The 57,671-nt window shown below is 51.9% G+C and carries 45 protein-coding genes and 4 pseudogenes (1 of these 49 running past the window's edge); 29 read left to right on the top strand and 20 right to left on the bottom strand.

Translation table 11 applies throughout. The annotated features are described in order from the left end of the window. Positions 1-706: the 5' portion of an MFS transporter gene (locus AC5JPW_RS14205; RefSeq protein WP_494241310.1), read on the bottom strand. 659 nt of this gene lie to the left of the window's left edge; the window shows 706 of its 1,365 coding nt (coding positions 1-706); its start codon is at positions 704-706; the stop codon falls past the left edge of the window. Positions 707-1,776: 1,070 nt separating this feature from the next. On the opposite strand from AC5JPW_RS14205, the gene AC5JPW_RS14200 reads away from it, so the two are divergent. Continuing rightward, positions 1,777-4,494, top strand: coding sequence for a cation-transporting P-type ATPase (locus AC5JPW_RS14200; RefSeq protein WP_494241309.1), 2,718 nt, complete (start codon positions 1,777-1,779; stop codon positions 4,492-4,494). Between the two features lie 57 nt (positions 4,495-4,551). On the opposite strand, the gene AC5JPW_RS14195 is transcribed toward AC5JPW_RS14200, so the two are convergent. Continuing rightward, complete coding sequence (locus AC5JPW_RS14195; RefSeq protein WP_494241307.1) at positions 4,552-5,169, bottom strand: GNAT family N-acetyltransferase; 618 nt, start codon at positions 5,167-5,169, stop codon at positions 4,552-4,554. A 410-nt stretch (positions 5,170-5,579) separates the two neighbouring features. Here AC5JPW_RS14195 and AC5JPW_RS14190 point away from each other — a divergent pair, with 410 nt between their 5' ends. The 3 genes from AC5JPW_RS14190 to AC5JPW_RS14180 are packed head-to-tail and all read left to right on the top strand — an operon-like array spanning position 5,580 to position 9,723. Further along, on the top strand, positions 5,580-7,460 hold the full coding sequence (locus tag AC5JPW_RS14190) for a beta-glucoside-specific PTS transporter subunit IIABC (protein ID WP_494241305.1): 1,881 nt from the start codon (positions 5,580-5,582) through the stop codon (positions 7,458-7,460). Beyond that, a complete protein-coding gene (locus AC5JPW_RS14185; protein WP_494241303.1) occupies positions 7,457-8,884 on the top strand; it encodes a glycoside hydrolase family 1 protein in 1,428 nt (475 codons plus the stop codon). Before AC5JPW_RS14190 ends, AC5JPW_RS14185 begins: the two co-directional genes overlap by 4 nt. Beyond that, positions 8,881-9,723 (top strand): PRD domain-containing protein, encoded by an 843-nt coding sequence (locus tag AC5JPW_RS14180; RefSeq protein ID WP_494241301.1) that lies wholly within the window; start codon positions 8,881-8,883, stop codon positions 9,721-9,723. Before AC5JPW_RS14185 ends, AC5JPW_RS14180 begins: the two co-directional genes overlap by 4 nt. Positions 9,724-9,803: 80 nt before the next feature. On the opposite strand, the gene AC5JPW_RS14175 is transcribed toward AC5JPW_RS14180, so the two are convergent. Further along, positions 9,804-11,078 (bottom strand): glycoside hydrolase family 10-like protein, encoded by a 1,275-nt coding sequence (locus tag AC5JPW_RS14175; RefSeq protein WP_494241300.1) that lies wholly within the window; start codon positions 11,076-11,078, stop codon positions 9,804-9,806. A gap of 333 nt (positions 11,079-11,411) precedes the next feature. On the opposite strand from AC5JPW_RS14175, the gene AC5JPW_RS14170 reads away from it, so the two are divergent. Continuing rightward, a complete protein-coding gene (locus AC5JPW_RS14170) occupies positions 11,412-14,336 on the top strand; it encodes an HD domain-containing phosphohydrolase (protein ID WP_494241298.1) in 2,925 nt (974 codons plus the stop codon). Positions 14,337-14,388: 52 nt separating this feature from the next. Here AC5JPW_RS14170 and lysC read toward each other — a convergent pair. Beyond that, a pseudogene (gene lysC / locus AC5JPW_RS14165) lies at positions 14,389-15,757 on the bottom strand (lysine-sensitive aspartokinase 3). A gap of 623 nt (positions 15,758-16,380) precedes the next feature. Here lysC and AC5JPW_RS14160 point away from each other — a divergent pair. Both AC5JPW_RS14160 and AC5JPW_RS14155 read left to right on the top strand, forming a co-directional pair. Next, a pseudogene (locus tag AC5JPW_RS14160) lies at positions 16,381-17,767 on the top strand (diaminobutyrate--2-oxoglutarate transaminase). 18 nt (positions 17,768-17,785) lie between these two features. Then, positions 17,786-19,251, top strand: a pseudogene (locus tag AC5JPW_RS14155) (pyridoxal phosphate-dependent decarboxylase family protein). Positions 19,252-19,364: 113 nt separating this feature from the next. Here the strand turns inward: AC5JPW_RS14155 and AC5JPW_RS14150 are convergent. Further along, positions 19,365-20,180 (bottom strand): hypothetical protein, encoded by an 816-nt coding sequence (locus AC5JPW_RS14150; protein WP_494241296.1) that lies wholly within the window; start codon positions 20,178-20,180, stop codon positions 19,365-19,367. 774 nt (positions 20,181-20,954) lie between these two features. Here AC5JPW_RS14150 and eitA point away from each other — a divergent pair. The 4 genes from eitA to AC5JPW_RS14130 are packed head-to-tail and all read left to right on the top strand — an operon-like array spanning position 20,955 to position 25,004. After that, entirely contained in the window at positions 20,955-21,953 is a 999-nt protein-coding gene (gene eitA / locus AC5JPW_RS14145) for a siderophore ABC transporter substrate-binding protein EitA (RefSeq protein ID WP_494241294.1), read from the top strand. Further along, positions 21,953-22,990, top strand: coding sequence for a FecCD family ABC transporter permease (locus AC5JPW_RS14140; protein WP_494241292.1), 1,038 nt, complete (start codon positions 21,953-21,955; stop codon positions 22,988-22,990). Before eitA ends, AC5JPW_RS14140 begins: the two co-directional genes overlap by 1 nt. Continuing rightward, positions 22,990-23,751 carry a siderophore ABC transporter ATP-binding protein EitC gene (eitC, locus tag AC5JPW_RS14135; RefSeq protein WP_494241290.1) on the top strand — a complete coding sequence of 254 codons (762 nt, stop codon included), beginning with the start codon at positions 22,990-22,992 and terminating at the stop codon, positions 23,749-23,751. The genes AC5JPW_RS14140 and eitC overlap by 1 nt, the downstream gene beginning before the upstream one ends. Positions 23,752-23,765: 14 nt before the next feature. Further along, entirely contained in the window at positions 23,766-25,004 is a 1,239-nt protein-coding gene (locus AC5JPW_RS14130; RefSeq protein WP_494241288.1) for an MDR family MFS transporter, read from the top strand. 13 nt (positions 25,005-25,017) lie between these two features. Here AC5JPW_RS14130 and AC5JPW_RS14125 read toward each other — a convergent pair whose 3' ends face one another. The 4 genes from AC5JPW_RS14125 to AC5JPW_RS14110 form a co-directional block, all read right to left on the bottom strand. Continuing rightward, positions 25,018-25,278 carry a hypothetical protein gene (locus tag AC5JPW_RS14125; RefSeq protein ID WP_494241286.1) on the bottom strand — a complete coding sequence of 87 codons (261 nt, stop codon included), beginning with the start codon at positions 25,276-25,278 and terminating at the stop codon, positions 25,018-25,020. 114 nt (positions 25,279-25,392) lie between these two features. Next, positions 25,393-25,995, bottom strand: coding sequence for a VF530 family DNA-binding protein (locus tag AC5JPW_RS14120; protein ID WP_494241285.1), 603 nt, complete (start codon positions 25,993-25,995; stop codon positions 25,393-25,395). A gap of 467 nt (positions 25,996-26,462) precedes the next feature. Continuing rightward, positions 26,463-26,798: an alpha/beta hydrolase family protein gene (locus AC5JPW_RS14115; protein ID WP_494241284.1), complete on the bottom strand. Its 336-nt coding sequence runs from the start codon at positions 26,796-26,798 to the stop codon at positions 26,463-26,465. A gap of 6 nt (positions 26,799-26,804) precedes the next feature. Further along, the gene (locus AC5JPW_RS14110) at positions 26,805-27,644 is read right to left on the bottom strand and encodes an ABC transporter six-transmembrane domain-containing protein (protein WP_494241282.1); all 840 of its coding nucleotides are present in this window, start codon (positions 27,642-27,644) and stop codon (positions 26,805-26,807) included. Between AC5JPW_RS14110 and AC5JPW_RS14105 the strand changes: the two genes are divergently transcribed. Together AC5JPW_RS14105 and AC5JPW_RS14100 are read left to right on the top strand one after the other, a co-directional pair. Next, the gene (locus AC5JPW_RS14105) at positions 27,571-28,050 is read left to right on the top strand and encodes a TetR/AcrR family transcriptional regulator (RefSeq protein ID WP_494241281.1); all 480 of its coding nucleotides are present in this window, start codon (positions 27,571-27,573) and stop codon (positions 28,048-28,050) included. The genes AC5JPW_RS14110 and AC5JPW_RS14105 overlap by 74 nt on opposite strands. Then, entirely contained in the window at positions 27,971-28,369 is a 399-nt protein-coding gene (locus AC5JPW_RS14100; RefSeq protein ID WP_494241279.1) for a TetR family transcriptional regulator C-terminal domain-containing protein, read from the top strand. Before AC5JPW_RS14105 ends, AC5JPW_RS14100 begins: the two co-directional genes overlap by 80 nt. A gap of 44 nt (positions 28,370-28,413) precedes the next feature. On the opposite strand, the gene AC5JPW_RS14095 is transcribed toward AC5JPW_RS14100, so the two are convergent. From AC5JPW_RS14095 to AC5JPW_RS14085, 3 genes are all read right to left on the bottom strand, one after another. Next, a complete protein-coding gene (locus tag AC5JPW_RS14095; RefSeq protein WP_494241277.1) occupies positions 28,414-29,190 on the bottom strand; it encodes a hypothetical protein in 777 nt (258 codons plus the stop codon). Between the two features lie 132 nt (positions 29,191-29,322). After that, on the bottom strand, positions 29,323-30,036 hold the full coding sequence (locus AC5JPW_RS14090) for a GNAT family N-acetyltransferase (RefSeq protein WP_494241276.1): 714 nt from the start codon (positions 30,034-30,036) through the stop codon (positions 29,323-29,325). 79 nt (positions 30,037-30,115) lie between these two features. Further along, positions 30,116-31,036 carry a LysR family transcriptional regulator gene (locus AC5JPW_RS14085; protein ID WP_494241275.1) on the bottom strand — a complete coding sequence of 307 codons (921 nt, stop codon included), beginning with the start codon at positions 31,034-31,036 and terminating at the stop codon, positions 30,116-30,118. A 132-nt stretch (positions 31,037-31,168) separates the two neighbouring features. On the opposite strand from AC5JPW_RS14085, the gene AC5JPW_RS14080 reads away from it, so the two are divergent. The 3 genes from AC5JPW_RS14080 to AC5JPW_RS14070 all read left to right on the top strand — a co-directional run bounded on the left by AC5JPW_RS14080 (position 31,169) and on the right by AC5JPW_RS14070 (position 34,414). Next, the gene (locus AC5JPW_RS14080; protein ID WP_494241273.1) at positions 31,169-32,587 is read left to right on the top strand and encodes an MFS transporter; all 1,419 of its coding nucleotides are present in this window, start codon (positions 31,169-31,171) and stop codon (positions 32,585-32,587) included. Between the two features lie 105 nt (positions 32,588-32,692). Further along, positions 32,693-33,982, top strand: coding sequence for a lipase family protein (locus AC5JPW_RS14075; RefSeq protein ID WP_494241271.1), 1,290 nt, complete (start codon positions 32,693-32,695; stop codon positions 33,980-33,982). A gap of 15 nt (positions 33,983-33,997) precedes the next feature. After that, the gene (locus AC5JPW_RS14070; protein WP_494241269.1) at positions 33,998-34,414 is read left to right on the top strand and encodes a GNAT family N-acetyltransferase; all 417 of its coding nucleotides are present in this window, start codon (positions 33,998-34,000) and stop codon (positions 34,412-34,414) included. A 43-nt stretch (positions 34,415-34,457) separates the two neighbouring features. Here the strand turns inward: AC5JPW_RS14070 and AC5JPW_RS14065 are convergent, their stop codons facing one another. Together AC5JPW_RS14065 and AC5JPW_RS14060 are read right to left on the bottom strand one after the other, a co-directional pair. Beyond that, positions 34,458-36,011: a sensor domain-containing diguanylate cyclase gene (locus AC5JPW_RS14065; RefSeq protein WP_494241267.1), complete on the bottom strand. Its 1,554-nt coding sequence runs from the start codon at positions 36,009-36,011 to the stop codon at positions 34,458-34,460. 192 nt (positions 36,012-36,203) lie between these two features. Then, entirely contained in the window at positions 36,204-37,421 is a 1,218-nt protein-coding gene (locus tag AC5JPW_RS14060; RefSeq protein ID WP_494241265.1) for a diguanylate phosphodiesterase, read from the bottom strand. A gap of 606 nt (positions 37,422-38,027) precedes the next feature. Here AC5JPW_RS14060 and AC5JPW_RS14055 point away from each other — a divergent pair. The 5 genes from AC5JPW_RS14055 to AC5JPW_RS14035 all read left to right on the top strand — a co-directional run bounded on the left by AC5JPW_RS14055 (position 38,028) and on the right by AC5JPW_RS14035 (position 44,919). Beyond that, positions 38,028-39,566, top strand: a complete 1,539-nt coding sequence (locus tag AC5JPW_RS14055; RefSeq protein ID WP_494241263.1) for a methyl-accepting chemotaxis protein — start codon at positions 38,028-38,030, stop codon at positions 39,564-39,566. Positions 39,567-39,621: 55 nt separating this feature from the next. Then, positions 39,622-40,704, top strand: a complete 1,083-nt coding sequence (locus tag AC5JPW_RS14050; protein WP_494241261.1) for a mannuronate-specific alginate lyase — start codon at positions 39,622-39,624, stop codon at positions 40,702-40,704. Positions 40,705-40,868: 164 nt separating this feature from the next. After that, positions 40,869-41,003, top strand: a complete 135-nt coding sequence (gene sra / locus AC5JPW_RS14045; RefSeq protein ID WP_494241260.1) for a stationary-phase-induced ribosome-associated protein — start codon at positions 40,869-40,871, stop codon at positions 41,001-41,003. A 175-nt stretch (positions 41,004-41,178) separates the two neighbouring features. Further along, positions 41,179-42,876, top strand: a complete 1,698-nt coding sequence (locus AC5JPW_RS14040; RefSeq protein WP_494241258.1) for an NAD-dependent malic enzyme — start codon at positions 41,179-41,181, stop codon at positions 42,874-42,876. A 327-nt stretch (positions 42,877-43,203) separates the two neighbouring features. Further along, the gene (locus AC5JPW_RS14035; RefSeq protein ID WP_494241256.1) at positions 43,204-44,919 is read left to right on the top strand and encodes an ABC-F family ATP-binding cassette domain-containing protein; all 1,716 of its coding nucleotides are present in this window, start codon (positions 43,204-43,206) and stop codon (positions 44,917-44,919) included. A gap of 68 nt (positions 44,920-44,987) precedes the next feature. Here AC5JPW_RS14035 and AC5JPW_RS14030 read toward each other — a convergent pair whose 3' ends face one another. Next, entirely contained in the window at positions 44,988-45,590 is a 603-nt protein-coding gene (locus tag AC5JPW_RS14030; protein WP_494241254.1) for an inorganic diphosphatase, read from the bottom strand. A 145-nt stretch (positions 45,591-45,735) separates the two neighbouring features. On the opposite strand from AC5JPW_RS14030, the gene AC5JPW_RS14025 reads away from it, so the two are divergent. Further along, positions 45,736-46,173 carry a VOC family protein gene (locus AC5JPW_RS14025; protein WP_494241252.1) on the top strand — a complete coding sequence of 146 codons (438 nt, stop codon included), beginning with the start codon at positions 45,736-45,738 and terminating at the stop codon, positions 46,171-46,173. A 34-nt stretch (positions 46,174-46,207) separates the two neighbouring features. Here AC5JPW_RS14025 and araJ read toward each other — a convergent pair whose 3' ends face one another. Then, entirely contained in the window at positions 46,208-47,383 is a 1,176-nt protein-coding gene (gene araJ, locus AC5JPW_RS14020) for an MFS transporter AraJ (protein WP_494241251.1), read from the bottom strand. A 201-nt stretch (positions 47,384-47,584) separates the two neighbouring features. Between araJ and ppk2 the strand changes: the two genes are divergently transcribed. From ppk2 to AC5JPW_RS14005, 3 genes are all read left to right on the top strand, one after another. Then, on the top strand, positions 47,585-48,403 hold the full coding sequence (gene ppk2 / locus AC5JPW_RS14015) for a polyphosphate kinase 2 (RefSeq protein ID WP_494241249.1): 819 nt from the start codon (positions 47,585-47,587) through the stop codon (positions 48,401-48,403). Between the two features lie 187 nt (positions 48,404-48,590). Continuing rightward, on the top strand, positions 48,591-48,773 hold the full coding sequence (locus AC5JPW_RS14010) for a hypothetical protein (RefSeq protein WP_494241424.1): 183 nt from the start codon (positions 48,591-48,593) through the stop codon (positions 48,771-48,773). Continuing rightward, positions 48,773-49,096: a CcdB family protein gene (locus tag AC5JPW_RS14005; protein ID WP_494241247.1), complete on the top strand. Its 324-nt coding sequence runs from the start codon at positions 48,773-48,775 to the stop codon at positions 49,094-49,096. The genes AC5JPW_RS14010 and AC5JPW_RS14005 overlap by 1 nt, the downstream gene beginning before the upstream one ends. A 48-nt stretch (positions 49,097-49,144) precedes the next feature. Here AC5JPW_RS14005 and fdnI read toward each other — a convergent pair whose 3' ends face one another. The 3 genes from fdnI to fdnG are packed head-to-tail and all read right to left on the bottom strand — an operon-like array spanning position 49,145 to position 53,737. Then, on the bottom strand, positions 49,145-49,801 hold the full coding sequence (gene fdnI, locus AC5JPW_RS14000; protein WP_494241245.1) for a formate dehydrogenase-N subunit gamma: 657 nt from the start codon (positions 49,799-49,801) through the stop codon (positions 49,145-49,147). Continuing rightward, the gene (gene fdxH, locus AC5JPW_RS13995) at positions 49,794-50,678 is read right to left on the bottom strand and encodes a formate dehydrogenase subunit beta (protein WP_494241244.1); all 885 of its coding nucleotides are present in this window, start codon (positions 50,676-50,678) and stop codon (positions 49,794-49,796) included. The genes fdnI and fdxH overlap by 8 nt, the downstream gene beginning before the upstream one ends. 11 nt (positions 50,679-50,689) lie before the next feature. Further along, on the bottom strand, positions 50,690-53,737 hold the full coding sequence (gene fdnG / locus AC5JPW_RS13990; protein ID WP_494241242.1) for a formate dehydrogenase-N subunit alpha: 3,048 nt from the start codon (positions 53,735-53,737) through the stop codon (positions 50,690-50,692). A gap of 224 nt (positions 53,738-53,961) precedes the next feature. On the opposite strand from fdnG, the gene yddG reads away from it, so the two are divergent. From yddG to AC5JPW_RS13975, 3 genes are all read left to right on the top strand, one after another. Then, positions 53,962-54,843: an aromatic amino acid DMT transporter YddG gene (gene yddG / locus AC5JPW_RS13985; RefSeq protein ID WP_494241240.1), complete on the top strand. Its 882-nt coding sequence runs from the start codon at positions 53,962-53,964 to the stop codon at positions 54,841-54,843. Between the two features lie 65 nt (positions 54,844-54,908). Further along, on the top strand, positions 54,909-55,355 hold the full coding sequence (locus AC5JPW_RS13980; RefSeq protein ID WP_494241239.1) for an Xre family toxin-antitoxin system antitoxin: 447 nt from the start codon (positions 54,909-54,911) through the stop codon (positions 55,353-55,355). Continuing rightward, complete coding sequence (locus AC5JPW_RS13975; protein ID WP_494241237.1) at positions 55,355-55,831, top strand: RES family NAD+ phosphorylase; 477 nt, start codon at positions 55,355-55,357, stop codon at positions 55,829-55,831. The genes AC5JPW_RS13980 and AC5JPW_RS13975 overlap by 1 nt, the downstream gene beginning before the upstream one ends. Here the strand turns inward: AC5JPW_RS13975 and AC5JPW_RS13970 are convergent. Continuing rightward, positions 55,815-57,317: pseudogene (locus AC5JPW_RS13970) on the bottom strand (SmvA family efflux MFS transporter). The gene AC5JPW_RS13975 and the pseudogene AC5JPW_RS13970 sit on opposite strands and share 17 nt — an antisense overlap. A 112-nt stretch (positions 57,318-57,429) precedes the next feature. Here AC5JPW_RS13970 and AC5JPW_RS13965 point away from each other — a divergent pair. Continuing rightward, on the top strand, positions 57,430-57,671 hold a 242-nt coding region (locus AC5JPW_RS13965; protein ID WP_494241236.1), incomplete at its 3' end, for a TetR family transcriptional regulator.

The raw sequence follows: 57,671 nt of genomic DNA, 5'->3' as shown, positions 1-57,671 counted from the left end.
CCTTTTTCGTATTGTTCTGGTCCATATCGACCAGCGCGCCGCCTTCACGGATGTAATCAATTTCCGCTGCATTAGCTTTCGGGTGCGATAACGGATTATGAATCACTTTAGCCGCGACCAACGTGACTAACAGGCCCAGGATCCCCATGAAGATGAAAATGGATTCCCAGCCCATCGACATGGTCAGCCAACCCATAATTGGCGCAAAAATGACGGTGGCAAAGTATTGAGCTGAGTTAAAGATAGCCGCTGCCGTTGCACGTTCTTTAGACGGGAACCAGGCGGCAATAAAGCGGCTGTTACCAGGCATTGAAGGGGCTTCGGCCAGACCGACCAAGAACAACAGAACGGCAAGACTGATGAGGGCACCGTAACCGTCAAAGACGGCAACAAAACCCTGCAGTAACGTGAAGATGGACCAGAGGCTCAGGCTCCAGAGATAGATTTTTTTAGAACCAAAACGGTCGAGTAACCAGCCGCCAGGGATCTGCGCAATACAGTAGGCCCAGGCAAAAGCAGAGAAGATCCATCCCATCTGACCGGGGTCAATCCCCAACGCAGAAGACATATCTTTCCCGGCGATAGCAAGCGTAGTACGGTCACCTACGTTTACGGCAGTGACGATGAATAACATAATGACAATGTGCCACCTGATATTCGTTTTTTTGGCGTAGGCAACGCCCTCAAGATTATTGACTTGACTCATGAAGAACCACCTCGAAGTTATTAAAATATTCGAAATCTAAAAAAATATTACGAGCTGAAACCTATTTTTTATTTTTCCTTCGGCTGAAACTTGTTCATTTGCTCTGCTGAGCACTCGTGCAATGTGTTAAAGATAAAACCCTGCAAGCGCCGTAACAATGTGCATATGCATGAACAAAAGGGCGTGTTTTTCGCGTTTACCTCGAATGGGGTAAAATTTTTGAAGTGGATCACATTTTCTATTGGTATTTGAGTTTCCTGGTAACATTTTGAATCATTTTAATGCTGACTGTTCTTTACGTTCTTGTTTTTATTTTTTTGAATAGTTTCGTAATTCAATCATTAATATAAATTCCGCATGCGGAATTAAAGTTAAATTTAATGCATGAGATTTAACTTATATGTGTGTTTTTGTTTACAAGCAGGTTCGGCGTGGTGGGCACGGTTTGTCGTAATGAAGAAGTGAGCAGGGGATTGCCTGGGTGAGATGGCGTTTTTTTATTCAGAAATTCATTCGAGACTCAAACGTCTCCCGCGGGAGACGTCAAACCGGAATGCTTTATAAATAACCCACTATGGGTAGTGATGTCGAGGCATGAATATTAATCGTAAAGCACGTAATTATTGGGTGATCAATAATACGGTTGTGTAGGTTAAGAAACCTATTGCTGTACAACTTGCAATAGCAATAACAACCAGTAATGCCAGATGGTAAATTTTTAAACCGAACATAATTCCTCCATGGGTTTACTCCTGCCTCCAGTATTTATTCGATGAATTATCGCTTAATTAAATAATAGTAATGAGATTCAGTGATTCATTGATCGATATCAATGAAATGCGGTTATTTCCTGTTTTTACCGCAATTAAAGCTATTAATACCAATTAATGTAGTTAAAAAAAACTATCATTTATTATCTTTTCAAAACATTACGAATTGTTTCATTACCGGGTGTTAAATTAATGCCATCATTTTTTGAAAACTTATCCGAATATTGAGTTGATGCTCAATGGGAATTTTTTATATTAGCAGCTGCGCATTATTTTTAAGCGGGGTTTAAGGAGCGAACCATGAGTTCAAAAAAACCGGATGTCTTATTTTATCAGTACAATGTTGAAGACGTACTGGCGAAAACAAATAGCACAACAGATGGGCTGAACCGAACCGAAGCCGAAAATCGGTTACGTGAATATGGCGAGAACGCCTTACCGCAAAAAGCCGGAAAACCCGCGTGGCTGCGTTTTTTACTGCATTTTAATGATGTGCTTATTTACGTATTGCTGGGCGCTGCTGTCCTGACAACCACGATGGGTCATTGGGTCGATACTCTGGTCATTCTGGGCGTGGCCGTCATCAATGCCATGATTGGGCATATACAGGAAAGTAAGGCGGAAAAATCCCTGCAAAGCATTCGCAATATGCTCTCCAGCGAGGCGATTGTGGTTCGTAATGCGCATCACGAAACGGTTGCCACCACTGCGCTGGTGCCGGGTGATATTGTTATTATTCGCGCTGGTGACCGTATTCCTGCCGACCTCAGAGTAATTGAATCCCATAACCTGCAGGTTGAAGAATCTATTCTCACGGGCGAGTCGACTGTTGTCGAAAAGCATGCCCAGGCGTTAGCGGGGGAATTACCGTTGGGCGATCGCCTGAATATGCTCTATTCAGGAACCACGGTCAGCGCGGGGGCCGGGAGGGGCGTCGTTGTTGCAACGGGGAGTGAAACCGAGCTCGGACACATCAATAAGATGATGTCAGATATTGAAACACACCGTACCCCACTGATGATCCAAATGGATCAGCTAGGCAAAGCCATCTTCATGCTTATTATGATCATGATGGCGGCCTTATTCGCTTTCAGTTTTATGTTCCGGGACTTGCCCGTCTCAGAATTATTGCTTTCGCTGATCAGTCTTGCCGTCGCGTCGGTGCCGGAAGGTTTGCCCGCGATTATCTCTATTATCCTGTCACTGGGTGTGCAAAAGATGGCGCAGCACAAAGCCATTATTCGCAAACTTCCTACGGTAGAAACGCTCGGTGCAATGACGGTTATCTGCTCTGATAAAACCGGCACCCTGACGATGAATGAAATGACCGTTCAGACAATTATCACTGCCGACAAAACCTTACAGGTAGAAGGAAACAGTTATGAGCCAGTTGGCAGGATCTATGAGCAGAATCCGTCATCACCGATCGCCATTGCAGGTGGGTCACTGCTTGAGCGCTATTTCAGAGCGATTGACCTTTGCAATGACAGCCAACTTTTTCAGGATGAAAATCAGTTGTGGCGCATTGCCGGGAATCCAACGGAAGGTGCGCTTAAAACACTGGCCAAAAAAGTGGAATTGCCTGAAACAGAAACGGAATTTCTGAGCACGATCCCGTTTGATTCGCAACACAAGTACATGTCAGCGCTCTATCGTCTGGCTGGCGAAGAGGTGATTTTCCTCACCGGCGCGCCTGATGTGTTGTTCAGGCTCTGCCAGTATCAACAAACCGACCACGGGCTGGAGCCGATCGATCAGGCTTACTGGGATACAAAAATTGAAGAGTACGCGAAGAAAGGGCTTCGCATGGTCGCCGCGGCATGGAAGCCAGGGAGAAAAGGGCAAAAAACACTGTGCCACGACGATTTCCAGGAAGGGACGATTCTGCTGGGCATTGCCGGCATGATGGACCCGCCACGACCAGAGGCTGTTGCCGCTATCCGTGATTGTCTGCAGGCCGGGATCCGCGTGAAGATGATCACCGGTGACCATCCACAAACCGCCATGAGCATCGGCAAACTGCTTGGCATTCGCCATACCCAAAGCGCGATTACCGGTCGGGAACTGGGGTTGATGGATGATGCTCAACTCGGTGAAGCAGCACAGCGGTTTGACATTTTTGCGCGCACCAGCCCGGAAGATAAGCTTCGTCTGGTGCAGGCATTGCAGAAGAAAAACGATGTCGTCGGAATGACCGGGGATGGGGTGAACGATGCGCCCGCTTTGCGACAGGCCGACGTCGGTATTGCGATGGGCATCAAAGGGACGGAAGTAACCAAGGAAGCCGCCGACATGGTCCTGACGAATGATAATTTCGCCACCATCGCCAGTGCCGTTCGCGAAGGCCGCCGGGTTTACGATAACCTCAAGAAGACCATCCTGTTTATTATGCCAACCAACCTGGCGCAGGGGATGCTGATTATCATCGCGCTGCTTGCCGGTAATTTGATGCCTCTGACCCCGGTGCTGATTTTGTGGATGAATATGGCGACCTCGGCAACTCTGTCATTTGGGCTGGCGTTCGAAGCGGGTGAGAAAAACATCATGAACCGTCCACCGCGTAAGCCCGGTATGCACGTGATGGACGGTTTTGCTATCTGGCGCGTTATCTTTGTTGGCTCGATGATTGCGTGCAGTGCCTTTGCCCTCGAAGCCTGGCTGCAACCTTATGGATATTCACCGGAGTTTATTCGTACGGTCCTGCTGCAGATGCTGGTCACCGCACAATGGTTCTACATGATTAACTGCCGCGTGACGGAGAGTTTTTCTCTGAACAGAGGGCTGTTGCGTAACAAAGGGATCTGGATAGTCAGTGCGGTTCTGCTCGTCCTGCAAATGCTGATAATCTATGCGCCTTTCATGCAGATGCTGTTTGGTACTGAAGCATTGCCACTGCGCTACTGGGGCATGACGTTCGCAATTGGCTTTGTCATGTTCCTGATTGTTGAGGTCGAAAAGTCACTGACCCGCAAATGGCATTCAGGAAAACCCGCGCAACAACATTCCGTTTCTTCTTAAGCACAAAAGGCCTGAATAAGATTCAGGCCTGACGCTTTCTTGCTCAGATACTCTTTCCTATTGCGGATCGATCAGCGGAATATGCGGTGCTGCATGGCGAGGCAAGTGCCCTGTAAGGCGCGGATCCGGGCGAACCTCTACCTGGAATGCATAAGGTGTAAAGCCTGAACGGATATAAAAATTGAGCGCGGAAGGGTGGTCGAATGTACAGGTATGGACCCAGAAGCGTTCTATCGATTTTGCCCAGGCTAGTTCAGCGGCTTTGTTGATCACCGCTCGCCCCAGACCTTTACCGGTCGTCCCCTGAACTAATCCAAGGAAGACCAGTTCACATTGGTTTGGCTCCCTGAAATCCAGTTCCAGCATGCCGATGTCGACACCGTTATCACGGATGGTGTAGATAGCAATATCGTCATTGTTAAGGATATTTTTCAGCGTCTGATCAGGCATAAATAACCGGGAAAACCACAACCAGTCTTCGCCGACTTTGCGAAACAGCGTACGATAAGTTGCAAGATCGTCGCCGACAAAAGGTTCAAGGGTCACACCGTCAGGCAGAGGTGCTGCGGCAGTTTGGGGTTTCTGGCGCATATCAAGGCAGGTGACGACCGAGGCCACATGTCCTGCTGGAATATCGGAATAGCCGAATGCGATGTTAATATTGGATGTCGTCACTTTTCTTCCCTTTACCCTTCCGGTTTTTTAACAAGCGCTTCACTATGCCATATCATTCCAATGGCCGGATAGCATCAGTTAACGTGTTGTTGAATTTCCCTTTTATGTTCCATAAACCGGGGTTTTTACTACAAGAAGTTGCAGAAATGAGCGCGTTAAAGTCGTTATTCTGCCAGTAGATTTGTCATAATCAGAAATATTGTTTTTAAGAATTTACTCAACGCAGATCACGTTTTTAACAACTGAAGATTGTGCTGCGGATGTTAACTCCAGATAATCCGCCGAAATTGCCCATTTTTATTACGGCATGCTACTGCGCAAGCAGGCAAGACCAAAATAGAAATGCTCTCCCGTTAAGGGGAGCGTCTCTGTTTTGGTCTTTTTTTTTGCCCCAACACCAGGGAAACACCATGAACTATAAAGAGATTGCAGAACAGATACTCCAGAACGTGGGCGGCGCGGAGAATATTCGTACATTGACCCACTGTGCCACGCGTTTGCGTATGGAGTTTAACGATCGTAGTAAAGTCCAGGACGACGCCGTCAGTCAGATCCCCGGCGTCATTAGCGTTGTCGAGAAGGGCGGTCAGTTTCAGGTTGTGATTGGTAACGAGGTTCAGCAGGTTTTCCGCCTGCTCAACAAAGCGTTGCCGGAGAAAAAAGCCGTTGTCGGGGAAAACAGAGATCAGAAACGTAATGGGGTGATTACCCGCATCATCAGCGTGATTTCCACCACTTTCACGCCGGTGATCCCGGCCATCACTGGGGCGGGGATGATCAAGGCGTTGCTGGCCATCCTCAAACTGACGGGGCTGATTAGCGCTACCAGTCCTACTTACCAGTTGCTGAACATCATCGCCGATGCTGCGTTCTTCTTCCTGCCGGTGCTGCTGGCTTACGGTGCCTCAATGAAGTTCGAATGTAACCCGATCCTGGCGATGACCATCGCAGGCGTGTTGCTGCATCCGGGGATTGGACAGATGATGGCCGCCGGAAAACCGGTGGACTTTCTGGGCATCAACGTCCTGCTTTCTGACTACGCAGGTTCGGTGTTGCCCATTATTCTGACCGTCTGGTTGATGTCATGGGTGGAGCGCTTCGCGGAAAAAGTCTCGCCATCCATCATCAAATTCTTTATCAAGCCGATGCTGATCCTGCTGATTACCGCGCCGCTGGCGCTGGTAGTGGTCGGCCCGGCAGGTATTCTGCTTAACGATCTGGTGGCGGCAGGTGCGGCAACGATTGACCGTCATGCAAGCTGGTTAATTCCAATGTTGATGGGCACATTACAACCGTTCCTGATTATCACCGGCACTGCCTGGGCAATGACGCCGATTGCGACCGGTCAACTGAGCAAAAATGGCTTCGAGATGATTAACGGCCCAGGCATGCTGGCCTCAAACGTGGCGATGGGTGCGGCAACACTGTGCGTGGCGATGAAAACCAAAAACAGCAACCTGCGCCAACTGGCCTCTTCATCCGGTTTTACTGCGCTGCTGGGGATCACTGAGCCTGCGCTTTACGGGGTATTGCTTAAATACCGCCGTGTGCTGGTGGCCGCGATGATTGGTGGGGGTTGCGCCGGGATGTACGCAGGATTAAGTGGACTGGTACGCTATGCGTTTGTCTCTCCGGGTCTTGCCGCATTACCGGCGTTTATCGGTGAAAACCCGATGAACATTGTTCATGCGCTGGTGACCGTGGCGATTTCGATTGTGGTGACTTTCGCCATTACCTGGATGTTTGCGTTTAAAGATGCAGAAGAAGAGATTACCGCACCACTGACGGCAACTCATACCTCGTTGGCACCGACTGTATCGGGAGATAGCGTGGTTGCAAGCCCACTGAGTGGTGACGTTGTCACGTTATCCGACGTGAATGATGATGTTTTCTCCGGCGGGTTACTGGGCCAGGGTGTAGCGATCTATCCACAGGAAGGGGTGCTGAAAGCACCTTTCGATGGAAAAGTGATGATGTTCCTCCCGTCATGCCATGCAGTAGGTCTGCAGGATGCCAATGGCCTCGAACTGCTCATCCATATTGGCATTGATACCGTCAATCTTAACGGCCAGCACTTCCAGTCGTCGCTCAAAGTGGGTGATGAAGTGAAAGCAGGCGAGACGCTGATTACCTTCGACATCGCTGCGATAAAAGCCGCTGGTTATGACTTGATTACGCCCGTTGTGGTAGTGAACGGCGATGACGATGCCACGCTGCGTATGACAACGGCCTCCTCAGTAACCTTTGGCGATGAGCTGATGGTGCAATCCAAAAACGGGGGCGCAGTATGATTTACCAGAACGCCGCCCCTTTCCCGGAGGGCTTCCTCTGGGGAGCCTCAACCTCTGCGTATCAGGTTGAAGGGGCCTGGAATGAAGACGGCAAAGGGCCCTCGGTTGTGGACATGATTACGCACCCGGCGGGTACGGCAGATTTCCGCGTCGCCAGTGACCATTACCATCGCTTCGAAGAAGATGTCGCATTGATGGCGGAAATGGGTCTGAAGGCCTACCGCTTCTCCGTCGCCTGGTCCCGGGTTATCCCCCAGGGAGATGGAGACGTCAACGCCGCCGGGCTGAATTTTTACCGTCGCTTAATCGACGCCCTGATCCGACATCGGATAACCCCTGTGGTCACGCTGTATCACTTTGATTTACCCAGGGCGCTGGAACAAAAGGGCGGTTGGCTTAATCGCGATACTATCGATGCCTTCGTCCGCTATGCGACGTTACTGTTCAGCGAGTTTGGCAGCAAAGTGCCCTTATGGCTGACCATTAATGAACAGAACACCATGATCCTGCATCCGGGCGCAATTGGCGTGCCCGAAGGTGGTGAACTGCCGGACCAGAAAACGCTTTATCAGCAGAATCACCACATGATGCTGGCGCAGGCGCAGGTGTTTGCCCTTTGCCACCGCGACTACCCGGGCCTGAAAATTGGCCCGGCGATAAATACCACCTCGATGTATGCCGAGACCTGTAAACCCGAAGATGCCATTGCCGCGCATAACTGGGAGACGCTGCGTTGTTGGAGTTTTCTCGATGTGGCCGTCCACGGGCGTTACAACGCGCTGGCCTGGGCCTGGCTGCGGGATCGGCGACTGACGCCCGTATTCGAGGAAGGTGATGCGGATATTCTGGCCCAGGCGAAGCCTGATTTTATCGCGATAAACTATTATTCGACCGCCACCATCGCAGCCAGTCGAGGTGACGGTAATGATGTGGCCCCGCGTGCGGGCGATCAGCAAATCATGCTTGGCGAGACGGGGGTCTATCGACCGGCAGAAAATCCGTGGGTGGGCAAAACGCCTTACGGTTGGGTGGTCGACCCGGTAGGGTTGCGCCTGACGTTACGTAAAGTGTGTGAGCGCTATGGCCTGCCTGTTCTGATCACTGAAAACGGGATGGGCGCACCGGACAAGCTGGAAGACGATGGCACCATTAATGATGACTACCGTATCGCATTTTTGCAGGCTCATATCGAACAGATGCAGCTGGCGATTGCCGATGGTGTCGACCTTATGGGTTATTGTCCGTGGGCAGCGATTGATGTGGTTAGTACGCATCAGGGCTATGCCAAACGCTACGGGTTTATTTACGTCGATCGCGGCGAAGAGGACCTGAAAGCGCTGCGCCGGATCCGCAAACGTAGCTTCTGGTGGTATAAGGGTGTGATTGCACGAAACGGTAATTCTGAGGACGACGCTCAGCCATGATTGTTCAAAAGGTGCTTAACAATAGTCTGGTACTTTCCTGCGATGACGAGAGCCGGGAGGTGATCGTCATGGGGAAGGGTATCGGCTTTAGTAGCCGACCAGGCGATGACATAGCGCCTGAGAAAATCGAAAAGTTGTTTGTGGTGCAGGAGCAAACAAACCGCAGCGGGTATCTGGAGGCACTCTCCTCCATGCCCGATGCGGTAATCGAAATGGCTTCGATGATCATTTCACGGGCCAATGCTCAACTGGCGAATAAGGTTCGGGAACAGATTTTTTTCACCCTGGCCGATCACCTGATGTTTGCCATTGAACGCTGTCAGAAAGGCATTGCGATTCAGAACCGGTTGCTGTCAGAAGTCCGCCGTTTTTACCCGCAGCAGTTTCGGGTAGCCAGTGAGGCCGTCGCGGCGATTAATCAGCAGCACGGGCTTCATCTGCCCGATGAAGAGGCGGGGAATATTGCCTTTCATCTGGTGAACGGTCAAACGCAGGGGGATGACGTAGCTCAGACCATGCAGTCGGTGAAGATGCTCAAGGACATCTTTAATCTGGTGCAGTATCACTTCAAACGGGAGATTGATACCAGTTCGCTGAACTACTCACGATTTCTGATCCACATGCAATTCTTTCTGCAGCGCTTACAGGAAGGGGAACTGGATACATCGCGTGACAGCTTCCTGCTGGTGCAAATCATCAAGGAGTTTCCACATGTCTACCGCTGTTCATTGCTGATTCGCGACTATGTGAAATCGCAGCTTGATATCACGCTGGGCGGAAATGAGCTGCTGTGGCTGACGGTTCATCTCGTGCGGATTACTGGAGCAGATGCGGAATAAGTGGGCAGGCCCGGGAGAACGTCAGTGCCGCCATTTTCCCCCTCTCTCCCGAGGGCGAGGGGGAAAGCACACTCTGGCGATTACTCACCCCAGCGGTGTTTGATATAACTCACTGCATCACGGGTCTGCGGTTGATCGAGATAGCCTTCACGGAACAGAATCGTGCCGCTGATTTGCGGGATGGCATCATTCAGATCAAGCTGCTTTTTCAACTCAGGCACGCCACCGCTGACCGTCCAGTCTGGCTCGTTTTTTGACGGTTCCCCGACTTTATAAAGTGCCACGCCAATGTAGAGTCGCGTTTTGGTCGGTTTCACCACCTCTGCCCACCATTTAGCCAGCACATCATAGCGGGCTGCGTCACGGGCAAACGGCCAGTAGATTTGCGGGGCGATGTAATCCAGCAACCCCTGTTGTACCCATCTCCGGGTATCGGCGTAGGACTCATCATAAGCGGCTGCACCACGGGTATCAGAACCGGCCGGATCGTGAGAACGGTTGCGCCACACACCTGTCGGACTCACACCAAATTCCACGTTAGGATTGAGTTGCTTAATCGTACGCGATACCTGTTCGATCAGCTCCTGGGTGTTATGTCGCCGCCAGTCTGCTTTGGAACTGAACCCCTGGCCGTACTGCCTGAAGGTACTGTTGTCATTGAGTGCAGAACCCGCTGATTCCGTATAGAAGTAGTCATCGAATTGCACGCCATCGACAGGATAGCGCGCTACGACCTCAGCAATAATGCTGGTTATCCAGTCTCGCGCTTGTGGAATGCCGGGATCGAGAACGTAACGGTCACCAGAGGTACGGATCCAGTCGCGGTGCAGCACGAATACGCTTGCCGGATTGAGAGACAGCGTCCGGTTGAGTTCGGCCGCCGTAGAGGGTTTGATATTGGTTGAGACACGGTAGGGGTTAAACCAGGCGTGAACCCGCATCCCACGTTTGTGCGCTTCATCCAGCATAAACTGCAGCGGATCGTAGCCCGGATCCATACCAATGGTGCCGGTCAGCATATCTGACCACGGCAAAATCTTTGATGGCCAGAGCGCTGTCCCGTCCGGTTTCACCTGGAAGAAGACGGTATTGATGCCCAGACTTTTCAGCTTATCCAGTTTGGTCGTGAGTGCCGTCTGTTGAAGCCGGATACGTACGGCAGGGCTGCTGCCATTCACTGAATTTAACGGCGGCCAGTCAAGGCGGGAAACCGTGGTCAGCCAAACTCCGCGCATCGGCTCGTTGCGCTGTTGCGATTTATCCGCGAGGGGATGTTTAGCGACGGGCGGAAGAGGGGTCACGAGTGACGCAGGGGGTTTAGAGGTGCAGCTGGCGAGCAAAAGCGCCGTTGCCATAAACACACAGCTTTTTTTAATTCTGGTTAGCGGAAAAAAACAGCGCGAGCGGTTAATGGGATACTCCGGTATGTCGGTTGTCGCCTGGAAGGCACATTTTCGGCTTATTAAAGGTTAAGTCAATGCACTCGGGTTAATTGCACAACGTGCATAGGGGAAGAACCTCTTTGCCAGACAGTGGTATTAACAACTAACAGGACTTAATGCATGACAGGATCGGGCAAATCCTGGCTTAAGGCGCAGAAATACAGTCTTTTTTTTACTCGCCTGTCGCTTTTAACGGCTTCGATTATGCTTAAAAAGAGTCGCCGTATCTTTCCTGGAAAAGCGCCAATGAAAACGCGTATAAGAAAACTAAAAAATCGGTATCCATTGCACATTCAAATAACCGTGCTTTTTACGTTATTAATTGTCTCAATTGGCAGCATCATCATTCTGTTCAGTCATAGTCAACTGACTAAACTGGCCGAAGTCAGCACACATCAGCGTTATCAACAAACCGGCGAAGCGATTGCTGCGGAACTGAATTCGGTGACCCGCACCATGGCGAGTTCGGTGAATATTCTGGCGAAAATGCCGGTTGCCGATGCGACGACTGAGTCAGAGCGTATGGCGCAGCTAAGCAATTTCATTATGGTTTTGCAGCAGAACAATTACGCCAGCTCGGTATATAGCGCCTGGGACAATGGCGACTTTTTTATTCTGCGGCGGTTAACAAGCCAGCGTCGTGCCGTATTTAAAAGTCCGGATAATGCGCAATGGCTCGCCCAAATCTACCGTTTTGATGTCAGTCCGCCGGAAAAAAAAGAGTTTTATTTAGACAATAAGCAAAACATTATTTCATCTGCCACTGTGCCTTTTGATAATTACGATCCGCGTAGCAGGGGTTGGTATACCCTTGCCAGGTCGGAAAAGGCACTGATTACGTCGCCCAATTATATTTTTAAAGCCACGGGTGAAACCGGCTTTACCTACAGTCAACAGGCCGATAATCAACATGCGGTGATTGGCCTCGATGTGTCACTCGCGTCACTCTCTGCATTTTTACAACAACAAGGGTTACCGCCGGGCAGTCAGGCCGCAATTTTGTCAGAATCGGGTGAGGTCATCGCCAGCCAGCCCACACCTGAGCACGATAATCATGGCGGTCTGAAAATGGTTATTTTGCCGGTACTTAAACCTCTACTTGAAGGGGCGTCAGGTAAGAGCCACATTTTTAGTGTTGAAAATCAGGAATGGTATGGTGCGGTAATCAATATTCACAGCATGGGAAAGGACTACCACCTTGCGATAGCCACCCCGGCGGTTTATCTGACTGCCGGAGCCAGTTCTATTAGCAACCGTTCTACGCTGATCGCATTTTTGTTGCTTCTGCTTAGCCTGCCGGTTATCTGGTATTTCTCCCGAAAAATATCCCATCCGCTACTCAGACTACGTAAAGATGCGGAAGAGATAAGCAGCTTACATTTTGAGGCAGATGAACATTCCGGAAAAAGCTCGATCATTGAAGAGATTGATGACTTGCATACCGCAATGGCAAAAATGAAGCAGACGCTGATCAAGTTTATTTCGATGGGCAGCATGTTGACCGTGAAGAATAATTTTACCCAGCAGATGCAAGGGCTACTCACCGAAACCATCGAAATCGCTGACATGACCGGCGGTATGGTGTTTCTTGCCAATCAGGATGTGAATTTCTTTTCGCCCGTTGCCTTTCGTTGGGAGGACGAGAACATTGATTTTTCCGAACTTCCGTTGTTGGCCGTTGACAATGAACGATGTGATTCATTCTGGAAAATACTGGGTGGGCAGACGGTAAGCGGTACACTCACCCGGGACAATATTCCGGGGCCACTGCTGGCGTTTTTGCTGCCGCATTTACCCTTACGTTATGTCGCCGTACCCATGCAGACACACGATAATCACCCCATGGGGTTCCTGCTATTGTTCAACACCGACACGCTGACTGATAAACAAGAAAATGCAAAAATTCAGTTGATCAATTCGCTGGTGGGCATGCTTTCTGTGGCGATTGAAGCTCAGCATTTGCTGGTGGAGCAAAAGAAATTGCTGAATGCCTTTATCAGACTGATTGCCGGTGCTATCGATGAAAAAAGTCCTTACACCGGTGGTCACTGTCAGCGTGTACCGGTCATCACCAAGATGCTGGCAAAAGCCGCCGTGGAGACACAGGAGGGGCCTTTTGCCAGTTTCACGCTTTCCGAAAACGAGTGGGACGAATTACACACTGCCTGCTGGCTGCATGATTGCGGGAAGATCACGACGCCGGAAGCCGTTGTTGATAAAGCCACCAAGCTGGAGCTGATTTACAACCGAATCCATGAAATCAGAATGCGGTTCGAGCTACTTAAACGGGAAAAAGAGATTGCATTTTTACGTCAGCAGAGTGAAGAGGCTGACGTGAACGCGCTGGAAGAGACGCTGCGCCAGCTCGACGACGATTTCTATTTTATTGCCCGCTGCAATATTGGTAGCGAGTTTCTTTCTGATGACGCTCTGTCGCGGATTAACCTGATTGCCAACTACCGCTGGACACGGACGCTTGATGACGCAGCCGGGGTTTCGCAGGAAGAGTTGAATCGCAAAAATCGCTACCCAGGCGCTGTATTACCCGTGCAAGAACCGATGCTGGCAGATAAAGAAGAGCATATTGTCTATCGTTCTGCCGTCAGCAAAGAGGCGGACAGATATAACTTCAAGCTGAAAAAACCGATGTTCCAGTATAACTACGGTGAAATTTACAACCTGTCCATTCGCCGCGGTACGCTAAATGACGAGGAGCGCTACAAGATTAACGAGCATATTATGCAGACCATTATCATGCTGGATAATCTGCCGTTCCCGCGCACGATGGCGAATGTGACCACGATTGCCGGTGGTCATCACGAACGCGTAGATGGCAAAGGGTACCCGTATCAGCTCGATCATACGCAGATGAGTGTGCAGGTCAAAATGCTGGCCATTGCGGACGTGTTTGAGGCGTTAACCGCGATCGACCGGCCTTACAAACCTGGAAAATTGCTCTCTGAGGCGTTGAGTATTATGGTCAGTATGGTGAACGAAAATCACCTGGACCGGGAGTTGTTTATCCTGTTCCTGCAATCGGGTGTGTGGAGTGATTACGCACGTGCCTACTTAGATCCCGAGAAAACAGACAGTGTGAATGTCGCTGTTTTGCTGGAAAAAGTGATGCCGCAGCAGGAGGAAGGGAGAATACTGGAAGCCAGTCCGGCTTAAGGGTTTTGACCAGAAGCGAGCGCTACATCGGCCCGCTTCTGGTTACGCCATCTTATTCAAAAAGACTGCGATGTAACGCTTTCACTGCGCTGTCTGAAGATTCTGCCGGAAGCAGGAAACAGAGCGTGTGGTCGGATGCACCGTGGCAAATCATACGCACATGGTGCTTTTCCAGTTCAGCGAACACATCTTTGCACACACCAGATGCCTGGGTCAGTTCATTGCCAATCAATGTCACCAGATCCAGGCCGGTTTCCAGCTCCACACGGCAACGCGATGACAGTTCGGTCAGTAATGACGTCGTCAGCGAGTCAGCATCACCTGAGGTGGCGCATGAGGAGTTGAGGATCAGCGCAATGCTGGTTTCAGATGTGGTCACCAAATCAATCAACGCATTATGGCGCGACAGCACGGCAAACATTTCAGCCAGGAACGCGCAGGCCGGCTGCGTATTCAGACTGTGCAACTTCAGCAGTGTCTGCTTGCGCCGGATAGCCAGCGCACGGTAGCGCGGTGGGTTTTCCGCATGGCGACACACCAGGGTTCCACCTGCTGACGGATTTTTGCTGGAGCCGACAAACACCGGAATGTCTTTGCGCATCGCAGGCAGCATGGTTGCCGGATGCAGCACTTTGGCCCCATAGGCGGCCATTTCGCTGGCTTCAGAGAATGAGACTCTGTCCATGCGCTGTGCCTGAGGAACGATGCGCGGGATCGGTGGTGTAAATCCCGGCAACATCGGTCCAGATATCCACGCGCGCGGCATGTAATGCTTCACCAAACAGTGAGGCGCTGTAATCGCTGCCGCCACGGCCGAGTGTCGTTGTTTGTCCCGGTTGCAGTCGCTGCCAATAAAGCCCTGGGTAATGATCAGCGCCTGTTCAATGCGCGGGCGTAGCTGTTTTTCTGCCAGTTCAGCGGTTTCGGCAATCTGCGGTTCCGCGCAGCCAAAAGTAGTCATTGGTGCGGATCACTTTGCGGGCATCGAACCACTCGGTATCAACGTCGCGTTCACGCAGCACTTCGACAAACAGCAGGCTGGACATCAGTTCACCGTGGCTGACCAGCGCGTCACTCAGCGCAGTTGAACGCGGCGTGTGCTGCTGTTTCAGCAAGGCGGCTGATGTTTTCGAGCAGATGATCGATTTCCTGGCCGATAGCCGTCAGGCTGTTTCAGGCGAGAAATAATGTTGTACTGAATGGTGCGCAGGGTGTCGATCTTGTCCATGCGATCGCTGGCTTTCGAGGCCTGCGGCAAGTTCCACTAACAGATTGGTAACGCCTGCGGAGGCAGATAACACAACCAGACGAACATCCTGGTCAGCAAGGACGATGGAGGCACTGCGGTTCATCGCGTCAAAGTCAGCAACGCTGGTACCGCCAAATTTGGCAACGACGATTTGTGGATAAATGCGAGTCATAACAATCTCATATCAGGGCGCCATTAAGAAATGGCAAGAAAATTTTCATTCTCGGCATAAGGGAAGGTGAACTTCGCCTTACGAAATGTCCGCCCGCGAACATTTCTGATTACAACCCAGGATGCTATGCTCCCGTTGTCGATAACGTGTTTCGCCTGTCACACGTTACGGGGTGTGATGCGCATTATATGACTTAAATTATTGGTTTCCTTTTCTTTGTCAGGATTGAGTTTTTACTCATTCGTCAGCGGGGCAGAGCTGTCGTGAAAACGTCACGTCTTAACGTTAAAGTCCCGCCACAGTCGTTAAAAATACCTGCTGGCTCGCCGTACAGGAATAATTAGCGCGGGCATAGTAAGTGATTTAACCGGTCTGGATCGATGTTTTCCTTAGGCTTTTACAGTAAGCCAATGAAAAAAATAATAATTTTTTTAAAAGCTGACTTCAATCATTTGCGTTAAATAAAGGTATGATTTGCAAGGAAAAATTTTGTAATAAACAGCAAGAAATAAAACGTTGAGTCCGTTGCTAAAACAACATATATTAGCCGCGTTTTTTACTACCCCGCCCATTAACCTTTAATTCAACCCGGCGTTCATGATACCCGCGGTTGTAGGAGTGATATGATGACGGATAAAGTCCGTATTGATTCTTTGAGTGCTAATTCATTACCGCAAAGCAATGAAACCTTTTTAGCAAGACAAGCTGAGTTTGAATCTAACGTCAGGAGCTATCCGCGTAAACTGCCATTGGCAATTGCCAAAGCGCAGGGTGTCTGGATTACCGATGTTGAAAATAATCAATATCTTGATTGCCTCGCAGGTGCCGGGACTATGGCACTTGGCCATAACCATCCTGAAGTGCTTCAAAGCATCCAAAGTGTCATTACCAGTGGCTTACCGTTACATACGCTCGATCTGACCACGCCGCTGAAAGATGAGTTTTCATCTTATCTGCTGTCGCTGCTGCCAGGTCAGGGTAAAGAATATTGCCTGCAGTTCACCGGTCCGTCCGGCGCTGATGCCGTTGAAGCTGCACTGAAACTGGCGAAAAAAGTCACCGGCCGTTCTGGCGTGATCAGCTTCTCCGGCGGTTACCATGGCATGACCCATGGCGCGCTCTCCGTGACGGGTAACCTGTCACCGAAAGAAGCCGTCAATGGCATGATGCCAGAAGTGCAGTTTATGCCTTACCCGAACCAGTACCGTTGCCCGCTGGGTATCGGCGGTGAAGCCGGCGTTAAAGCACTGACTTACTACTTCGACAACCTGATCAACGATGTTGAAAGTGGCGTGCGTAAGCCTGCCGCGGTGATCCTGGAAGCCGTACAGGGCGAGGGCGGTGTTAACCCGGCTCCGGTTGAGTGGCTGCAACGCATCCGTAAAGTGACTCAGGAACACGGCATTATCCTGATCATCGACGAAGTGCAGGCTGGTTTCTGCCGTACCGGCAAACTGTTTGCCTTCGAACACGCCGGTATCGAGCCAGACATTATCGTGATGTCCAAAGCTGTGGGTGGCGGTCTGCCATTAGCTGTTCTGGGTATCAAAAAGCAGTTCGACGCATGGGCGCCGGGTCACCACACCGGTACTTTCCGTGGCAACCAGCTGGCGATGGCGACCGGCCTGACCACGCTGAAAATCCTGAAAGACGATCGTATTGCCGATAAAGTCGCTATCCAGGGCGAGTGGCTGAAAGGCAAACTGGGCGAGCTGCAGAAACGCTACCCGGTCATTGGTCACGTGCGCGGTCTGGGTCTGATGATCGGTATTGAGATCGTTAAACCGAACGAAGCGCAGGATCACATGGGTTGCTACCCGGCCGATGGCGAACTCTCTGCACTGACTGCAGAAAGAGTGCTTTAAAGCAGGTCTGATTCTGGAGCGCGGCGGCCGTAACGGTTGTGTCGTGCGTCTGCTGCCATCGCTGTTAATCTCCAATGCTGAACTGGAAATTTTCCTCGATAAATTTGAAACCGCCCTGCTGAATGCTGGCGTTAAGCCTGTTTAATCGGAGTTCATCGAGCGAATGTCTGATTTAAATCTGATTCTGTCAGGTTCTGCGCAAAGTATTGCCGCCTATCAGGACGCTATCGACCAAAGCACAAAAGCCGTGGTGGAATGGTTGACAGCAGCCTGAAATGTACCAGGGCAAAACCGTTGAGCAGCTTCGCGAGCGTATCAACCTTAGAATTTAGCTCTCAGGGCCTGGGTAACCAGGCCGCCATTGAGCGCGCGGTTGAGTACTTCCTCAAAGACAGTCTGTCCGTGCACCATCCGCAATGTGTGGCGCATTTGCACTGCCCGAGTCTGGTGATTAGCCAGGCTGCTGAAGTGTTTATCAATGCCACCAACCAGAGCATGGACTCCTGGGATCAAAGCCCGTCAGCCACCATCATGGAAGTGAAGCTGGTTGAATGGCTGCGTGAGCAGGTTGGTTTTGAAGCGGGCGACGCCGGTGTGTTCACCAGCGGCGGTACGCAGAGCAACCTGATGGGCCTGATGCTGGCGCGCGATGCGTTCTTCGCTCGCCAGGGTCATTCTGTTCAGCAGAATGGTTTGACGGGTGATCTCAGCAAACTGAAAGTGTTCTGTTCTGAAAATGCGCACTTCTCCGTGCAGAAGAACATGGCGCTGATGGGGCTGGGCTATCGTTCCGTGACGCTGGTGAAAACCGACGAGTTCTCACGCATGGACATTAACGATCTGTCTGAGAAACTGGCGCAGGCGAAAGCCAACGGTGAGCAGGTGATGGCGATTGTTGCTACTGCCGGTACCACCGATGCGGGTGCGATCGATCCGTTAGCGGAAATTGCAGCGCTGGCCGCGAAAGAAGACATCTGGGTTCACGTTGATGCAGCCTGGGGCGGCGCGCTGCTGCTGTCCGAGAAGTATCGTCATTACCTGAATGGCCTTGAGTTAGTGGATTCCGTTACCCTGGACTTCCACAAGCAATTCTTCCAGACCATCAGCTGTGGCGCGTTCCTGCTGAAAGATGCTCGTCATTACCAGCTGATGCGTTACCAGGCCGCGTACCTGAACTCTGATTTCGATGAAGAGCATGGCGTACCGAACCTGGTGTCGAAGTCTCTGCAGACCACTCGTCGTTTTGATGCCCTGAAATTGTGGATGGGTCTTGAAGCGCTGGGTAAAAAGCAGTACGCCGAAATCATTGATAACGGCGTGACGCTGGCACAGGACGTGGCGCAGTTTGTGACTGAACAGCCGCATCTGGAACTGGTAATGAAGCCGCAGCTGGCGAGCGTACTTTTCCGCTTCCGTCCGGAGCAGGGCGACACGGCATTTGTTGCTTTGCTGAACCAGCGCATCGGCGATGCGTTGCTGGCATCTGGTGCCGCGAACGTGGGCGTAACAGAAGCCGACGGCGTAACCTGCCTGAAACTGACGTTGCTGAACCCGACCGTGAACCTGCAGGACGTTAAAGTACTGCTGGCCAGCGTGAAAGAGTGCGGTCTGCAATTGCTGAACGCCTGAGTTTCTGGCGTTAAAAAAACAGAAGCCGGTTGCAGAAATGCAGCCGGCTTTTTTATTGCCTGAGTATAAAGCCGACGGTAGTACTACGGTCGGCTTTTTCAGTGAGGGGGAATTTATTCCCGCGTCAGTTCGTAACTGCTTTTTTCACCACCAATGATAAAGCTCAGGCGTAATTTCCCATTAGGCAGCAATTGGATCTGATGGGGCGTTTGTGATTTGTGGTACGGATGGCTGAACAGTTCCGGTTTCTCAGAATAGGCATAGCTCTGGAAGTACAACTCGTCGCCAACCCAGTGCACATCATTGTACAGGTGGTGCCAGTTTTCACTTGGTGCATGGAACAATGTGTATTGCCCCTTACTGTTTTTAACAATTTCCAGTTGGGTAGCGTTTTTTTCCTGCCATTTACCGACATATTTCGCCAGATCTTTATGCGCAGGTATAACGGGAGACGCAACAAAGTCTGTTGGCTTATAAGCTGTTTCTTTGTTTTCGTTTTTGTTTTTTGGCACATAAAGAGAACACAGAGGTACAGCTTTGGTGACCTTAAGATAGGAAAAGGTCAGGCTTTCATTTTCCAGTTCAAGGGGCTGTTCCAGTTTCATCACGCGCCCAACAATACCCAGAATCTTCAGTTGGTTCTTATAACCGGGTGAGGATAAATGAATCGTCTGACTGTTTTTATCAACAACGTAGTGAGATGTCTCCACGTCGATTTCTACAAGCGGGTTTTCACAGTTGAATGAGTGCAACAACGCCTGGTCATCAGCGCGAAACTCTACAACATTGGCGATGCCGTTTTTCAACGGCAGCATGGCCCAGAAACCGACAAGCATATTTTTATCCGCAGGTGAGGCTGAAGTCGCAGGAGACTTTGCGCAGCCACTGATCAGAGTCGCGAGTAAGATAACGTTTACGAGTTTAAGCATGGTACATCCTGTAAATGAGCAACAAGAAAGGGGCGTAGTGTAAACCAGCCAGAGGTAAGTCACGATGTGGGAGAGCTACTGATTCTGGTAGCTCCGGATACTGAGAGAAAAAGTCAGCAGACGCAGGAACATAGATAGCAACACATCAGAACGCTGGGATGGATTCAATTTAACATAATATACATTATGCGCACTTAAATGGATTAAGGCAGAATCCATGGTTTTACAGTCATGATTACCCTGGTCATTTATGGGCATCTTCTGTTCCTTCTTTGGTTCCTGGTATCCAGGTTGAACCTCCAGGCTATGCCTGGTTTCATTGTTCTGATTTTCTCTGAGCGCCGAACGCCCACACAACGCATCCCATTGTGTTCATACTCACTCATTTTTTAAACTGCCTTCGCTAACCCAAACATTACCAACCTTGTATGCTGTTTGCCTGCATGCAGAATTTTTATTTCAGGCATACACAACTCACTGCATCGTATCGTCATCATGGCTGTTTGAATTTATTCAACACGTTCTGATTCCGCCTTTATAGCTGCCCCGCATGACTGAGTTATTTGTATCATCTCGTTCGTTTTTATCTGCCCGTATTTCCCACTTAAATTCCCCCTAAAACGCTACGGAAACTTTTTAATAACAGGCTGTTATCTATTTAATTGACACTATTTCTTCAGCATTGTATAAAACTGCGCCCATAGTATTAATTCTCATTCACATTTGAGCCCAAATTTGGGCCTGCAGAGATAACTCAACGAAGGATAGCGTTACATGAAAAAGGTCATCAGTGCTTTAGGATTGGTTTTCGCCTCGGTTAGCCCCGCATTTGCTACTACCTACCCTGTCACCATTGAAAACTGCGGATATCAGGAGACCTTCACCAAAGCGCCTGAGCGTGTGGTCGCACTGGGTCAAAATACTGTGGAAATTCTGCTGTTGTTGGGCCTTCAGGACAAAGTCGTTGCCAGCGCATTCTGGCCGACAAAAGTCCTGCCTTCGCTTGCTAAACAAAATGAACAAGTTAAAACACTGACCGTAGAAATCCCGACGCTTGAATCCGTCCTGGCTCAGAATCCTGATTTTGTTCCTGCTCAGTTGCCATTACTGCTGGGGCCGGAAAGTAAAGTGGCTAAGCGTGAAGATCTCGCTACCGTCGGCGTGAACAGCTATGTGTCCCCGGGCATGTGCGCAACCAAAAAAGCCGTCGGTGATATGTACGGTAGCCGTCAGAAACTCTGGGATATGAGTTTCTTGTATAAAGAAATCGCTGATTTTGCGACCATTTTTAACGTCGAAGATCGCGGTAATGCGCTTGTTGCTGACTTCAAAAAACGCGAAAGCGATCTGCGGGCCGAATTCACGAAGAATAAGAAAGACCTGTCGTTCGTGTTCTGGTTCTCCAGCTCATCGCCCTCCTCTGATGCCTATGTTGGCGGCAAGAACAGTGCGTCCGGTTTTATCGCCAACGTACTGGGTGGCCATAATGCCATCACGTCTGAAACTGAGTGGCCAACCGTGGGCTGGGAAAGCATCATTGCTGCAAACCCGGATGTGATCGTCGTCTCCAGCCTCGATCGTAACCGCTGGGCGCTTGATAACGCAGAAGAAAAAATTAAATTCCTGAAAAGCGATCCGGCCGTCAGCCAGCTTGATGCGGTCAAAAAAGGCCACATCGTAGTGATGGATGGCCAGGCCATGAACCCCACTATTCGCACCATTTATGGCGCAGAACAAATTGCTGAACAGCTCAGAAAAATGGGGCTGAACTGATGACCCAGGCAGTAATCCAGGCCCGACAGGGCCTGCTTCTGACCACATCGACGATACTGGCACTGGTGTTACTGGTGCTGGTTACGGCAATTGGTGTCAGTGTGGGAGAACTGTCTATCCCGCTAAGCAGTGTGTTCTATGCACTCACCAACCGACTTGGCCTGACAGAAGTGCCGCTCAGCCGCATTTATGAAAGTGTTATCTGGGATTTTCGACTGAGTCGTGCACTGGTGGCGGCCTGCTGTGGTGCGGGTCTGGCGATTTGCGGCGCGGTACTGCAAAGCCTGCTGAAAAATGCGCTGGCGGAACCGTATGTTCTGGGGGTGTCGGCGGGCGCATCAACCGGTGCGGTCTCAGTTGTGGTTTTGGGGATTGGTACCGGGGCCGTTTCGCTTTCCGCCGGGGCATTTGCCGGCGCGTTTGCGGCCTTTGCTTTTGTGGCTTTCCTCACTAATGGCGCGCGCGGGGGTAACGAACGCACGATTCTCGCGGGCGTGGCGGCGTCACAACTGTTCAACGCCATTACGGCGTATACGATCAGCACCTCCGCCAGTGCTCAACAGGCGCGTGATGTGATGTTCTGGCTGTTAGGTAGCTTCAGCGGTGTGCGCTGGCCGGAGTTCCAGTTAGCGCTGGTCGTCATGCTGCTCGGCCTGGCCGTGTGCCTTTACTACTCGCGTGCACTGGATGCCTTCACCTTTGGTGACGATGCCGCTGCCTCTCTGGGTATCAATGTTCCCGTCGTTCGTTTGGTTCTCTTTACAGCTACTGCACTGATGACGGCGACCATTGTCAGCATGGCGGGATCGATTGGCTTCGTCGGTCTGGTTGTTCCCCACATGATGCGCTTCTTCTTTGGCCCGCTTCACCGCACGTTGCTGATTGCCAGTGCGTTGGCCGGCGCCATTTTGATGGTACTGGCGGATATTGCCTCTCGCATATTGATTGCCCCGCAAAGCCTGCCGGTTGGCGTGGTTACGGCCCTGGTTGGTGTGCCGTTCTTCGCCGTCATTATCTATCGTTCAAGGAACAAGTGATGAGTATCATTGCTGAAAATATTACCTGGAAGGTAGGTAAAAAAGTCATTATTAACAATGTGTCTCTGTCGGTCGCCCAGGGGCAAACGGTGGGATTACTGGGACCCAATGGCTCAGGGAAATCGTCACTGCTGCGGGTGCTTGCCGGGTTGCGTCGACCGCATGAAGGTACGGTAACGCTGGATGGCAATAACATCGCCCGTCTTCCCAAAAAGCAGCTTGCCCGGCGCGTTGCGTTCGTGGAACAACATGGTATGACGGAGTCGAACATGCGCGTGCGTGATGTGGTGAAATTGGGCCGTATTCCTCACCACACCGCGTTTTCTGGTTGGAGCAGTCACGATGATGAGACAGTCAATGCGGCACTGGAACGAGTAGATATGCTGCAAAAGAGCGATCAAGGCTGGTTAAGTTTGTCGGGCGGTGAGCGTCAGCGCGTGCATATTGCCCGTGCCCTGGCGCAAGTGCCGACGGAGATCCTGCTGGACGAACCGACTAACCACCTGGACATTCACCATCAAATGCAGCTGATGAAGCTTATCAGCGAATTGCCGGTGACCAGTATTGTCGCGATTCATGACCTCAATCATGCCTCCATGTTCTGTGATGCGTTAATTGTGATGCAACAAGGCCAGGTGATTGCCTCAGGTACGCCGCAAGAGATCTTGACCGAAGATCTCCTCTGGGATGTGTTCCGGGTAAAAACCAAAATTGAAATCTCTGCGTTTCATGGCAAAAAACACATTCATTATCTGATCTAAAGAAGACACGCTGCATGCCAACCCTTCGTCCCGCCACACAACTCTGGCCGCCCGTTTTACTGGGTAGTCAGTTTGTCTTTAACATCGGCTTTTATGCCGTCGTGCCGTTCCTTGCGATCTTTCTGCGCGATGACATGCTGTTATCCGGTGGGATGATCGGCCTGATTCTGGGGCTGCGAACGTTTTCGCAGCAGGGCATGTTTATCATTGGCGGTGCGCTCTCCGACCGATATGGCGCCAGAGTTGTCATCCTTTGCGGTTGTGTGGTCCGCGTGGCAGGCTATCTCCTGCTGGCATTGGGTGACAGCATTACGCCGATTATTCTCGGTGCCTGCCTGACGGGAATTGGCGGTGCCCTTTTCTCTCCGTCAATTGAAGCGCTACTGGCGAAAGCCGGTACGGACAGTGAAGCACGGGGGAAACGCAGCCGCGCAGAGTGGTTTGCGCTCTTTGCCGTGTGCGGAGAACTCGGCGCGGTGTTAGGTCCGGTGGCGGGTGCACTGCTTGCAGGGTTGGGTTTCCGACAGGTGGCCCTTGCCGGTGCCATTGTCTTCATTATTGCGCTGATCGTTCTTCATTTTTGCCTTCCACTGGATGCCCGGCATAGCAAAACGCTAAAGATTACACCCTGGTGGACCACCTTCCGCCAGCCCCGCTTTGTGGCGTTTATCATTGCCTACAGTTCGTGGCTATTGAGCTACAACCAGCTCTATCTGGCACTTCCGGTGGAGCTTGCCCGCGCGGGTGGCAGCGAAAAAGATCTCGGTCCGCTGTTTATGCTGGCGTCGGTGCTGATCATTATTTTTCAGCTTCCGCTGGCCCGTTTTGCCCGTCGTATCGGTGCAATGCGGATTTTGCCGGTCGGTTTTTTGCTGCTGTCGGCCTCTTTTCTCAGCGTTGCGCTGTTTGCCTCGATGCCGCCACCTGACTCCTTGTTACGCCTGTTACCAGCCGCGAGCTTCGTTACGCTGCTGACTCTGGGTCAGATGCTCCTGGTGCCATCCGCAAAAGATTTGATCCCGGAGTTCGCCACTCCGGCGACGCTGGGCGCTCACTATGGTGCGTTGTCCACTGCGGGCGGAGTGGCCGTACTGGCAGGAAATTTATTGTTGGGCAATCAACTGGATCGGGCGTTAACACCTTCTGCGGATGCAGCAATTCCCTGGTTACAATTGGCCGCCTTCCCGTTTTGCAGCGCTATCGCCCTGTTCTTCATTTGCCGTCCCATACTGGCACGCGTTAAGAGTGAATAATTGTTCTTAAAACTCATGCGTTCAACATGTAGAGCGAGGCAAAAATTGTTGAGGAGATGCAATAATCCGTGGTGAATTCTTTCAGCGATTCGTGGTTCTCTTTGAAATGCTTAAACATCAGGTCCGTTGCCTGAGCTTCATTCTCAGCTTTGGCTTCAAAGGGCATTTTATGAAAACCCTCTTCTTTTAATTGCTTTATCTTTTCAGCGGTTAAGGTCTTTTTATCATAAACATTTACCGCAATATCGCTTAAATAAAACGCATACGTTTTCATGACAATTCCCTTTTTATCAGTGGATTATTAATGGTAATTGTCAATCAATATGCGCGATATCAATGCTGTTGTTAAGGTTTTTATCTGGCGCGTTTTTTAGACCTTTACTCTTTTCTATCCTGCCAGTTTGCCCACGGGTTTTCGGTGTTTTCTTCCTGCGCAACTTGCGAGGAATCGATCCTCTAGTGAGTCGATATACAGCGCTTCAACCTCGCTGCGTGCCCAGGGTGTGCGGCGCAAAAATTTGAGACTGGATTTGATGCTCGGGATCGCTTTTGAAAGCAATTGATATTGATGCGCTTTGCCAGTTCCGCCCAGCCGTATTTTGCCACCAGCGCGTTGAGTAAGTGCTTCCAGGGTAATGCCATGTAAGGGATCTTTTGACGGCATGCATAAACCGAATGTCCTGTCGGTCATGAAATGAATAGCGCACACCATACTGGCTCTGCTCCTGATCGGTGCAATCAATGCTGCACTCACCTCAGCGCTGACACTCGCGGCTGCATGCTGCCCAGCCCGGCAATTCTGCACTAGAGCGCCGGGCGCATATGGCTTCGCGCCCGGAAAGTAAAAACATGCCCCGCTTTCCACCACGGCCACTGGGACGGTAAGCTGATAGTCAAACCACCCGCTGCGCAGCAGATCCATGGGTGGCGCCCGTCCACCAGCTGAAAACAGTGAGGCGTCTTGTTCAGGCAAGGTGCTTTTCCAGATCATCTAATGTTTCAGTGGGGATCAACGTTGCGATCGTCGTTCACCCATCAGGATCATAACAGGGGTATGACAAGGACGATATTGTTGTCTCTGGCATCAGAAAACGCGTTACGCCGTTCGAAAGTCTTCACGGTTACATTGCCCTGAACAAGGTCGCGAGACTGATGTCAGGCGTAAACTGGCGCTCGAAACTCAGTAGTATCATTTTGCAACTGGCTTTTGCTATGGCTCGCGCCTTAGATTTCGCCCATCACTGCACAAGCCGTTGGCGCAAATAGTAAGAACCCTGATCGCGCCAGTTAATCGCCGGACCAATAAGGATAGCGAAGTCTGCCCTTGCGCTTTATCACTGGCAGCGGGCACAACCCAACCGGCCTGCGAAAACCCGAGAAAACCTGCCTGACTGTTGCCGCAGCTGCCGGTTCCTGGCGCAGAGCGTGATCAGAACTGTTGCGGCTTCATCGGCGCGGTCAGTCCATAGTCTGTGCAAGCCAGTTACCACGGCTCTCTCCGATGCCCGGTTTATCCCATGAGAAAACAGCGATACCCTCTTCTACCAGAAAATTGACCAGTGGAAGATATCCCCCCTCTGACCAGCGATCCTGTGCTCCGTCACCATGCACCAGCACCACAACCGGGGGGAATGTTACCCCTTCCGGCAAAATTAACGTGCCTGCCAGACTATCTTCTCGATGTTGAATATTAAGTGTTTGCTGCTGCCCTATATTGCTGACACTGAATTCGTCAAGGCGCATCACGACAACAACCGTCAGCAGCAGGATCAACACGGTCAGATATTTCAGCATGGATGTTTACACCTCACCGGTATTCACTCGCTCGCCAATATCCTTCAGTTTGGAATATTGGTCGGTCAGTGTTGGTCCGTCATCGAGACTCATCACAAACATCCACAGATAGGTCATGACGGAATAGATATGCCCCGCATCGAGTCGCGAGCCCAGCGTCATGATAGTAATAGCGGTCGCGAACAGAGCGGCACTGGCGATACCAATCGCCAGATATCCCCACGCCTCCCTGTCTGAGAGCCGGATCCGCAGGCGCGCCATCATCAGATAGTGTCGCGTTAAGGTGTATTCTTTGGCGATGCCAATAAACCCCACCTCTTTTTCCAGTCGATTATTCAGCCGGTAGTACAGCATGTTGTTGATTCGGGTGAAGCCGGGTAAACACAACGCAAAGAGGCCAATCATCAGCAGAGCACCGACACCGACCACCGGCTCCAGTAGCAGCAACATAAAGGCCGAGCCGACGATGGAAATGATCGAAGTGATCAGCATCGGCAGATGGGTTTCGAAAAAATCAACGAAGCTGCGGGAGAGCGCAACGCGTGCCGCAATGGTCGAGTGCAACTGCTGATTATTTCGCTGGGCGAGGATGACAGGAACAGCGAGCTGGGCATAGATACGCGCAAAGGTCCGGGTATCCACACTTCGGCGGGCAGCCCCCACCGCCCACATGCCCAGCACCACCAGCGCATACACCAGTGCCGTCAGGAGGTCACCTTTAGTCATCGCATTAATGGCAAATCCGGCAAATAACGGATAGGTCACCAGCAAAATGTTTTCGATCAACACAAGTAAAAAGGTCCAGACCAGTTTCTTTCCGTGTTGCGTGCTTAATTGCCTGATCATCGTCCAGGCACTCGTCGTCGTGTTGATTCATGATGTTCTTAGCGTAGAATGTAATTTTGAGCGACTGCTCAATTTTTCGCAACGTTACTTGAGCAGTCGCTCAAAGTCAATGAGGACACTATGGCCCGACCATCATCCCAGACAACGACGTGAAGAGATCCTTGATACCGCCCTGTCGCTGTTTCGCAGTAAAGGTTTGCTGCAAACCTCAACCCGGGACCTGACGGAAGTGATGGGGATTTCCCGAAGCCATATTTATCATTACTTCCCTAACTGGCAGGAACTGTGTCTGGCGGCACTGGATAAATATATGACGGCCGACTTACATGCACGTCGGCGAACTGTTACAGGATATCCCCCCTGCAGTAGCGCTGCTCAAACTGGCGGACAGCATTTTGCCCTATGAAGTGGATGCTGACTGGCTGCTCTATTCCGACACCTGGCAAGCCAGCACACGAATCACGGAGTATGGCGATTTGGCGCGTAAGGTTAATGAAGGCTGGAACCGGTTAATCGTCGCAATAATCAACGAAGGATGTGTGGCGCAGGACTTTGCTCCGGTTAATGCCGGACAGGTCGCAAGGCAATTGAGTGCGATGATTAACGGTTACGCGGACTTGCTGGCGCTTGACCCCTCACCAGCAAACAGGGAGCAGGCGCTCGCCGATATTCTGGCGTTGATGAATGTGACACTCAAACCGACGCAACCGCTGCTCGACCGATAAAAGGCAGCCTCTTCTGCATGAATAACAGGCTGCCTTGAAGGGTATTAACGACTGGCTGCCAGCGAGAACAGACTCAGCGATGAGATCTGCATTCGCATAGAGGAGACTTGCTGTTTTTGCAGATTCACCAGTGCTTCAGTAAAGACGGAATCCTTCCCTGATCCACTAGTGTTCGAGCTCGCCACTTTCTTGACCAGTTGCTCCTCAAAGTTTTCATCGTATTGCGCTTGTTCAATCGCGGGTAAGGACTGATAGTGACTCAGCAGTTCACCATAGGCTTTTTTATAACTTCCAGAGGCGCTGATCTCTTTTTGCGCGTTACTGATGAACTTCTGCGTCCATTTATCATCCTGCGCACCGATTTCTTTTAGTGCAGCACGTCGCTCATTGACGGTAAACGCCGTACCGTCATCGTAAGCAATCAGCGCAAGCTGTTCACGCTGCATTCCCGCAAAAGGATTCGCGGTTTTGCCGTTGAGAAAATCCGTGGCTTTAGTGGCGAGTTGCAACAATTCGGCACTTTTAGTATCAGGCACTTCACTGTCATTCTTCGCCTTATTCTGTGTATAAACCGGCCCATCAATAACATTCAGCAAGGCTTCGGCCATGCTTTTTAGCTGATCGTGGCTATTGGACGCATCGCGTTTTTCTGCTCGGGTTGCCGCATCACTGAGCAGGCTCGCCAGGCTGGATAATGTCGTCTGGGTGGCGGCTGTTGATTGCTTTGCAGCAGTGGTTGAATCTGCCTTTTGGTCAGAAGAAGAAGCGACAGAGGTATAGGTTGTAAGGGGATTCTGGGTATTACCCAATTTAATGTACATCAATATGTCCTTTTGCATTCCGAAACGGATCCTTGCCACCTGGAATCGGGGCGTTGCAAATTAATACGGCATCCTGTGTTGAAACTTTAGCCTGTTTCGCATTTACCACTTCTTTTAGTAGGGGATACCGCATTATGTGGTAGTAAAAAACGTTTTCAGGCTGTTTTTCTGGTGACCTTGTTCATTGATGTTGTCTTCTGCCAGCCATGCACTCACTGCTGTTGAGATGCGGGGCCACTCAATATCTATGATAGAGAGCCAGTCGGTATCACGGTTACGCTGTTTGCGCGTCATCGCCTGGCGAAACCGCCCTTCAAACGTGAAACCCATGCGCTCGGCAGCACGACGGGAGGCGATGTTCAGCGAGTCGCAGCGCCAGGCAACACGGCGATAACCCTGTTCAAATGCATGGCTGAGCAACAGGAAAAGCGCTTCGCTGCCCGTCACCCGCTGTTTCATCAGCAAAGACCAGGTAACGTGACCAATCTCAATCGCCCCATTGTCAGTGTCTACGTTGCTATAACACACCACCCCCACCGGCTGGTTGAGCGTTTTGTCAATAACGGCATAAACGACAAGACGTTCGTCCTTTACTTTGTGCTCAATCCAGGCCTGCATTTGCAGTAAATCCTTGGGTTTATTCGCTCCCAGCCAAGTCCAGTCTCTGTCGTCTCTTGCTTGTGAATACGCCGCGAAAAGCCCGTCAGAGTGAGCAAGGTTTAACGCAGTCAACTGGCAAAATCGCCCTTTCAGTTCGCATCCCGTGGGTTTGAGGACGGGTTGCCAGTCCGGCAATGCAAATCCTACTGATTGCCCGTATTCGTTAATATTCTGCGTGTGTGTCATCCGTCTGCTTCCCGTTAATGTGCATTGAGCCGAACGCTGTAGCGGACGATATCGTCCTGAGTGGCAACCATGTTCATTCTTACTCCTTCAGATCCGGCACTAACCGGCAACAGACATCGCGCATAAATTGCCGCAACCAGCGATGCGCCGGATCGACTTCCGAGCGCGGATGCCACATTTGAGAGACCGTAATCCGCCGCGTTTCGATCGGTAGCTCAAACGTGAAATACGCCTCGGGCGCGACAAGATTAATCAGAAATGAGGCTGGCACCAGTGCAATGAGATCGGTATTGCGTACAACCGCCAGTGCAGCCGGAAACCCGGGGACGATAGCGGCAATTCTGCGCGTAAATCCGGCTTCCGCCAACGCCTCATCAACAGGGCCGGATAAACCCACCCGTCGTGAAGCTACCACATGAGGCCAGTTACTATATTGTGACATTGTCACTTTTTCTGCGATGGCAAGGGGATGAGAACGCCGTACTACGCCGATAAACCGATCTCTGAACAAAGCCTGAACACGGATTTCTGGCCCCATTTCGCCGAGCACACCGATTTCAATATCGACCTGTCCTTCTCGCAAAGGCCGTGCACTTTTTTCTGGTTTTGCTGCAAAACGCAGCGTGACACCCGGTGCAATGGTCGCCATTTCAGCAATTAAAGCAGGCCCAAAGGCTTCCACAAAGCCGTCGTTGGCGCGCAGAGTAAACATCTGTTCCAGCGTGGCAATGTTCAGTTTTGGAGGGGAAGGCCGCAGTACCGCACGTGCTTCAAACACCGCACTTTGTGTCCGCTCTCGAATCGCCTGGGCATAAGGCGTCAGGACCATATTTCGCCCCGCTCTCACCAGTAGCGGATCGCCGGTAGTTTCCCTCAGACGACTCAGCGTGCGACTCATAGCAGATGCGCTCAGATGTAACCGGCGGGCCGCCCCCGCAACACTTTGTTCAGCCAGCAGCGCGTCCAGGGCGAAAAGTAAATTGAGATCGGGTTCAGTCATCTTGCGCAGATTCCGTCAGTAAAACAGTTTAGATATGGCGTCTGGTGCAGGTTATATCTGCAACTGCTGCGTCTTCCGCCTGATATTCACCGACAGTATAGTTTCCTCAGTTGAATCAACGCAGAGGTTTTGATGGAATTATTAACGGATAAAACGGGTGATGAGGGCCTACCTGGTCATGAACGCGGCATGGCCATGCTGGCGGTTATGACCTGTACGACGATGGCGGTGTTTGATGGCGCAATGGTGAATATTGCTCTGCCGCAGATTGCCGATGTGCTCCATGTTGCACCGGGTGATGCAGTGTGGGTCACCAATGGCTATCTCTTAACCACCGCCATGACGCTGGCCATTTTCTCCTCTCTTGCCGTCAGAACGGGGTTCCGTAAGTTGTTTTCCTTCGGCGTTGCGCTGTTTACCCTGGCATCTCTGGGTTGCGCATTGTCTTCGTCGCTGGAGATGCTGGTCGCCATGCGTTTGTTGCAAGGGATTGGCGGTGCGGCAACGCTGAGCATTGCCCCTGCCATCCTGCGTTCTATTTTCCCGAACCGACTGTTAGGCCGGATCCTCGGAGTGAATGCGCTACTGATTGCCACCAATACCGCGATAGCGCCTGTCATTGGTGGTGCGTTGCTGAGCGCAATGGGCTGGCAGTGGTTGTTCGCCATTAATATTCCGTTAGGAATGGTGGCGCTAATACTGGCTTTGCGCACACTTCCGGATGCACGCACCGCGACAACCGGGCCTTTTGATTTTGCCGGAGCCGTCTGGTCAGCCATGATGCTGGGGGCTGTGATCATGGCGTCGAATGCCTTTTCTCATGCGGGTTCACAGAACACGCAGGCATTTGTCACTGCAGGCATTTATGGCGGTGTAGCGATGATTGCCGGTCTGTTGTTTGTGCGCCGCCAGCAGCGCGCGCCACAGCCTCTTTTGCCGTTAACCTTATTCACCTCAGTGCGATTTTCACTGGCCGCATTAACGTCCCTTGCCTCATTTGTCAGCCAGGGGATGACCTTTGTGGCGCTGCCGTTTTTGTTCCAGAGCGTTTATGGGTACAGCGCCTTTGCCTCTGCGCTGCTTTTTACCGCCTGGCCTGTCGGAATTATCCTTGCGGCACCTCATGCCGGGCGTCTGGCCGATCGCCACTCACCAGCGCTGATTTCCACTGTCGGGTTGGGAGCGTTTACGGTGGGATTAATTTTGCTGGCCCTGTTGCCTGACCATGCGCAGTGGTGGGATATCAGTCTGCGGGCTTTAGTGTGTGGTCTCGGGTTCGGTGCGTTCCAGAGTCCGAACAATCGGGAGATGCTGGCCAGCGCCTCACGGGAACACAGTAGCTATGCTTCCGGTGTACTGGCGATTATGCGGACCTTCGGGCAGTGTCTGGGGGCAGCCCTGGTGGGCGTGATCCTCTCGGTGTATGCCTCCTCTGGCCTGCTTGCCGGGCAGGAACACGCCGTCCGGTTCACGCTCTGGCTGGCTGTAGCCGCAACACTGCTGTCGATAGTGTTCAGTTTCAGCCGCCTGAAAAGCGCCATGCAGAAGTAACGCCGGACTCGCTAATAGACTCTCTTGCATCTCGTTGTTTCTCCTTACAGATGTTTCACCTTATTATGCATCGTCCATCTTCTTGCTTATACCGGGTACACCACGTTGAACGCACACACTCTACATAAAATGAACCTGTCGTTGAGCTGCGCACTGATTGCGCTGATGCTCGGTACCACGGTAAGTTGGGCCACCGATGCTCAGCTCCCCGTGGGACCGGAAGTGGGCGATCAGACCCTATCGCCCTTCTACCGCTGGGATGCCGTGTTACCTGCGAAGCCAGGCATGATGCTGCGTGAAGAGCCCATGACGGCTCAGGATCAGATTACGGATGCCGACCTGATGCGCCGCATCCTGTACACCTCACGCGATGTTCGCTGGCATGCAGGCATTGTGCCGGTCAGTGGCACGCTGTATACCCCGAAAGGCACTCCACCTTCAGGCGGCTGGCCCGTTGTTGCCTGGGCTCACGGTACGTTGGGTGTTGCTGACTCCTGCGCGCCATCATGGACCACGCATATTCCGCGCGATGCAGCCTATATCAACCAGTGGCTCAAACAGGGCTTCGCTGTCGTGGCGACCGATTATCAGGGGCTGGGTGGGCCGGGCCCTCATCCCTATCTCATCTGGGAAGCGGAAGGACGTTCGGTGCTTGATGCGGTGCGCGCAGCCTTACACGCCTACCCTAAGTTACTCGCTAATAACCTGATTATTACCGGGCAGTCTCAGGGTTCCGGGGCCTCACTGGGAGCCAGCCAGATAGCCGCTGGGTACGCTCCGGAATTGAAACTGCGGGCTACCATCGCCACCGGCGTTGTGGCCACATTCCCGGATGGTCCCGTCTCACTTACGCAGAATGATGAGCGAAAAACACCGGTACGTTTCGACATGTTGCGGCTGCTTGGCGGTTCGCTGCCTGACAGCGGCCCGGTCGCTACATCACTGGTAACGGTCAAAGGGCAAAAACTGCTTGCGATGGCGAAAACCTCCTGCGTGCGGGATATGGGACTGTTTGAGCGCAGTCAGCACCTTGATGCAGAAACCACTTTTGTGGGGGGGCAGAAACAGATTACGTCTGTCCTGACATCTGTTACTGACATGCCTCAGCGTCGTTTTCCGGCGCCTCTGTTTGTGGGCACGGGGTTGGCGGATCACACCCTGTTCCCCAGACAACAATATGCTGCCGTTGCGGCGCTCTGTGCGGCAGGCAATCCGGTCGAGTGGAAAACCTATTCTGGTAGTACCCATAATGGCACCGTGAACACGGCCTTTGAGGATGAGCTGGCGTTTGTGAAAACGGTGCTTTCTGGCAAAAAAGCCGTCGATAGCTGCCATGCGTTAACGGAGCCAGGGGAACCTGAAACGGCCACAAAAGACATTCTGTATAACAACTAAAAAAGGGAGCGAGTGATGTATTTACGTGTGACGACCGAGATAACAGAGCAAGAGCAGGAAGAGTTACTGAATGGCTTACGCGCCTATAACAAACCGTTTATCAATAATCGCGATTGGGGTTCACTCGGCATTTTTTGCCGTGATGGCGAAGGAAAAATGACCGGAGGCCTGATTGGCAGCCGCAAAGGTGAATGGCTGTGCATCAGCTATTTATGGGTGAGTGAATCAGTACGCGGAACGGGGTTGGGTGGCGAGTTAATGCGTTCGGCAGAGAACGAAGCGTTGAAACTGGGTTGCCTGCATTCAATGGTGGATACGTTCAGTTTTCAGGCGTTGCCGTTTTACCTGAAACAGGGATACATCCTGAAAATGACGCTGGATGACTTCCCGGAAAAAGGGATCCAGCGTCACTATTTAACCAAAGTACTCTAAGCCAGTACTGACGCCCTCTGCCGCCATGCAGAGGGTTAACAGGTCACTCACTGGCAGCCAGCGCCCGGTCACGCCCCTGAATTTTAGCCTGATACAATGCTTTATCCGCGCCCTCTTTGAGTCGGTTCGCATCCTCTTCTGTTCCCGCGCCTATGAGCGAGAAACAGCCCGCGCTGATGGTCACCACTTTTTGATCGGCGCCCGATTCCGCATGGGCAATTTTCGCCACCCGCACCGCTGTCACCGCCTGACGGGCCACAAACAGTGCTGCTTCTGGCCCGGTATCTGGCAGAATGATGGCAAACTCCTCCCCGCCATAACGGGCAATCAGATCTGAATTTCTCAGCTTCAGTTTCTGAATGACCTCACCGACCATCCTCAGGCAACTGTCACCCGCAACGTGACCATAGAAATCGTTGTAACGTTTAAAGAAATCGATATCCAGCATGACCAGCGACACCGGTTTTTTACTCAACGCCGATGCTTTCAGGCTCTGCGTCAGAAAGAGATCAAACTGCCTGCGGTTTGCAAGCCCGGTTAGCCCATCCGCCAGCGCCATGAGTTGCAGCGTGTGGTTGATACTGGTCAGTTCATCCCGTAACGCTGCCAGCTCTGTTTGGTTCTTCACGTTCATGCGTACCTGACGAAAGATTATCGTCCCCATCAGCAGCGTACCTAACAGCAGCATCGCATTAAGAACCAGGTCCGGCAGACTGTCTTTCAGCCAACGCGCCCAGAGTGCCGGTTTGTCATATCCGGCAGCGACCACCAGCGGGTAACGTTCCAGGCGAGCAAAACCGTAAATACGCTCCACATGATCCAGCGCAGAGACCCAGGTGGCATTACCCCGGTCTTTTTGGGCCAGTTCTCGAGTGAACAGCGGACTGGCAGAGAGGTTTTTGTTAATCACATCATCCGGGAAAGGACGGACGTAGAGCGCGGTACCATCAGTGATCATCAACGCCAGTAGATCCCTGTTTTTTAGCTCAAAATAGCTATAAAAATGACGGAAGTAATCTATACGTATGGTCGCCAGCAACACACCCGAAAATCCCCCCGCCGGATCGCTGATGCGCATGGATACCGGGATCACTAAATCACCGGTCGAGCGGCTGCTGATAACGTGTCCAATGTGTACATTGCTATGCCCGTTGCGGCGATGATAAAGGAAATATTCCCGATCGCTGTTATTGGTAACCTGCGGAAGGTGACCGAGAGCCGTGGCTTTCATGTTTCCCTGAGCATCATAAATAAACAGACCGTGAAGCTGAGGAAGGCGATCTTTCAGATCGGTCAACAAACCATCAAATTTTTGAGTGTCGAGGGAGGAAACACCTTCAGCAGGGATTGAGCGGCGAATATCGCGCAGCGCCAGCTCTGCCTGCAGGAAAGTATCTTCTGCCTGTCGTGCTTGCGAGACAGATAAGTTGATGGCGCTGCGTTCGGTGTCTTCAATGGCACGCTCCCAGGAGCGGGTCAATGTCCAGCAACTGGTCGCAACACCGGCGAGTAATAACGCAACCATAAAAAGAGTGATGCTACGGCCAAGGGAGGAATTCAGCGCCAGCGCACCTGATATATGTTGATTAATATTCATGGTGTCTCCCTCCGTTACACGTAGTGCTTTTCCCGTTAAACATGTGTATATGTTGATTTATAAGCAAAATTGAGTTCGACATCGTAGAAGTATGGTTGTGAATATTATTTTCAGCGAAAGATTGATTTTCTTTGAGTGAATATCGAAAGGAGAATAATGTCCGTATTCTCCTTTCTTACATCCTGCTGGCAGTTAACGGGGGATGCGTTGCGGCCAACGAATAGAAGAGACGCCGTTTAACACCGGGCGGGCAAACAGAAACCCCTGGAAACGCTCAATACCAGCAGCTTCAAGCCAGCACCACTCTTCCACTTTTTCTACTCCTTCCGCGACGACGGTAATCTGCATTTCCGCGCAGCAGTCGATAATTGCTTTCACGATGGCTTGTTTAGGACCGTGCTGGTGGATGTCTGTCACGATGCTGCGATCAATTTTGAGCTTATCAGGCTGGAATTTGGCTAACAGTGACAATCCGGCAAAGCCAGAACCGAAATCATCGATGGCAAGACCAATGCCAGCAGCGCGCAACTGACGGATAGCAAAGGTAAATTCATCGTAGTTTGAAATCACTTCATCCTCGGTCACTTCTACTATCACCTGCTCAGGATCCAGCTTATTGCGGGTGATGTGATCGAGCAGAATATTGACAGCTCCCGGGATTTTTACCAGTGACATAGGCAGCAAGTTAATGGCGATCTTATGGTTGCCAATCCCTAACTGACGTGCCATCGCTAACGCCCAACCTTTTGAGGCCAGATCGGCTTCGTGCAGTTTATGGCTGGGGATGGTCGAAAAATATTCCTGCGGGCTGCCGCCGTTTGGTCCCCGGATTAATGCTTCTAGCGAGGATATGTTTCCGCGCAGCGGTTCAATGATCGGCTGAAAAGCAAACTGGCACGGCTGGTTTTCGAGGATTGGGATACTTTCATACTCGAACGGCGAAATTCGGGTATCAAGACGCCACCGCTCCGGCATAATGTTTTTTACCGTGGTTTTAGGCATCGGCGCAGACACAAAATTGCGGATAAATTTATATACCCGGTCATTACAAGCAAAGTGGTACTTAAGCGTGCCGAATTTGATGATTGAACGCAAAACCAGACTCGGTTTGCTTGTCCTTAAATCAAATAAGACCATGCCATGATTGAGAAAACGACGACTGGGTGCGAAATCGCGCATCAGTTCGACAACAGCCCCGTGGCGTGGATCCTTGTTGATGCGTTCGTAAACTGCATTTACGGCGGACACTGGCCCTTCAAGCACCTGCATAAACTGTTTACCATCAAACAGCAAAACACCGGTGACGTTAAGTTCGGTATTGCGCAGGCTTGCCCGACAGGCAAGTTCAGCCAGCTGCGAAGGATCCAATGCATAATGGAGTTGGCTACGGTAGAGCAATGTCGCTAACACTGGATACTTCCCTCAAATATAAGTCCACACAAAAAAAGTATATATAGGTGCTATTGCAATAGTGTAACAAGGACCTGCTAACCCCGTTCACCGATTAAGGCCTTTAAACGGTGTGTCCTTTTCTGCTAACCCTTCACCACAGGCACGAATCAATGACTTACAAAACTGCATTTTACCCGGCAATCAACCTTAGTTTAGCTACACTTTATTACCGGACGTATTCCTGTCAAAAGAATCTTGCCTGATTATGACAAAAATTTGACAATCATGTGGATATATTCGCCTGCTATGTTAATTTTTCTATTTTTTATCGACTATTTTATCCACCGCATGCAATTTCTTGCCTTTAATTTGATTTAAGTAAAGTTATTAACCCGGACAAAAATCCCCTCCTCCTTTTTCTTTTGCAAAATCATAACAATATTTAAATAATAAGCAGTAAGTATGACTAAAAAAATATTTATCCTGGCTACTTTCAGTTATCCGCTCATTGGTGGAAAATGTGGGAGTGATAAAAGTATTCCAACTGACTGGTAAATAAAAAAAAGCCATTACCGGCAGGATTAATCCTGTTTTATTGTATGCAGTTCATTATTGGGGCTATTCATGAAGCGTAACACTCCCGTTACACAGAAAGAGCTTTTGCTTAACGAAGGCACGACGCTGTTATCGACAACAAATACGCATAGTCATATTACTTATGCGAATACTGCTTTTATCGATGCCAGTGGATTTACTGAAGATCAGCTTGTTGGTGAGCCTCACCATATCATTCGCCATCCGGACATGCCCCCCGCCGCCTTTGGGGACTTATGGTTCACCATCCAGCAGGGAGAAAGCTGGACCGGTATGGTCAAAAACCGTCGTCAGAATGGCGACCATTATTGGGTGCGTGCGAATGTCACCCCGGTATATCAACAAGGAAATTTAACCGGATATATTTCAGTGCGTAATATTCCTTCTCGTGAAGAAATAAACGCCAGTGAGAATTTATATAAACTCGCAAATGAGAATAAATTAGGTGGATTTCGTTTTTACAAAGGTTTAGTCGTCAGACGTGGATTACTCTCTTTTCTTTCTATTTTTCAACGTATCAGCGTCAGCCGTCGAACTAATTTAGGGATAACCGTCGCAGCGGCTTTACTGATTGCACTGCAATTGAGTTCGTGGAGTGCACTGGAAAAAGCAGGTATCACAATTGTTACGCTGGCAGTGCTTGCTTTCTATTTACAGTGCCAGGTCTCCCGCCCGCTGAAAACCATTCTTACCCAGATGCAAAAAGTGGTCTCCGGGCGTAAGTCGGACTATCACACCTTTAACCGTGTGGATGAAATCGGCATGTTGCTGCGTCTGGTCAACCAGTCTGGCCTCAACCTCAGTTCTCTGGTCGGAGATGTATCTGCCCAGATCAACGGCATTCGTAAAATCAGTCAGCGCATCACCGAAGAAGGCGAGTCCCTGCAAAAACGAACTGAAGAGACGTCTGCTGATCTGCACCAGACTGCGGCTGCTGTGGAAGAGATCGCCAGTGCCGTAAGGCAAACCGCTGAAACGGCGTCGGAAGCGATGAGCCGGGCCGATGAGACCAGCGCCAATGCCACCAACAGTGGCAATGTCATGAAAAAAACCATCTCCATGATGCAGGCGGTTTCTCAGGACAATAACAAGATTGTCGACATCATCAGTGTTATTGACAGCATCGCCTTTCAGACCAATATTCTGGCGCTGAACGCAGCTGTTGAAGCGGCTCGCGCAGGTGAGTCGGGACGTGGGTTTGCGGTGGTGGCTGCCGAAGTGCGTAATCTGGCGCAGCACTCTGCCTCTGCTGCTCGTGAGATTCAGACGCTTATTGAACAGAACGTGGCGAATGTAAAAAGCGGTGTTGAGATGGTTGAAAATACCGAAACACATTTGACCGCGATGATCGATAACGTCCTGAACATGTCGACCATGATCAAAGAGATTGGTACGGCAACACATGAACAGACGTTGGCCTTAGAACTGATCAACAAATCGGTGTCACGAATTGGCGTGATGACGCATAACAATACCAGCATGGTGGAAAACGTTACCAGCACAGCGGAAGACCTGTCTGAACGTGCCGCTCGCCTGCACCGTGCAGTTCACGTGTTCGGTGGAAGCTAACTACGCCTGATGAGCGTGTTATAGTCAGGTTTTATCACTGGCAGGTAGCACGCCCATGTTCTTAATGTTTCGAATAGCACTCCTGTTGCTTGTTGCCGTATCAACGGCGCAAGCGGCAGAGACGCTGGTTCCTCCTCCCGGTTATTTCAAGTCACCTCGTACAACGCTTACACACCCTTCCCGTTTTGTCTGCCCGGTATTTCCGGCACCGTTTACGCAAGACCTCAAATTTTCCAGTAAATACGAAGGGTCTGACAGCGCCCGCGCCACGCTTAATCCCCAGGCGGAACATGATTTTCGCCAGCAGACGGTTGCGGTCACCCAACTGGAAAAACAGGTTAGCCAACTGGTGATGGGCTATGAGCGTGACGGCGATCCGGCGCGGGTCAGTTGCTTAGTCAACGGGCTCAATACCTGGGTACAGGCGGATGCGCTGACTTCAACGGTAACGAACCATACCGGCAGGTCGATGCGAAAATGGGCGCTGGCCACTCTCTCGTCGGCCTGGCTTCAACTGCAATTCTCCCCTTCTCAGCCACTGAACACGATGCCTGTAGAGTCGGAAAATATTGAACGCTGGCTGGGAAAACTGGCGGATCTTACGGTGACTGACTGGGCAAATCTGCCGCTCGCCAGAACCAATAACCACAGCTACTGGGCCGCATGGGCCATTATGGCGACCTCGGTGGTCACGAACCGGCAAGATCTGTTCCAGCACGCGTTGACGATGTACCGTACGGCGGCAAGTCAGGTAGACAGTGAAGGTTTCCTGCCCAATGAGCTTCGCCGGAAGCAACGCGCCTTCTCTTATCATAATTACGCCATCCAGCCGCTGGTGATGATTGCCCTTTTCGCCCGCAGCAACCATGTTGATGTGACCGATGACAATCACCAGGCCTTATCCCGTCTGGCTAAACGCATTATCACCGGATTCGATAATCCTGATGCCTTCAACCAGAAAGCCGGTGTTCAGCAGGATGTTGCCTTTCTCGGGCAAGATTCGTCATGGGCCTGGATCGAAGGCTGGTGCGCGCTGGAGCAGTGCGACGGCGAAATTAGCGCACGGCTTCACAAAAAACAGCCCTTACACAGCACACGGTTGGGCGGTGATCTAAGCTGGTTGTTTGTCAGGCAGTAACGCATCCGGACTGTTCCTAAAGCAGCACATGACGGTTGCACCTGCCAGGCAGATAGCAGACCATGGCTTTTGCGGGACGACGTACACCCGCATCGATTGAAATGACATTTACCCGCGCCAACCACGGGAAACCCTTGAAACATAAACTGGATTAAGGAGCACGCATGAAGTCGAACCGTCAGGCACGTCATATTCTGGGACTGGATTACAAGGTCTCGAACATCAGGAAAATTGTGAGCAAAGACGACCACGATACCGTTGTCACCCACCGTTCGGGTCGTCATCGTCGCGCAGGTTAATGCGCTGATTGTTTCCTGCCACCCCGCCCGGGGTGGTATTTACTCCATAAAATTCATCTCCTAAATAATGCACTCGTCAAGTATTTGGCTTTTTGATGCTTTATACTGGCGCGCGCTGCAGTATTCCGCCGCGAGCACGCATTCGCGCCGGGTTCAATGAATTAGGAGTTGTAAGATGCATTCGAAGCATAATAAAAACCGTTCTTTGTATATTCCTTACGCAGGGCCACTGTTACTTGAATTCCCGCTGTTGAACAAAGGCAGCGCATTTAGCGTCGAAGAGAGAAGCAACTTCAACCTGCTCGGATTACTGCCGGAAGTGGTGGAGACCATCGAAGAGCAGGCCGAGCGCGCCTGGTTGCAGTATCAGGGTTTTAAAACGGACATTGATAAGCACATCTACCTGCGTAACATCCAGGATACCAACGAAACCCTCTTTTACCGTCTCGTGGAGAACCATCTCGATGAGATGATGCCGGTGATTTACACCCCGACCGTTGGCTGGGCGTGCGAACGTTTCTCTGAAATCTACCGTCGTGCACGTGGCGTGTTTATCTCCTGGAATAACCGCGGCAGCATGGATGATATCCTGCAAAACGTGCCGAACCACAACATCAAAGTGATTGTGGTCACCGACGGTGAGCGCATTCTGGGTCTGGGCGACCAGGGCATTGGCGGCATGGGTATTCCGATCGGCAAATTGTCACTGTATACCTCCTGTGGCGGCATCAGCCCGGCGTACACCCTGCCGGTGGTACTGGACGTCGGCACCAACAACCAGCAGCTCATCAACGATCCGCTTTACATGGGCTCTCGTCACCCGCGTATTACCGGTGATGACTACACCGCCTTTGTCGATGAATTTATTCAGGCCGTTACCCACCGCTGGCCAAATGTGCTGTTGCAGTTCGAAGACTTCGCGCAGAAAAATGCCATGCCGTTGTTGAACCGCTACCGTGATGAGATTTGCTGCTTTAACGACGACATCCAGGGGACGGCAGCCGTGACCGTGGGTACGCTGATTGCGGCCAGTCGTGCAGCCGGCAGCCAGTTGAGCAATCAGAAGATTGTCTTCCTCGGTGCGGGCTCCGCAGGTTGCGGTATAGCAGAACAGATTGTGGCACAGACGCAACGCGAAGGGCTGAGCGAAGCCGACGCACGCCTGAAGGTCTACATGGTTGACCGCTTCGGTCTGCTCACTGACCAGATGCCAAACCTGCTGCCGTTCCAGAGCAAGCTGGTGCAGAAGCGTGAAAATCTGGAAGGTTGGGACACCACGGCTGAATCTCTGTCGCTGCTGGATGTCGTGCGCAATGTGAAGCCCGATATTCTGATTGGTGTTTCCGGGCAAACCGGGTTGTTCACAGAAGAGATTATTCGCGAGATGCACAAGCATTGCCCGCGTCCGATCGTCATGCCACTGTCCAACCCGACCTCGCGTGTGGAAGCCACACCGCAGGATATCATCAGCTGGACTGACGGCATGGCGCTGGTTGCTACTGGTAGCCCGTTTGCCCCGGTCGTGTGGAACGACAAAACCTATCCGATCGCGCAGTGCAACAACTCCTACATCTTCCCGGGCATCGGCTTGGGTGTTATCGCCTCCGGCGCTTCGCGCATCACTGACGATATGCTGATGTCAGCCAGTGAAACCCTGGCGAAGTACTCACCACTGCTGATCAACGGTGAAGGTCTGGTATTACCTGAGCTGAAGGATATTCATGTCGTTTCACGTGCGATCGCCTTTGCTGTTGGCAAAATTGCTCAACAGCAAGGTGTGGCAGTGAAAACCTCCGAAGAGGCTTTGCTGCAGGCGATTGACGATAACTTCTGGAAACCGGAGTACCGCAACTACCGCCGTACCGCGATTTAATTTCACGTATTGTGAGCCGGGTGCCGATTTATGCGCCCGGTTCACCGTTTTTCCACCCTCTTTGCGATATAGCTAAATCGCTCATCCCGCGCTACACTCCTTCTATCCATCAACTAACTGAATAAAAGGAGGATAATTATGTCGTACTGTGAACGTTTTTTCGTTTCACGTACTTTTGGTGATCGCACCAGCTCAAGCGTTATCGGTATCGTGCTGCGATAACTTCGGCTTGAGCGAAGCTAACTGAATCCCTTCCCTCGGGCTTACCGGGTTATCGTCAGCGATGTTTGACGAGGCATTTTCATGCCTGTAACTCTTGAGTAAGCAATGAGCACATTACTGTCTGCACAATCATTACGTGTTGAAACGGCCTTCGGTCCGTTATTTTCTGATCTCTCCTTCACCCTGAAACAGGGCGACCGCCTCGGGCTTATTGGTGACAACGGCTGCGGAAAAAGTACGCTATTAAAAGTACTGGACGGCACACTTGCGCCGGTAAACGGTACGGTGTCTGTCGCCAGGCATTGCCTGCTGGCGCGGGTTGAACAACATCTGCCCAATGAACTGCTGTCGCTGAATCTGCTGGACGCGGTTCTGGCTCAACTTCCTGAGGCTGAACGCGGCAGCCTGCGCTGGCGTGCAGAAGCCTTGCTGGCGAGCATGGGGCTGAGCAATGAGGAAGTCATACTGCCTGCAGCCACGTTGAGTGGTGGACAGCATACCCGTCTGTTGCTGGCGCGCGCGCTGATTACAGAGCCGGATTTGTTGTTACTGGATGAGCCCAGCAACCATCTCGACTTACCCACACTGCTCTGGCTCGAGCAATTTCTGCAAAGCTGGTCCGGAAGCTTCGTGCTGGTTTCGCACGACCGCGTCTTGCTCGATGCAGTGACCAACGGCAGTTGGATCCTGCGTGACCATCGTCTTCATCACTTTGCCCTTCCCTGTTCGGCCGCCAGGCAGGCGCTGGAAGAGCGTGATGTGACGGATGCGCTTCGTCACAAGGCGGAGCAAAAGGAGATTGATCGGGTCACCTCGAGCGCAAAACGGCTCGCCACCTGGGGGCGCGTGTACGACAACGAAGACCTGTCGCGCAAAGCGAAACAGATGGAAAAGCAGGTGGAACGTCTTAAAGAAAACCAGACCCAGCTTACGGCAGGGAGTCCCTGGTCTCTGACGCTCCATGGTGAACCGCTGGTTGCCGATCGGTTGCTGGAAATGGAGAATCTGGCGGTGTCTGCGGCTCCCGGATTACCGGCTCTGTTCTCGGTCCCGCTGGCGCGGATAAAAACTGGCGATCGGGTGGCCATTCTCGGGCAGAACGGCTGCGGGAAATCTTCTTTACTGCGTTTACTCTGGCGTCAGTTATCAACGGAATGCAGCGAAGCCGCGATAAAGTTGCATCCCCGTTTGCACAGCGGTTATTACGACCAGACGCTGGAACAGCTGCCCAATGACGCCACGTTGCTGGAGGCGCTTGAACCTTTTGCCCCCTCAGCAGAACTGCGGAAAATGACGCTGATTAGCGCCGGTTTTCCCTGGGTTCGCCATGGGCAAAAGGTGGCGTCTCTCAGCGGTGGCGAGCGTTCGCGCCTGCTGTTTATCGGCCTGTCGCTGGCGCGCTACAACCTGCTGTTACTGGATGAACCGACCAACCATCTGGATATGGCAGGCAAAGAAGCACTGGCGGCAACCCTGCAGCAATTCAGCGGTGGCGTTCTGCTGGTCAGCCACGACCGCGAGCTCATCCGGGCGAGCTGTAACCGTTTTTGGCTGATCCATCAGGGCGAATTTAGCGAGTGGCATGATGTCGATGCGGCTTATGACACCCTGCGTGAAGTCGCGAAAACGGTCAGCCCTGTTTCCATCTCCACGGCCATTCACCAAGAGCATGAGGATGAAACAGATTCGCTTCTGGAGAGGCTGGTCAGCCTGGAAACATTGCTGGAACAGGATTTGGCACGCAAAGTGTCACATCAAAAACCGGCTTTACAGGCGCAGTGGCGGGAAGAAATTGAACGGATCAACGCGATCTTAATGTAATGCGAGTTAAATGCCGGATGACGGCGTAGTAAGTAAAAACAGGCGCACCACGCGCCTGTTTTTTTAACTTATTTCTGCGGGTTTTTCGCTTTCCACGCATCCCAGGAAGATTTGATTTCCTGTTTAGCCGCGGCAGCATCGTTATAGCCGTTCAGCTCGACTTTTTTACGTCCTGCTGGCAGCTCTTTGTAAACGCGGAAGAAGGCCTGCAGGCGTTCCTGCTCCATTTTCGGCAGGTCGGCCACTTCTTTAATATCATCGTAAGTCGGGTCAATTTTGCTGGCCGGAACCGCAATGATCTTGTCGTCTTTCTCACCGCCATCGATCATTTTTAGCACACCAATCGCACGCAGTTTGATTAACGTGCCCGGAGCCATTGGTGCACGAGTGTAGAAAATCACGTCCAGTGGGTCGCCATCACCTGCCAGAGACTGGGTCAGGGAACCGTAGTTAGCCGGGTAAGCGACCGGCATCGACTGGAAGCGGTCGGCAATAATAAAACCGGTTTTAGCATCAGTTTCATATTTAATGATGCCGCCTGCCGGGATCTCGGTGACCGCATAAAATTCTTCAGGGTTATTGTCAGGTTGCGGGAATTCGAGGATATTTTGTGCCTGAACGGAAGCGGAAAGAAGAATGCTGACGGCAAGGATTTTTTTGACCAGATGCATTGTTGTTAGCTCTTTGTTATTGAAAAGAAACAAAATAAGAGCAAAAAATGACACTAGCATGACAGAGAGCGATCATTTGGATGATGCTTTCGCCTTGCTGCTCTCAACTATATTTTGGCTTTACTGACCTCATGGAGAAACACATATGGACATTTCTACCACCGGACTGGATGTGCTGTTTATCGCGGGCTTTGGCCCCATTCCGCGTGATGTTGCAGAGAGTAAAGCGCTCTATCAGGGTGCATTAGGTCTGCCGCTCAAAGGGATGGAAGGCAACGAAGATTATCTGGTTGTCGAACATGGCGCGCTGGATGGCGCGAAGCACTTTGCCCTCTGGCCGCTGCATCAGGCCGCAGAATCCTGTTTTGGATCGTCCGTCTGGCCCGCTGATATTCCCGCGCCGCAGAGCTGGATTGAATTTGAAGTCCAGGACATCGCCAGTGCCACTCAGGTACTGAAGGACAAAGGCTACACCTTGCTGGTTGAAAATCGCCTGGAACCCTGGGGCCAGAGCATTACCCGATTGCTCAGTCCCGAAGGCATGCTGGTGGGGTTAAGTATTACGCCCTGGATGCGGGATTAATTTTTTGCGGGCCGCGTTGCTGCGGCCCTCTGTTTTATGCCAGAGCACTGCTCTCGCGTAGTGCACGTTTGGTTTTCATATGCCCGTACATCAGTAACGAAGACATGGCCGAGAATGATAACAGTGCGGCAGGCAGCGTGACGTAGTCCCAGCTCAGGCCAATGGTAATCATCAAACCACCGAAATAAGCACCAATAGCGCTGCCGAGGTTAAAGGCAATTTGCCCGCCAGCCGCCCCTAACAACTCACCACCCTTAGCATTCTGGATAAGCAAAATCTGTAGCGGCGCCGCGAGGGCAAACAGCCCGGCACAACAGATAAAGCCCATACTTAATGACGCCAGCTTGTTTTCGCCAAACGCAAACAGCATCAGCAGTGACAAAACAATCGCCAGATCAGTCGTCGCAGCAATGCGCAGTGGGCTAAAGCGTCCCGATAATCTGCCGCTCATCAGGTTGCCGAGCACCATTCCCAGCCCCATCAGCATCATGATGACGGTCATAAACAGCTCGGAGAAGCCGGAAACATTGAGCATGTAAGGCTTGATATAACTGAACCAGGCGAATACCCCAGCGTTACCAAACATGGTGGCGGAGAAAATCAGCCAGGGTTCAGGTTTTTTCAGGAAACGGAACTGTTCGGATAAACGCGCTTCCGATTTATCGTAAAGTTTCGGAACCCAGGCAATAATCGACAGCATCACCAATGCATTAAACAACGCAATGATAAAGAAGGTATATCGCCAGCTGAACGTGTGCCCGAGCCAGGTCCCGAACGGTACCCCCGCCAGATTCGCCACCGTCATACCCGCCACCATGCCAGCGACCGCCAGGGTCACTTTCCCCGGAGGGGCAATCTTCGACAGAATGATCGTGCCGACACCAAAGAAGGCACCGTGCGGGAATCCCGAAACCAGTCTGCCGATCGCCAGCATCGTGTACGAGGTTGAGAAGGTAAAAATCACGTTGCCGACGGCACACATCGCCACCAGAAACAGCAGAATACTTTTCAGGGAAAATTTGCTGGAAAAGAGGGCAATAATCGGTGCGCCAATGACCACACCAAAGGCGTAAAAGGAGATCATATTCCCGGCAGAAGGAATGGTGATACCGACATCCTTCGCCAGCTCAGTGAGCACGCCCATGATGCCAAACTCCGCCATACCAAGGCCAAAAGTGCCAAGCGCCAGCGAAACAATCGTCTTTTTCATACCCCAACCAGTTGTTAAAAAATTGCAGCAGGCATTATCAGCTATTCCCGAAGTGTGAACCAGATCAAATCATCACCCTGCCCGCTTAATCCATAAAATCGCAACGGATTGTGAATGTCTGGCCTACTATTGCGCGAATTTGCTGACTCACGATTACACTTGTTGGTGCATCTCATCTTTAATCCGAGAAGGAAGAACGTTATGGGAAATAAGAAAAAAATCAGCACCCTTCCCGAAACATCAGACGCACCGCCCCTTAAAACTAAAGAATACGAGAAAGAACTGAGACGCCTGCATGTAGAGCTGGTTAAGCTTCAGCAGTGGGTTGTCGCGAAGGGACTGAAGGTCTGCATTGTTTTTGAAGGCCGTGATGGCGCGGGTAAAGGCGGCACCATTAAAGCCATCACCGAGCGGGTCAGCCCGCGGGTATTCAGAGTGGTTGCCCTGCCTGCGCCAACCGAGCGGGAAAAAAGCCAACTCTATCTTCAGCGCTACGTCCCTTACCTGCCCGCAGCCGGTGAGATCGTTATCTTTGACCGTAGCTGGTACAACCGCGCCGGGGTTGAACGGGTGATGGGCTTCTGCACCCCCGAACAGGTCGATAAGTTTCTGGAAAGCGCGCCAATGATGGAACGTACCATTGTCGAGTCAGGCATCATTCTGCTCAAATACTGGCTGGAAGTGACGCCGAAGGAGCAAGAGCGCCGCCTGCGCGATCGCATTAACGACGGGCGTAAAATCTGGAAGCTCTCGCCGATGGATATCAAGTCGTTCGACCGCTGGGATGAGTACACCGTTGCGCGTGATGCCATGTTCGCTGCGACAGACACCTCATGGGCACCCTGGTTTGTGGCCCGTTCGGAAGATAAAAAGCGCGTCCGGCTGAATATTATTACCCATTTGCTCTCTCAGGTTCCTTATGAAGCCTTGCCTGCTGATGCGGTTGATTTGCCAAAACGAAAAATTGGCAAAGTGAAACCCACCAATTATCCATTCCGAATTATTCCGGAACCATTCTAATAATATCTACAAGCTGCTCTGCATTATTTTAGTAAGTGATGCAGAGTCATTTTTCTACGCCTTTCATTATTTTCACTCTCTTTGGAATGCACCTCGTAAAATAGACATTACCAGGCGAACCAGTATTGTTTTTTATTTTGTGAAATTGATAATGACGGGCAAAGCAATCAGGATAAGACAAATGAAAATGAAGGCCCGTGATAACCATTATGCACATTCCTTACCAGTACAGGCTCCACGACAGCCGTACAAACGCGCAGGCCTCAAGGACAAGGCGTCCGCTGATCATCAGGAATTTATTCGTGAGATGAATGAGTTTGTGGCGAAACACGGGAGCATTACGGATGATGAATTTTTCAGGGTGCTATAATGATTAAACAGTTTAACGTATATAAAAATAACTCAGCGGCTACTAATAAGCAGTTGCCTTATTACATGGTCGTCCAGCATGACTGTTATGACGATCTCGCGACCCGCATCATTATCCCCTTAATACGACGCCGTAGTCTCCCACTCTGGCAAAGCCGTGCTGCTCCCTGCATCAATATAGATTTTGAATCATTCCTCATTTACGCGCCGATGATTACAAACCTTGAAACTGGAAAAATGAGTAGTAAAGATTTTGTCTGTAATCTTCAACTTGCACGTCGGGATGTTATCGCTGCCCTCGACGCACTCATCACCAATACCTGAATCCCAACAACCCGCACCGAAGCTTAGCCCGGCGCGGGGGAACGGTAATTACTTGATCCCTTCCGTACTCTCTTTTTTTGCCTCAAGGCGCTCGACTTCACGGTACCAGCGCGGATGGTGTTTCTGTGCCCAGCGGCGACTGACTTTGCCTTCCACCATGCCCTTTATCGAGCCTTTCACCCAGAACGCCATATACATATGAATCAGGATCGCGTGAATCAGGATGATGGCCGAGGTCGCGTGAAGAAGTAGCGCGTAGCGAATGACCTGGATCGGGAAATACTGCGCAAAATATGGACGCCAGATAATCACGCCGGTCACCAGCAGCACTAACATCATGCTCATGATGGTCCAGAACATCATCTTCTGCCCGGCATTGTATTTCCCGACCTTCGCGACTTTGTGCTCATTGCCTTTGAGTACCTCAACAATACCTTTCAGCCAGGGAATATCCTGTTTATCCGGAATGTTGTGATGTACGAAACGCACAAACATCACCATCAGTATGAGAAAAACTGCCACACCAAAAAACGGGTGCAGAATTCGCCCCATCTGCGGGGTGCCGAAGGTTTCAGTCAACCACTGCAGCGTTGGGAAGAAAAAGGAAATCCCCGACAGCGACACCAGGAAGAAAAAGATAACCATCGTCCAGTGACAGGCGCGATCGATAAATTTGGTGCGCACAATCATCTTTGACTTATTCATGGTGTTCCTCCTCGTCATCATCCACTTCTTTGTTGGGTCCGATGCCAATGTAGTGATAAATCAATGCGGCAAAGGTGGCGACAAAACCGGCCGCGGACAGCGGTTTGAGTGCACCTTTCCACAGATTGACGGCGGTATCAATGTGCGGATCCTTCGGCAAATTGTGGTACAGCTCGGGCTGGTCATTGTGGTGCAGAACGTACATCACATGCGTGCCTCCCACGCCGGGCGGGTTGTAAATCCCGGCATGCTCATAACCTCTGGCTTTCAGCTTGTCGACGCGCTGTTGCCCGACTTCCAGCATCTCAGCTTTGGTACCGAAATGAATGGCCCCGGTCGGACAGGTTTTCACGCAGGCGGGCTCCTGACCCACGCTCACGCGATCGACACAAAGCGTGCACTTATAGACCCGGTTGTCCTCTTTGTTGAGCCGTGGAACGTTAAACGGGCAGCCCGCAATGCAGTAGCCGCAGCCGATGCAGTTTTCCTGCTGGAAATCGACAATGCCGTTGGCGTACTGAATGATTGCCCCGGCAGACGGGCATGCCTTCAGACAACCCGGTTCTTCGCAGTGCATGCAGCCGTCTTTACGAATCAGCCACTCCAGCCTGCCATTCTGATCGGTTTCGCTAAAGCGCATCACCGTCCAGGATTTAGCACTCAAATCTGCCGGGTTATCGTAAACACCGACGCAGTGGCCCACGTCGTCACGGATATCATTCCATTCAGAACAGGCCACCTGGCAGGCTTTACAGCCCACGCAGGAAGAGACATCAATCAACTTAGCCACTTCAGCCTTGTAATCCCGCGCATGTGGCGCGGGGGTTAGCGGATTGGTGGCGGAGCGTTTAAGAATGTCTTGTGTTTCCATTGTCATCTCTTCGCTCCTTATGCCTTCTCGACGTTGACCAGAAACGCCTTGTACTCTGGCGTTTGCGAGTTGGAATCACCGACATTTGGCGTCAGGGTGTTGGCGATGTATCCTTTTTTCGCCGCCCCTTCAAAGCCCCAGTGCAATGGGATCCCGACCGTTTCGACCTGCTGACCGTTAACCTGCAGGGTCCGCAAACGGCGGGTCACCACCGCCACTGCGCGAATAAAGCCACGCTGGCTGCTGACCTTAACGCGGTCGCCGTTGGTAATGCCTTTGGCTTTCGCCAGATTCTCGCTGATTTCCACAAACTGCTCCGGCTGTGCAATGGCGTTCAGCCGCGCATGCTTAGTCCAGGTGTGGAAATGCTCTGTCAGGCGATAGGTTGTGCCCACGTACGGGAACTTATCTTTTTTACCCAGACGAACCGCATCTTCTTTGTACAGGCGGACAACCGGACTGGAGACCACGTTCGGGTGCAACGGGTTCGTTCCGAGTGGCGTTTCCATCGGCTCGTAGTGTTCCGGGAACGGCCCTTCCGCCAGTTTATCGAGAGCAAACAGACGTGCCAGCCCTTCCGGCTGCATGATAAACGGCCCGGTTTCGCTGCCCGGTGGCGCGGTGTTGAAATCAGGAATGTCATTCCCTGCCCATTTCGACCCCGTCCATTTGATCAACATCCGTTTTGGATCCCACGGATTGCCGTTGATATCCGCCGACGCGCGGTTGTACAGCACACGGCGGTTCATCGGCCAGGCCCATGACCAGCCCAGCGTGTTGCCAAGACCCGACGGGTCGGCATTGTCGCGGTTGGCCATTTGGTTGCCCTGCTCAGTCCAGCTACCGGTGTATATCCAGCAGGAAGACGCCGTGGTGCCATCGTCCCGCAGCTGTGCAAAACCGCTGAGCAACTGCCCTTTTTTAGCGATCAATGTGCCGCTGGTGTCAAACAGATCGGTCAGCGCAACGCCGTTGTTCTCTTTGGCCACCTCTTCCGACTCAGGATGATCCGGCTGCTTGTAGTCCCAGCTCATTTTCAGCAACGGTTCAACGCCCTTGCCGCCTTCACGGTGATACATTTCACGCAGGCGGTGGTAAATCCCGGCCAGAATCTCGCCATCATTACGCGCTTCGCCCGGTGCATCCTGACCTTTCCAGTGCCACTGCAGCCAGCGGCCAGAGTTGGCAATCGAACCATCTTCTTCCGCAAAACAGGTGGACGGCAGACGGAATACCTCGGTCTGGATTGACTGCGTGTCCACATCGTTCATCTCGCCGTGGTTCTGCCAGAAGTTCGAGGTTTCCGTTACCAGCGGGTCAATCACCACCATGTACTTCAGCTTACTCAGACTGGCGACCACTTTGTTTTTATCCGGGAAAGAGGCGACCGGGTTAAAGCCCTGGCAGATATAGCCCGTGACCTGACCTTTCTCCATCATGTTGAAATACTTGATAACGTCGTAGGATTGATCCCACTTCGGCAGCCAGTCAAATCCCCAGTCATTCGCCTTTTGCGCGGCGCCGCCATAGAACGATTTCATCAGACTGACGAAGAACTTCGGATAGTTACTCCAGTAGTTCACCTGTTCTGCCCGCGTTGCTTTTGGCGTATTGGCCGCAAGATAGGTTTGCAGGTCGGCCTGTTTCTCCGACGGTAGGGTCAGATAGCCCGTCAGACTGGTAGAAAGCAGCCCAATATCCGTCAGCCCCTGGATGTTCGAGTGACCACGCAGGGCATTCACGCCACCGCCCGCCATGCCCATATTGCCGAGCAGCAACTGGATCATCGCCATTGTGCGTATGTTTTGCGCCCCGACGGTATGTTGCGTCCAACCCAATGCGTACAGGAAGGTGGTGGTTCTGTCTGCCGCGCTGGTTGAGGCCAGCACTTTACAGACTTTCAGGAAGTCGGCTTTTGGCGTTCCACAGATGTTTTCGACAACGTCAGGCGTATAGCGGGAGACGTGCTGTTTCAGCAGATTCCACACGCAGCGCGGATGAGTCAGGGTTTCGTCGCGTTTGGCATACCCGTCTTCGTCGAACTGGTAGTTCCAGGAGGATTTGTCGTACTGTCGTGTTTCGGCATCGTAACCGCTGAACAAGCCGTCATCGAAGGCAAAGTCATCGCGCACCAGCAGATTAGCGTTGGTGTAATGTTTAACGTATTCGGTGTTGATCTTGTTGTTTTCGATCAGGTACAGCAGTACGCCCGACAAGAAGGTAATGTCGGTACCGGAACGAATCGGCGCATAGATATCGGCCACCGACGCCGTACGCGTAAAGCGCGGGTCGACGACAATCAGTGTCGCATCGTTGTTGTTTTTCGCTTCCATCGCCCAGCGGAATCCCACTGGATGGGCTTCAGCGGCGTTACCGCCCATCACCATCACGACGTTGGCATTTTTGATATCAACCCAGTGGTTGGTCATCGCACCGCGACCAAATGTTGGAGCAAGACTTGCTACCGTTGGTCCGTGTCAGACGCGTGCCTGGTTGTCGACTGCCAGCATCCCCAGCGAGCGCACAAACTTTTGCGTCAACATACCGGTTTCGTTGCTGGCGGCAGATGCGCAAAGCATCCCCGTGGAAAGCCAGCGATTGACCGTCACACCCTGCACATTAGTTTCGACAAAGTTAGCGTCGCGATCGGTCTTCATGAGTTTTGCGATGCGGTCGAACGCATCATCCCAGGAGAGGCGCTGCCATTTGTCGGAGCCTGGCGCACGATATTGCGGGTAACGCAGGCGGTTTTCGCTGTGAACGTAGTCCAACAAACCCGCCCCTTTCGGGCAAAGCGCACCACGGCTTACCGGATGATCGGAATCGCCTTCAATGTGATAGATCGACGCTTTCGCGTTTTTTGCGCCATCACCCAGGCTGTACATTAATAAGCCGCAACCTACCGAGCAGTAGGTGCAGGTGTTTCTAACTTCTTTTGCGCGAAGTAATTTATAATTGCGCGCCTGAGCCAGCGCCATTTTTGGCGCAAAACCCAATGCGGCGACCGTCGTTCCGGCCATACCTCCCGCGCAGATTTTAAAAAATTGTCTGCGACTGACGTCCATTGCGTTCCTCATTATTTTCGGCAACTTCGCGGGGGAAACTAACAGCAATACCCGCGCTTTATTTGCGTCAAATCAATATCGCGTCGGACCAACTTCTTAATAGTCTTTTCTGTCGGGTTTATATACCCATTTAGGGGTGAAAATCTCTCGCAAATTATTAGTAGGCACTGAAAGCAAAGTGCTATAAATTCCCCCTTTGCTGTTTTTTGAGGGAGGCAATATTAATGAATAAAAAACGCGCAACGTTGATTGGGCTCATCGCCATCGTGTTGTGGAGCACGATGGTTGGTCTGATTCGTGCGGTCAGTGAAGGACTTGGGCCTGTCGGCGGGGCCGCCATGATCTATACGTTAAGCGGCATCCTGCTCATTCTCACCGTCGGATTTCCTGATATTCGCCGTTTCCCTCGCGGATATTTACTGGCCGGAAGCGTCCTGTTTGTTTGCTACGAGCTGTGCCTTGCCCTGTCGCTGGGGTTTGCAGGCACACGCCAGCAGGCCATTGAAGTGGGTATGGTCAATTATTTATGGCCGAGCCTGACGATATTATTTGCCATTCTCTTTAACGGGCAAAAATCTACATTCTGGGTGGTGCCAGGTTTACTTCTGGCAGTTGCTGGCGTGAGCTGGGTATTAGGTGGCGATCAGGGGATTAATCTTCACGATATTCGCCAGAATATTCTCTCCAGTCCGCTCAGTTATTCACTGGCGTTAATTGGTGCATTTATCTGGGCAATCTATTGCACCGTCACCAGTAAATATGCCAAAGGGTCGAACGGCATTACGTTGTTTATTTTGCTGACTGCGGCAACATTATGGGTGAAATTTCTGCTAAGCGATCAACCACCGATGCAGTTCAGTCTGCCGGTGCTGATCAAACTCGCCTTAACGGCTATTGCTCTCGGATTTGGCTACGCCGCGTGGAATACGGGTATTCTGCATGGGCATGTTGCCGTTCTGGCGGCGGCCTCATACTTCACGCCGGTGCTCTCGTCGGCCCTGGCTGCCGTGGTATTAAACGCCCCGCTCTCGTTTTCCTTTTGGCAAGGGGCCTTCATGGTCTGCGCCGGGTCTTTACTCTGCTGGTGGGCAACCCGCCGGGCGTGACAGCCATTGTCACCTTCGTTCATTTGAACTAAAATAAACATCAAATGAACGAAAGGAGCATCATCATGCAACTCTATACACCGAATACTCGTGCGATTACACACGATCTGCTCAGCATTCTGGGGCTGCCCGCGACGGCTATTGCCGCCCATGACAGCATCAGTGAGGGGCTGGATGCAGGCGTGTTGCGCAGTATTGCGGGTGCGGTTGCCCTTGATGAAGTCACGCTCTGCCGTATGGCGGGGATTGACCGCAACACTTACAACCGCCGCCTGAACAGTGCTGAAAAACGCTTCTCCCCGGAACAAAGCGCCAGGGTTTACACCCTTGCCCGAGTGATTAGCGCAGCCCGTGAACTGTTTAACGGCGACAGTGAGCGCATGGCCAACTGGCTGAACAAACCGGCGAAGGGATTAGGCGGTAAAAAACCGGCGGAACTGCTCTCCACACCTGCCGGCGCTGAAGCGGTTCTGACCTTAATTGGCCGCATAGAACATGGTGTTATCAGCTAATGGAAAACATCACCTTCTGGCGGCTGGTCAAAGACAAATACGCCACCACCGCCTTTGATGGTTACGGTGCGCGAACCTTCGGTGGGCGCTGGAATTCGCCCGGTCAGGATTGCGTCTATCTGGGATCGTCAAAGGCGTTATGTGTACTCGAGACCCTGGTGCATCTGGAGATTGAAGATATCGCCCAGGGCTACTGCTTTTTGACGATTAACGTGCCGCGCAACCTGGTGGCCACTCTGGATCTGGATGCTCTGCCTGATGACTGGAAGTCCGATCCTGCCCCAGTTTCAACACAACACATCGGTGATGACTGGCTGGCATCCAGCAAAAATGGGCTGGTGCTGCGCGTCCCAAGCACCATTACAGGTGAATGGAACGCGCTGTTTAACCCGGAACATCCGCAGGCGACGAAAGTACTAAAGAGCGTGAAATCGGAACCTTTTACGCTGGATCCGCGCCTTAGTCGGCCGTGCTAGTACTCTGTTCCACCCCTTTGAGGCTAAACCAGACGCCCACCGACAGCAGCATTAACAGCGTTCCCGCCGTACCCAGCGCCACGCTGTGCGAGGAGATAAAGGCGGTTTTTGCCGCCGACATGACCTCTTGCGCCAGTGGCGATGAGACCTCGTGCGCCAACTGAAACGCCTCGCCAATGGACGATGACGCCTGCGCAGCCTGCTGATGACTCAGCCCCTCAGGCAGCAAGATGGACGCTGAAAAGCTACGCGTCAGGATCAGACCAAACAACGCAATTCCTAATCCCGCGCCCAGTTCATAGCCCATGGTTTCAATCGCCCCTGCTGCTGCCGCTTTTTCTTTCGGTGCCGCCGCCATAATGGCCGCTGTTGAAGAGAGTAACGCGCTTGCCGCACTGAAGCCCAACAACGCCATCAGGATCCAGGCCTGAGTTTGTTGGGTGGAAAAATCCGTCACCGACAATCCCAGGAAACTGACGGCACTGAGCGCCATGCCCCCCGCCGCCACCTGCCGCAACCCCAGACGCGTGACCAGCAGCCCAGCAATGGGGCCGCTAAAGCCGCTGGCTAACATGACCGGCAGCATAAACAGTCCGGCAGCAAACGGAGTGAAACCGTGCACAAACTGTAACTCCTGGGCCATAAGCAGTTCGAAGCCCACCAGGGCGATCATCGCGGTTACGGCCATCACGACTCCGGAAAGAATGATGCGATGGGTAAACAGGCGCAAATCGATCATCGGTACCGGTGTGGCAAGCTGCTGGCGAATGAACCCGGCCAGTAATGTCGCGCCCACCAAAAAGACAGCCACCACGCCCCAGGCGGCCACGCTGCCTTTCAGTGCTGTCTTCGCACTCCAGACCAACAGTAAAATTGCCACAATCAGCATCACTGCCTGCGTCAGATTCAGCGGCTGCTGACGCCGCCCTTCTTGTTGAGGAACAAAACGTGCTGTCAGCGCCATCACCAGCATCACAATCGGTACGTTGACCAGGAACACGGCCCCCCAGTGAAAATGAGCCAGCAACCAACCGCCAATCAGCGGACCAAAAGCCGCACCGCCCGAACCTACCGCCGCCCAGACGCCCAGCGCCATATTCCTGTGTTCGGCTTTTGCAAAGGTGGTGCGGATCCCGGCAAGCGTGGCGGGAACGATCATCGCAGCGCCCACTGCCAGCAACGCACGGGAGGCAATTAACTGTTCTGCACTGGCGGCAGAACGCCGCCAGCAGCGAAGCTGCGCCGAACAATCCGCTGCCCAATAGCAGCAAACGTTTAAAACCAATACGATCGCCCAGTGCGCCCATCGGCAGCACCATGCCCGCCATCACCAGCGAATAGATATCGATAATCCACAATAACTCGTTACCACTGGTCGCAGCTCCGCGCTCAAGGTTGGCGACGCCACATGCAGCACCGTGGCGTCGATAGCCACCGGAATATAAACCAGCACAATAATGACCAGCGTTAACCACTGACGAAACATAACACCCTCTTCTCAAAGTTGGACAAGCGTCCAGACCTGCGATCCTACGGAATGTTGAACAGCTGTCCAGCTTTTTGTTAGACTTCGTTCAATCAGCGTTTAAGGAGGCCATATGGCTTATCTGAATCGGGATGAGCGACGTGAGCTCATTTTGCAGGCGGCAATGCGTGTTGCGCTCGCCGAAGGATTTACCGGCATGACGGTGCGCAGAATTGCTGCCGAAGCAGGCGTGGCGACAGGCCAGGTTCATCACCATTTTGCCTCCGCCGGAGAGCTAAAATCACAGGCGTTTATCCGGGTGATTGCTGAACTACTGGAGGTGGACGTCCTGCCTCAATCGGCAAGCTGGCGCGA

Source organism: Phytobacter sp., assembly GCF_059074235.1.
Note: the sequence above shows the minus strand (reverse complement) of the source record. Positions and strands in the feature narration are given on the sequence as shown.

Excerpts from the sequence above, each read along its gene's own strand:
- AC5JPW_RS14130 (WP_494241288.1), top strand. The coding sequence starts at position 23,766 with ATGCCAACCCTTCGTCCCGCCACACAACTCTGGCCGCCCGTTTTACTG.
- AC5JPW_RS14025 (WP_494241252.1), top strand. The coding sequence starts at position 45,736 with ATGGACATTTCTACCACCGGACTGGATGTGCTGTTTATCGCGGGCTTT.
- AC5JPW_RS14095 (WP_494241277.1), bottom strand. The coding sequence starts at position 29,190 with ATGTACATTAAATTGGGTAATACCCAGAATCCCCTTACAACCTATACC.
- AC5JPW_RS14035 (WP_494241256.1), top strand. The coding sequence starts at position 43,204 with ATGAGCACATTACTGTCTGCACAATCATTACGTGTTGAAACGGCCTTC.
- AC5JPW_RS14170 (WP_494241298.1), top strand. The coding sequence starts at position 11,412 with ATGAAAACGCGTATAAGAAAACTAAAAAATCGGTATCCATTGCACATT.
- araJ (WP_494241251.1), bottom strand. The coding sequence starts at position 47,383 with ATGAAAAAGACGATTGTTTCGCTGGCGCTTGGCACTTTTGGCCTTGGT.
- eitC (WP_494241290.1), top strand. The coding sequence starts at position 22,990 with ATGAGTATCATTGCTGAAAATATTACCTGGAAGGTAGGTAAAAAAGTC.
- AC5JPW_RS14140 (WP_494241292.1), top strand. The coding sequence starts at position 21,953 with ATGACCCAGGCAGTAATCCAGGCCCGACAGGGCCTGCTTCTGACCACA.
- AC5JPW_RS14100 (WP_494241279.1), top strand. The coding sequence starts at position 27,971 with ATGCACGTCGGCGAACTGTTACAGGATATCCCCCCTGCAGTAGCGCTG.
- AC5JPW_RS14090 (WP_494241276.1), bottom strand. The coding sequence starts at position 30,036 with ATGACACACACGCAGAATATTAACGAATACGGGCAATCAGTAGGATTT.
- AC5JPW_RS14005 (WP_494241247.1), top strand. The coding sequence starts at position 48,773 with ATGATTAAACAGTTTAACGTATATAAAAATAACTCAGCGGCTACTAAT.
- AC5JPW_RS14185 (WP_494241303.1), top strand. The coding sequence starts at position 7,457 with ATGATTTACCAGAACGCCGCCCCTTTCCCGGAGGGCTTCCTCTGGGGA.
- AC5JPW_RS14110 (WP_494241282.1), bottom strand. The coding sequence starts at position 27,644 with ATGATCAGGCAATTAAGCACGCAACACGGAAAGAAACTGGTCTGGACC.
- AC5JPW_RS14085 (WP_494241275.1), bottom strand. The coding sequence starts at position 31,036 with ATGACTGAACCCGATCTCAATTTACTTTTCGCCCTGGACGCGCTGCTG.
- AC5JPW_RS14010 (WP_494241424.1), top strand. The coding sequence starts at position 48,591 with ATGAAGGCCCGTGATAACCATTATGCACATTCCTTACCAGTACAGGCT.
- AC5JPW_RS14175 (WP_494241300.1), bottom strand. The coding sequence starts at position 11,078 with ATGGCAACGGCGCTTTTGCTCGCCAGCTGCACCTCTAAACCCCCTGCG.
- AC5JPW_RS14150 (WP_494241296.1), bottom strand. The coding sequence starts at position 20,180 with ATGCTTAAACTCGTAAACGTTATCTTACTCGCGACTCTGATCAGTGGC.
- AC5JPW_RS14080 (WP_494241273.1), top strand. The coding sequence starts at position 31,169 with ATGGAATTATTAACGGATAAAACGGGTGATGAGGGCCTACCTGGTCAT.
- AC5JPW_RS14120 (WP_494241285.1), bottom strand. The coding sequence starts at position 25,995 with ATGATCTGGAAAAGCACCTTGCCTGAACAAGACGCCTCACTGTTTTCA.
- AC5JPW_RS14070 (WP_494241269.1), top strand. The coding sequence starts at position 33,998 with ATGTATTTACGTGTGACGACCGAGATAACAGAGCAAGAGCAGGAAGAG.
- AC5JPW_RS14055 (WP_494241263.1), top strand. The coding sequence starts at position 38,028 with ATGAAGCGTAACACTCCCGTTACACAGAAAGAGCTTTTGCTTAACGAA.
- AC5JPW_RS14200 (WP_494241309.1), top strand. The coding sequence starts at position 1,777 with ATGAGTTCAAAAAAACCGGATGTCTTATTTTATCAGTACAATGTTGAA.
- sra (WP_494241260.1), top strand. The coding sequence starts at position 40,869 with ATGAAGTCGAACCGTCAGGCACGTCATATTCTGGGACTGGATTACAAG.
- AC5JPW_RS14030 (WP_494241254.1), bottom strand. The coding sequence starts at position 45,590 with ATGCATCTGGTCAAAAAAATCCTTGCCGTCAGCATTCTTCTTTCCGCT.
- AC5JPW_RS13980 (WP_494241239.1), top strand. The coding sequence starts at position 54,909 with ATGCAACTCTATACACCGAATACTCGTGCGATTACACACGATCTGCTC.
- AC5JPW_RS14065 (WP_494241267.1), bottom strand. The coding sequence starts at position 36,011 with ATGAATATTAATCAACATATATCAGGTGCGCTGGCGCTGAATTCCTCC.
- AC5JPW_RS14040 (WP_494241258.1), top strand. The coding sequence starts at position 41,179 with ATGCATTCGAAGCATAATAAAAACCGTTCTTTGTATATTCCTTACGCA.
- AC5JPW_RS14105 (WP_494241281.1), top strand. The coding sequence starts at position 27,571 with ATGTTTTCGATCAACACAAGTAAAAAGGTCCAGACCAGTTTCTTTCCG.
- yddG (WP_494241240.1), top strand. The coding sequence starts at position 53,962 with ATGAATAAAAAACGCGCAACGTTGATTGGGCTCATCGCCATCGTGTTG.
- AC5JPW_RS14115 (WP_494241284.1), bottom strand. The coding sequence starts at position 26,798 with ATGCTGAAATATCTGACCGTGTTGATCCTGCTGCTGACGGTTGTTGTC.
- AC5JPW_RS14050 (WP_494241261.1), top strand. The coding sequence starts at position 39,622 with ATGTTCTTAATGTTTCGAATAGCACTCCTGTTGCTTGTTGCCGTATCA.
- AC5JPW_RS13975 (WP_494241237.1), top strand. The coding sequence starts at position 55,355 with ATGGAAAACATCACCTTCTGGCGGCTGGTCAAAGACAAATACGCCACC.
- ppk2 (WP_494241249.1), top strand. The coding sequence starts at position 47,585 with ATGGGAAATAAGAAAAAAATCAGCACCCTTCCCGAAACATCAGACGCA.
- AC5JPW_RS14190 (WP_494241305.1), top strand. The coding sequence starts at position 5,580 with ATGAACTATAAAGAGATTGCAGAACAGATACTCCAGAACGTGGGCGGC.
- fdxH (WP_494241244.1), bottom strand. The coding sequence starts at position 50,678 with ATGACAATGGAAACACAAGACATTCTTAAACGCTCCGCCACCAATCCG.
- AC5JPW_RS14180 (WP_494241301.1), top strand. The coding sequence starts at position 8,881 with ATGATTGTTCAAAAGGTGCTTAACAATAGTCTGGTACTTTCCTGCGAT.
- fdnI (WP_494241245.1), bottom strand. The coding sequence starts at position 49,801 with ATGAATAAGTCAAAGATGATTGTGCGCACCAAATTTATCGATCGCGCC.
- AC5JPW_RS14125 (WP_494241286.1), bottom strand. The coding sequence starts at position 25,278 with ATGAAAACGTATGCGTTTTATTTAAGCGATATTGCGGTAAATGTTTAT.
- eitA (WP_494241294.1), top strand. The coding sequence starts at position 20,955 with ATGAAAAAGGTCATCAGTGCTTTAGGATTGGTTTTCGCCTCGGTTAGC.